The organism is Virgisporangium ochraceum, assembly GCF_016863655.1.
In the GTDB taxonomy this organism is placed as follows: Bacteria; Actinomycetota; Actinomycetes; order Mycobacteriales; family Micromonosporaceae; genus Virgisporangium; species Virgisporangium ochraceum.
The window spans coordinates 57,672-98,290 of the sequence record NZ_BOPH01000080.1; the positions used below are offsets into that span (position 1 = coordinate 57,672).

The following is a 40,619-nucleotide window of genomic DNA, read 5'->3' on the forward strand; positions in this document are numbered from 1 at the left end:
GTGCTGCTGTGCCGGCGACAGGTCGAACCGCGCCTGCAGGCGCGCCATCCGCTCCAGCGCCGCCGTACCGCGCCCGACCGGGTCGATCAGGGCGGTGGCCGCGACGACCCGCGGATCGTCGGCCGGCAGGTCGATCCCGTCGGCCACCTCCAGGTACCGGTCGACGATCCCCCGGTCGGGGTTCGACCAGTAGAACCGCAGGATCATGAGCATGAGGAAGTCGCTGGCCCGTTGCACCTCGCCGTCGCGGCTCAGCGCCTCGATGAGGTCGGCGTAGACGGGAAGGCGGGTGTTGCCGGAGTACGCCGTCTCCGCGAACGTCTCGCGGGTGAAAGACAGCCAGGCCCGGTCGACCGGGTGGAGTTCCTCGTCGACCACCGCGTCGAGGAAGCGCCGGGCGGCGGCGAGGTCGCCCTGCTCCACGGCCGAGGCGGAGGCGTTCAGCAGCCGGCGGCCGCGCTCGCGCGGGTCCTGGCTCAGCTGCGCGGCACGGTCGAACGCGGCCAGCGCGATGCTGACCGCCTGGCTCAGCCCGGCCCGCTCCGCCGTCGCGGTCAGCTCGGCTGCCAGCGCCTCGTCGGGTCCGTCGGCGGCCGCGGCCCGGTGCCAGATCTGGCGGTCGGCGTCCCCCGACAGCACCTGCGCCAGCGCGGCATGGACCCGCCGACGCTGCGCGACCGACGCGGACTGGTACAGCGCCGAGCGCAGCAACGGGTGCCGGAACCGCAACCGGTAGGCGTCGTCGACGCGCACCAGCCGGCTCGCCACCGCCGGCTCCACGTCGGCGGCCGTGACCGGCTCCCGCTCGGCCCGGCCGGCCGCGGCCAGGATCTCGTCGAGGCCGTCGCCGTCGTCGAGGGCCGCCACGAGCAGAACCGCCCGGGTCGGCGTCGGAAGCTCCGCGACCAGCGCGCCGAACGTCCGCTCCACGCGGGTGCTCAGCGGCAGCCACGACGGCAGCAGGGCGCCGGCACCCGACCGCGCCGCGATGCCGCCCAGCTCGACGAGCCCGAGCGGGTTGCCGGCGGCCTGGCCGAGCACCCGCTCCCGCAGCGCCGGCGAGAGGCCGGGTGCGACCCGGTCGAGCAGGATGCCGGCGTCGGCCGCCGACAGCGGTTCGAGCCGCTGCTCCGGCAGTCCCACCCCGGCGAGCTGACGGTCGAGGTCCTCGCCGTCGCGGACCGTGAGCACCATCGCCACGTCGTCGACGTCGATCCGCCGCGCCGCGAACGTCAACGCCTCCCACGACGGACGGTCGAGCCACTGCGCGTCCTCGACCGCGACGAGCACCGGTGCGGGCTGCGCGCCGAGCAGGTCGAGCAGGTCGACCGCCGCGCGGAACGGCGACTCGAGGTCGCCGGCCCGCAGGTCGGCACCCAGGACGCGGGTGAGCCGGTGCAGCCCGGCGTACGCGACGCGGACCTCGGCCAGCACCCCGGACGTGCCGGCGACCCGCATGCCCCGCTCGGCGGCGAGCCCGGCGAGGTGCTCGACGAGCGCCGACTTGCCGATTCCGGCCTCGCCCCGCACGACAACGGCGCCGCCGCGGTGCGCGGCCGCTGCGTCGAGCAGCGCGGTCAGCGCGCGGATCTCCGCCTCGCGGCCGACCAGCATGGTCGACATCGTAGCCAGCGACTGTTACGCGGCGGAAACGTCCCGGTAGCCCTCGGCCTGCAGCCGGAACAGCGGGGCGTACCGGCCACCGGAGGCCATTGCCGCCGTCGCGGGTGACCCGGAGGCGCTCGCCGAGGTCGGCCCGCTGCGCGCCACCCTGGACGATCGGCACCGTCTCCCGGGGTGACACCGTTCCGGTCGCGCTCCCGCGCGCTGAACAGCTCACGCGCTGAACAGTGATATCGATTTGTGTCGATCACATTCATGGATTGATATCACTGTTCTGTTCGGGTCCTCCGCGTGTGAGGGTGGGGCACGCGCTTCAACGGCGAGGCCGGCAACGTCCACTGTGGACATCCATGGATACAACCCGCGGAGGCACGATGTCTTTCGACAGATTCTCTGGTCCGGTGTGGTCGCTGTTCAGGATCGCGATCGGTGTTCTGTTCCTGTGCCACGGAGCGGCCGGCGTGTTCGGCCTCTTCGGCGGGCACCGGGGGAGCGGAGAGGCTCTGCCGATGGGCAGCTGGCCGAACTGGTGGGCCGCCGTCATCCAGGTCGTGGGCGGGGCGCTCGTCGTCGCCGGCCTGGCGACCCGGCCCGCCGCGCTGCTGGCCTCCGGATCGATGGCCTACGCCTACTTCGTGGTGCACCAGCCGGAAGGCCTGCTGCCCCTCAACAACGGCGGCGTGACCTCCGCCCTCTACGCCTGGGCCTTCCTCGCCATCGCCGCGCTCGGTGCCGGCCCCTGGTCGGTCGACGGACTGCTGAACCGCCGCCGCGTCGACGAGGGCGTCACACCGGTACCCGTCGGCGTGCGCGACGCCGCATAGCGCCCGGTAACCCCACCGACCACAGTGGACGTCCCACGTCCACTGTGGGAAGGCCTCATGAGACGGGCGTCGGTGCCGATGGATAGGTCGGCTGCCGTGGGGCTGTTCGTGAGTGCCGGAGTGGGGATCGTCGGTGAAGCGGTGGTACCGGATCAGCCGCGTCGCGTGGTTCGGCATGGTCGTGACCATCATCGCGATCGCGGTCGGTGCGTTGCTGGCCAGTGCCAGCACGAGGCGGTTGACGACGGTCGTGGCCGAGTCGACCGCCCTGGTTTCCGCGTACACCCGCACCGACGAGGCCGTCGTGGCGGAACGGTCGCTGGAGCGCCAGTACCGCCTCAACCCCGACCCGTCCGTCCGGCGCGACTACGAACGGCAGAAGGAGAACGTGCTCGTCGCGCTCGACGACATCGAACGGATCGGGACGGCCGAGGACCGGGCACTGGTCAAGAAGGTGCGGTTCGCGCACTCCTACTACGACAGCGCCATCCAACGGCTGTTCGACGCGGTCGACACCGGCAGCCCCTCGCTCGCCTACAGCATCGAGAGCAACGAGGTCGGCCCCGCCTTCGACGAGCTCGACGAGCTCCTCGACACCGGCGCCGAACGGCATGTCGCGGCGGCCGAGCGGGCCGTCGAGAACCTGTACCGGGTCGAGGGCACCGTCACCGTCGCCGCCTGGGTCGGCTCAGCGTTCGGGATGGCGCTGGCCTTCACGTTCGGGCTTCTGCTGGCCCGGTACCAGCGCGAGCTGGTCCGGCAGGCCGCCGACAGCCGCCACCACGCGACCCACGACCCGCTGACCGGTCTGCCGAACCGGACGCTGTTCACCGACCGGCTCGGCGAGACGCTCGCCGGAGGACTCCGGGACGGGACCGAGCTGACGATCCTGCGGTTCGACCTCGACCGGTTCAAGGAGGTCAACGACGTCCTCGGCCACCACCACGGCGACCTCCTGCTGCGGCAGGTCGCCGCGCGCCTGTGCGAGGCGCTGCGCGCGTCGGACACCGTGGCCCGCCTGTCCGGCGACGAGTTCGCGGTTCTGCTGGCCGGCACCGGTGCCGAGGCGGGGCACCGGCAGGCCGAGCGGCTGCTGCGCGAGTTGCACCGCAGCTTCACGCTGGACACCGTCACCGTCGACGTCGAGGTGAGCGTCGGGATGGCGGTGGCGCCCTTGCACGCCGACCGCGTCGACGACCTCATGCGCTGCGCCGACCTGGCCCTGTTCCAGGCCAAGGACGCGAAGACCGGTGTCGTCGTGTACGACCCGGACATGGTCGTGGACCAGCCGAACCGCCTCGTGCTCCTCGGCGACCTGCGCCGCGCGATGGAGCAGCCCGACGAGCTGGTCCTGCATTACCAGCCCAAGGTGGGGCTGCGGAACGACCGGTTGTGCGGCGTGGAGGCCCTGGTGCGGTGGAGGCACCCGGTGCGCGGTGTGGTCTCGCCGGCGGAGTTCATCCCGGTCGCCGAGAGCACCGGGCTCATCAACAGGCTGACGGCGCACGTCCTGGCGATGGCGGTGGCGCAGGCCCGGACCTGGCTCGACGAGGGGCTGGAGGTCCCGATCGCGGTCAACCTGTCGCCCCGCTGCCTGCTCGACCCCGACCTGCTCGGCCGGGTACGGGAGCTGCTCGTGGAGCACGGCGTGCCGGCCCGGGCGCTGCGGCTGGAGGTCACCGAGACGGCCGTCATGGCCAACCCCGCGCTGGCGCTGAGGACCCTGAACGGCCTCCACGACCTGGGTGTTCGGCTGTCGATCGACGACTACGGCACCGGCTACTCGTCGATGGCGTACCTCAGACGGCTGCCCGTCGACGAGCTGAAGGTCGACCGGTCGTTCGTCACCAACATGTCGACCAGCGACCACGACGCCGTCCTGGTCCGCAGCGCCGTGGACCTCGGACACAACCTCGGGCTGACCGTCGTCGCCGAAGGCGTCGAGACCGCCGGCCAGGTCGAGGCGCTGCGCGACCTCGGGTGCGACATCGCACAGGGTTTCCACTACGCCAGGCCGATGCCTCCGGCGGAGCTCGCAGGGTGGCTGCGGGACGGCGGCCGCGACCCGCGGGTCCCCGCGCCGGTGCGGATGAGCGGCGCGAGGTAGCGGCTACGAGCTGGTGATGGTCTGCCGCTCGCGGGTGACGGCGTCGTAGCGCAGGAAGGCCGTGCCGGGCAGCTTCTTGGCGGCATACATCGCGATGTCGGCGCAGCGCAGCAGCGTTCCCGGGTCGTCGCCGCCGCGCCCTTCGGCGATTCCGATGCTGGCCCGGACCGTGAGCGTGTGCCCACCGGCGACGACGGGCTCGCGCAGGGCCTCGATCATGCAGTGGGCCACGGTGTCGGCGGCGAGCGGGTCGGCGCTGTCGACCACGACGACGAACTCGTCGCCGCCGAGCCGGGCGACCGTGTCGACCCCCCGAGGCAGCGCACGAAGCGCCCGGCGACCGCGGTCAGGAGCAGGTCGCCGACCTCGTGGCCGAGTGTGTCGTTGACCTCCTTGAAGTCGTCGAGGTCGGCGAGGGCGACGCTGACCCGGTGCGGGCCGGGCCGGTTCAGCGCGGCGGCGAGCCGGCGGTGGAACAGGACCCGGTTCGGCAGCCCGGTCAGCGCGTCGTGGGTCGCGCTGTGGTCGAGTTGCGTGAGCAGCCGCCCGTTGTCCCTGAGGACGGTGACCTGCCGGAGGATGACCATCGCGGTCAGGCCGACCGCGACGGCCACGATCAGCCGCCGTTCGACGTGGTCGCCGCCACCGACCCAGGTGGTGGCGACGAGCGAGGCGATCTGCGTGGTCCGGTTCGACGAGACGAGCGCGGGACGCGTCGCGAAGTGCCAGATGAACACGGCCGAGGCCACCATGACGATGGGCCCCAGCGGCACCAGCAGGTTCACCGCGAACCACAGCAGGCCGGCGACGAGCGCGGCACCGCAGAGCCGCAGGGGGACCGACGTGGTCCGGTCCCCGGGCGTCACGGCCCGACCAGCTCGGTGGGCCGGGGGGTGTCGACCGGTCGGTCGTCGGCGGCGCCGGTCCACTCGAGAACCGGCTCGAGGTCCGGTCTGGCGATGTGGAAGCCCTGCGCGCTGGTGATGCCCGCGCTGCCGAGGACGGCGAGTTCCTCGGCGGTCTCGACGCCTTCGGCCACGGTCACGACGCCGAGCGAGCCGGCGAACGAGCTCATCGCACCGAGCAGCGCGCGGCGGGCGGGATCGCGGTGGGCGTCGGCGACGATGCTGCGGTCGAGCTTGATGATGTCCGGACGCAGCCGGAGGATGTGCTGCATCGACGCGTAACCGGCGCCGGCGTCGTCGACGGCCAGCCGGACACCGCTGTGCGCGAGGCGGCGGACGACGTCGGCCAGCGCGTCGTAGTCCTCGACCACGGCATGCTCGGTCACCTCGACGACCACCCGGCGCGCCGCCGGTCCCACCGCGGTGAGCAGCTCGGACAGCCGGGGATCGACAATTGTCTGTGGACTGAGGTTGACCGACAGGTACATGTCGGTGGGGAGCCGGGTCAGGTGCCGGCACGCCAGCGCGACCGCGTGCAGCTCGAGCTCGGGCCCGAGCCCGACCTGCCACGCCTCCTCGAACCACACGTTCGGGGGCCGGTAGGGAACGGGCGTGAACCGCGCCAGCGCCTCGTGACCGACCACCCGCCGGGTCCTGACGTCGACGATCGGCTGCAACGCCATGTTCAGGGCGCCGGGATCGGCCAGCACCGTCCCGATGCGCTCGCGGGCGGCGGACCGGCCCGCCAGCCACACCTGTTCGGCCTCGGCGGCGCGGAACTCGCCGGTCACGTCGACGGTCGAGCCGCGGAACCCCAGGAACCGGCCGCTGTCGTCGCGGATCGGGGTGGCGCTGGTGACGACGTGCCGGACGGACCCGTCGCGGTGCCTGACCCGGGTGCGCCAGTGCTGCCAGCCGTCACCGAGCGCACCCGCCTGTACCCGCGCCAGGGTCGCGGGTCGGTCCTCCTCCATGACCAGCATCTCGATCGCGTCGTGTCCGAGCACCTCGTGCGGCTCGTAGCCGAGTACGGCCCGGACGCCGGCGCTGGAGTAGGTGATGCGGTTGGACGCGTCCAGGTGCCACAACCACCCGTACGCGGTCCGGACGGTGTCCCGGTAGGCGCCGAGCGCGTCGTGCGCGGTGTCGGCGAGCGCCCGGTTCAGCCGGACCAGGCGCACCACCATGCCCGCGACCACCGGCAGCCACGCGACGCCGATCAACGACAGCCACTCGTCCGCCTCGAACCCGTCCCGGTTGACGATCGAGTCGATCCAGTCCCACACGTACCCCGCGAGGGACATCGCGATGCTGATGGCGAACACGGCGATCGCGGCCGAGACGACACGCCTGGTCTGCGCCACGCGGGAGGTGCGCTCGGGCATCACCTCGGCGGCGTCCTCGCCGAAGTCGGTCACACGCCACATGTCGACCGGCTCCGGTGGGATCTGAGGAGCGCCACCGGTGCAGTTCGGTGCCGGTCACCCGGACCCGAGGTACGCCCGCAGCCGGTCCGCGTACGGGCGGCGCTCCGCGGCCGGCCGGAAGTCCTTCTGGGGATGGGTGAAGTACAGGTCGTCGCCGGCGTACCGGGGAAAGACGTGCATGTGGTAGTGCCAGACGTCCTGGTTACCGGCGGGCTCGTTGTGCTGGCGCACGGATGTCCCGTCGCAGCCGTAGGTGTGCCGGATCGCGATGGCGACCTCCCGCGCCAGGTCGTGGATCGCGTGCCCGTACCGGGACGGCAGGTCGTACAGGTTCTCGAAGTGCGCGTTCGGGACGACGAGCACGTGACCGTGGTTCTTCGGCCACCATCGCGGCGAGACGAACGCGGTGGCGAGTCCGGTACGCCGCACCACGTCGTCCTGGGTCCGCCGCTCGTCCCCACCTCCCGCCGCGAGGCGGCAGAAGGGGCACTCGTAGCCGCTCGGCGCGTGGTTGAACACGTCTTCTCCCGTCGGTCGATTGGTCAGGCGTCCCCGGTCCAGGCGGCCACGACCTCGGCGAGCACGGTGAGCGGAAGCGCCCCGTTGCCCAGAACCGTGTCGTGGAAGGCGCGGACGTCGAACCGGGCACCGAGCCGTCGCCCCGCCTCGGCCCGCAGCCGCTGGAACTCCAGCCGGCCCACCATGTACGCCAGCGCCTGCCCCGGGTCGGCGATGTAGCGGTCGGTCTCCGACTCCACGTCGACCTCGGACATCGCGGTGTTCGCGCGCAGGTAGGCCGTCGCCCGCTCGTGGCTCCAGCCGTGGGCGTGCAGCCCGGTGTCGACCACGAGCCGGGCGGCCCGGATCGAGTCGGCCGCCACCATGCCCAGCCGGGCCAGGTCGTCGGAGTACAGGCCCATCTCGTCGGCCAGCCGCTCGGCGTAGAGGCCCCACCCCTCGCCGTACGCGGTGTACTCCTGGATGCGCCGCAGCAGCGGCAGCCCGACCAGACCCCGGGCGGCGCAGTGCTGCACGTGATGGCCCGGAACCGCCTCGTGGAACGCGGTCGCCTCGCCGGCGTGGCGGTGTCGCTCCTCCACGCGGTGGGTGTTCACGTGGTAGACGCCCGGCCGGCCGCCGTCCAGGGCCGGGGGTTCGTAGTAGGCGCCGACCGCGCCGGGCGCCAGGTCCACGGGGACCGGCCGCACCTCGCAGCGATGGTCGGGCGGCCGGCCGAACCAGCCGGGTGCCGCGGCCTCGGCCCGGGCGACCGTGGCCCGGGCGTGCGTCAGCAGTTCGTCGGCGTCGTGCCAGCGCAGCGCCGGGTCCTCGCGCAGCCGGCGCCGTACCCGTGCCGGGTCGCTCTCGCCGAGGGCGCGGGCGCCGAGGTCGGCGTACTCCGCGTCGAGGCGGGCGATCAGGTCGAGGCCGGCGCGGTGAAGGTCGTCGGGATCCCGGGCGGTGCCGGTGTGCCGCCGGCACAGCGCGGCGTAGGACCGGGTGCCGCCGGGCAGCCAGCACAGCCCCGGCCGGTCGTCCGGGCGCGAGCGGGGCATCACCTCGGCGGCCAGCGCGTCCCGGTACCGGGCGTAGGCCGGCCGCACCCGCTCGGCCAGCAACCGGTCCCGCTCGGCGCGGAACCGGTCTGCGTGGAACGAGCCGGCGTCCGTCGGTGGTTCCGGTCGGCGCAGCGGGTCACGGTCGGGGTGGTCCAGGTACCGGTCGACGAACGTCACCGCGTCCCGGACCAACGACCGCACGGGCAGACGGCCCTCCGCCATCCCGACGCGATGCCGCTCCGCCAACGCGTCGAGAGCCGAGGGGACCGCGGACAGCCGCGCCAGGTAGGCGTCGGCGCCCGGGCGCCCGGTGAGGACGGTGCCGGGCAGCGCGAACAGCAGCTCGACGGCCGGGCTGACCCAGGAGTCGACCACCGTGTACTCGACCGCCCGCACGTCGAGGTCGACCAGCTCGTCGGCGACCGCCCGCAGCAGCACCGCCCGGGTTATCCGCTCCTGCGGGTCCAGCGCGGCCGGGTCGATCGCGGCGGCCCGGGCGGCCACCGCGGTCAGCCGGTCGCGGTGCCGCTCCCCGCCCGCGCGGGTGTGGTCGGGCAGCTCGGCGTCGTGGCCGGGGAGCCCCATCGCCGTCGCCCGGAGCGGATGCGCCCGTGACAGCGCCTCGACCAGGTCGTCGCAGACGCCGGTCAGCCCGGTCACGGCCGGCTACCGACCCACCGCGAGCGGCGCGACCAGGATCGCGCAGGGGTTGCCCTGCTCCCAGCCGGGCAGGGGATCGATGGTGTCGACGTGGATGAAGCCGCGCGCGGTCCAGAACCGGTAGGTGGCGGTGTAGGGCGGGTACTCCGCGGCCGGGTCCAGGGTCTTGACCTCGACGACCATCGTGCCGCCGGCGCGCAGCTCGTTCAGGACACGCGTGACGAGGGCGGTGCCGATGCCCCGGTCGCGGCGCTCCGGCGCGACGGCGGCCCAGAGGATCTCGGCGGCGGCCGGGTCGCGCCGCTTCACGACGGCGAAGCCGACCACCGCCGCGCCGTCCGTGACCACCCAGGAGTCGTGGGTGGTGACGTCGCCGGCGATCGTGTCGACGGTGTCCGGGGTGAAGAACTCCGGTAGACCGGCGGCGATGTCCCGGCAGGCCGCGAAGTCGTCGACGCCGGCGGGCCGGACCTCCCACCCGCCCGCGTGCCGCCCGAACACCAGGCAGAACGGGTGACCGGCCGGATCGGCGAACACCCGGTAGCGGCCCGCCAGCTCGCCCGGTAGCCGAGTCGCGCCGAGCGCGAGGACCTGCCGCTCCGCGACCTCCACGTCGTCGACGCGGATGTCCAGGTGCAGTCGCGGCTCTCCGGGCGCCGTCCAGTTCGCGACCCGCTGGAATGCCAGCTGGCGCGCGCCGGGCCGGGAACCGATGACGACCCAGTCGTCGTGGTCCTCGTTGACCCGCATGCCCAGGACCGCGGCGTAGAACGCGGCGAGCGCCCGCGGGTCGGGGCAGTCGAGCACCGTCTTCTCCAGGCGACCGGTCATCCGTCGATTGTGCCGACCGGGCGCACCGGCCGGGGGACCGCTGCGCCCGGGTAGCCCGTCAGGCCGCGTACTCGCTGGCGATCCGCGTCAGCTCGACCAGCCCGCTCGCGTACTCCATCGCCTCGGCGTGCGCCTCCGGGAACGGCGGCTGGAAGCCGACACCCTCCCACTGGCCGGGCCGCGGCGGCGGGACCCGCGCCGGCCAGGCCCGCCGCCGGTGGGACCGCGAGAACGACAGCCAGCACCCCGGCCCACGACGGCCGCCGTCGTCGATGTGTCATGACGCCTCCCATGATCGACGATGATCAATGCAGGTCACCATCTACGAGAGTCGATCGATGGTCGTTGGTCAAGGGATTCGGACCGGTCGAGGGTCACCGGACGGGGCGAGACGAGGCGGATCGTGACCAGGGCGACCACCGTCAGTGCCGCGCAGGCGACGAAGACCGCGCGGTATCCGAGTGAGGTGAGGGCGGCGGTGCCGATGAGCGGTCCCGACAGGATGGCGCCGACGCGCCGGGTGTTGGGTGTACAGACCGCAGCCGACCTCCGCCGCCGACGGGACGAGGAGCCGTTTCACCCGCAGACGCTAGAGCGGCCCGCGGCGGGTCAGGGAGGGTCTGCCGTTACCCCCGTCGGTCGACTGTCCCGGAGGTAGGTGTCGATCAGGTCGTGCAGCCGGTCGCGGCCGAAGCTGGGCTCGTGGCCGGCGTGGGTCACGGTGACGGGTAGTTCCCGCAGGCGGCGCAGGGAGTCCGCGTACCGGGCGGGGTCGCCGCCGGTCAGGTTGTCGAGGAGGACGTCGTCGTAGACGACGTCGCCGCTGAACAGGGTGCCGCCGGCCGGGTCGAACAGGGCGATGCTGCCCGGGGTGTGGCCGGGCAGGTGCAGCACGGTCAGGCTCCGGTCGCCGAGGTCGATGGTGTCGCCGTCGGTGAGGTACCGGGTGACCGTGGCGGGCGGCACCCGGTAGGTCGCCGGGTCGTACCCGTCGTGGGGGCGGGCCGTGACGAGCAGGTCGGGCGGCGACCAGTCGAGGCCGACCTCGGCGGCCAGCGTCGGACCGTGCAGCGAGCCCGGTGCCGGGTCGTCCACCCGTTCCAGCGGGTGCGCCCAGACCTCGGCGAACTCGTGTGCCGATCCCATGTGGTCCAGGTGGCCGTGGGTCAGGACCAGGACCGGCTCGCGGCCGAAGCGGTCGAGCAGAACTGGCGCCAGCGCGCTGACGCCCGTTCCGCAGTCGACTAGCAGGTCGTGGTCGCGGCCGCGCAGGTGCCAGAGGTTCGCGCGGAGCAACGGGTGGACGTGGGGTTCCGTGACGAGCGTGGTGCGTTCGTCCACAGTGGACACCTCGAACCACGGTGCCGCCACCGGCGTGGGCGCTGCGTCACCGCGGCGCACGACACCGTCGGTGGCCGGTTCGTCGACAGCCATGTACCCATGATGCCGGAGGTGCCGACGACCTTCCCCACACCCGTGAACGAACGTCAGACGCGGGGCGTGGGCCGGTACACGAGTTCCTGGGTGCGCCCGTCGAGGGTGCGGCTCTCGAGCAGTTCAGCGACGGGCTCGCCTGCGAGCGCAGCGGGATGTCCGACTCCTCCTTGAGGCGCGTGACGATGTCGACGGCGTCGCCGCTGACGATCGTCGCGTCGGGCCAGCCGAGGGTGTCGCGCAGCGTGGACGAGATCACGGTCGCCGGTGACCGCATCGTGCGGACGTTCCACTCGTGCAGGGTGTGTGGATCGAGGCCGGACGTCATGATCTCCGCGTTCTCCCGGAACGTGGCGGCCCCGAAGACCATGCGCTGCGGGGTGTCGAACAGCGCGGCGCGGTGGGCGAGGAGTTCAGGGCCCTCCTTGCCCCAGTAGCCGCCCCAGTCGCCCGGCGGGGCGTAGGAGCCGTACCCGTCGAGCGTGGAGAAGACGTCCCAGGTGTAGGTCGCGGTCATGTCGGTTCCCTTTCTCTGCTGGTTCCACCCGTGCCACGAACGACCGACGGCCGATCCGACACCGGCCCCGGACCTCTTTCAGCCGGTGACGGCTTCGAGGTCGCGGATGGTCTCCGAGAGCACCACCGGGTCGAGGTCGCCGGCCGGGCGGAGGTCGACCGAGGTGACCGTCTGCACGGGCTCCGCCTCGACGGCGCCGGCGAGGATGCCCGGGGCGACGACGAGCACCGCGGTGGTGCCGTCGGGCAGGGTGCGGCTGAGGCGGTTCTGCCGGCCGCCGTCTCCCGCGGCCTCCCGGTCCCAGCCGCGGCGTTCCAGGCCGAGCAGGCGCACGCTCCGCACCGTGCGGCCGGTGAAGCGGACCAGGGTGCCGCCGCGCTCCCCGGCCAGCGGCTCGTACACGTCGCGCCGCAGCTGGGGGAACGGCTGCAGGATGTCGTAGTCGGCGAACACGTTCGTCCACGCGGCCAGGTCCGGGCCCAGGTGCAGCGGGTGCGCGACCGACACCGTCGCCTCCTCCGGCAGGTCGCGGGCGTCGTCGGCGGCGTCGGCGAACGTGCGGTCCTCGGCCACCCGGAACGAACCGGTGCCAGCGTCGTCGTGGACCAGCCAGACGAGCCGGCGTACCAGGTGCACCAGCAGCGGATGCGCGAGGAACAGCTGGCGGAACTCGGCGACCGGCCACCGGCGCCGACCGACCATCGCCGACTCCAGCCGGCGGAGCTGGTCGGCCGCCACGGTCCGCACGTCCTTCTTCAGGGCGGTGAACCGCTGGTGCGCACCGGGCGCGAGCGCCGGGTCGTCGGTGGCGCCGGGCTTCGGCAGGTCCGCGCGCCGCGTTCCGGCCTCGTCGAGGACCACCGGACGGAGCTGTTCGTCGAAGGTGACGGTGAACCGGCGGGATCCGTAGTCGAGCACGAGGCTGCCGTGCGGGTCGAGCCCGAGGTCGGGGACGAGCCGGTCGGCGAGCTGCTCCGGGGACAGGCCCCGGTCGGCGGCCACCTGCCCGACCCTCGTCGTCGCGTGGTCACGCAGCGTCCTCGACTTCGCCGTCTGCGCGATGCCGTGCAGGTGCAGCAGGGCCACCTCGGTGCCGATCGCGACGAGCGCGTCGAGGCCGGCGGCCGCCCGGCTCATGCCACCCTCGCCGGGCCAGGCCCGGATCACCGGCGTGAGGCGGCGCACCGTCTCGTCGTCACCGAGCAGGCCCAGCGCGTCGAGCGCCCAGCTGTCCTTCGACGGTGACCCCGACGCCCGCCACGACCGGAACAGCGACCACGCGAACTCCGCCAGGTCGCCCTGGTCGCACGCCTGCCGTACCTGGTCGAGGCCCGCGTACGCGTCGTCGAGGCGCGAGATCGCCAGCATCGTCACGACGTGTGCGGCGGCGGTCGCGGGCAGGGCGGCGCCGGCCGTCAGCCGCACCCGGGGGAACGCGGCCGGGTCGACCCACCCGGGCGCGGCCGGCATCCGGGGCGGGAGCAGGTCGACCGGGTCGACGGCGAGCAGCGCGTCCACCGCCTCCGCCACGCCGGGTCCGTAGGTGGCCGCGGCCGCGCTCACGCGGTCCCGTCGGCCCGTCGCGGCGAGACCCCGCAGCGTCCGCTCGGCCCGGCGCCGCGCGGGCCCGGGCGGTGACAGAGCCAACGGGACCAGCGTGCGCCCGGCCAGCGCGGCGTGCCGGACCAACCAGGCCTCGGCGACGGCGCGGACCGACCGCAGCCGGCTGTACCAGTCGGCCATGAGGACGGCGATCTCCGGCGACGCGAACGGCAGCAGCGCGCCGGCGGCGGTGGCCGGGGTGCGCCGGGCGACGTCGAGCAGCGCGGGCAGCGCGTCGAGCTCGAAGCGCGCCGCGATGGCGGGCGTCCAGCGCTCGGCCCACCGCCTCGGCGGCCGCCAGGTGGCGATCAGGGGCCGTGCCAGCTCCTTGGGGGCGTCGCGGAGGAACTCCGCCTGCCCGTACCCGGACAGGTCGCCGGCACGGAAGCGCTCCGCCTGCTCGTCCCACCACGACGAGGGCCAGGCGTAGCGGGTCGTCGCCATCGACGTCAGCCAGCGGTCGCGTTCGCCGGGCAGCCACCCGACGCTCGGCGGCTCGTCACAGCTGAGACCCTCGACGACGACGGGGCGGGTGGCGGCGCGTTTGCGCAGCCACGGCGGGTCGGCGAGCACGGGTGGCAGGTCGACGGATGTGAGGGCTGCTTCGGTGACGAGCGGGCGCGCCGACCGGCGGGTGACCTCCAGGATGGCGGGCCGGACGAGCTTGTGGTGCCGGCCGTCCGCGCGGTCGCGCAGGAGCCGCAACGGCCGGTCACCGGGCAGCGCGGCCAGCATCGACACGGCGCGGCGTCGCATGTCGGCGCGCATGTCGCGGTGGTCGATCCAGTGGGCGAGGACGTCGGCGGCCGCGGGTCCCATCGCGTCGACGACCGTGGCCAGGGTCTGCGGGGTGAACGCCTGGAAGTCGACCATGAGGTTGTCCGCGATGATCGGGTACTGCCCGGGGGTCGACACGGTGTACAGGAGCGTCGTGGCGAGCTCCGCGTCGACGGTGGCCGCGACGGCGTGGCAGTCGTCGGTGACCCGGTCGGCGCGCGTCGGAACGAGGAACGACGTCGCGACGCGCTGCGCCAGGTGGTCCTTCCGCCACGCCCCGAGGGCGGCCGTGACCTCGGCGTAGACCTCGTCGGACGCGGCGGCGAGGTAGGCCCGCACCCGGCCGGCGATGCGACGCGCGCGGTCCCGCCGACCGGGACCCATCACGCCGGGCTCCGTCCACTGCAGCTTGTCGCGCCCGGTCACCGCCAGCACCGTGACCGACGCTTCCGCGGCGAACACCGGCCCGTGCTCCAGGAGCCAGGAGTCGGCGAACGGGGCGGCCAGGTCGGGGTCCTGGCGGCGGCCCCACCCTGCGAGGAACGCGACCGCGCCGGCGCCGACGGCGGCCCGCCGGCCGTCGAGGTATGCCGTTCCGGCCTCCCGGAGGTCCGGGTCGGACCGGTCGAGGTGGTTCCGGATCGCGTCGTCGCGGTCGGCCAGGAAGCGCGCCACCTGTGCCGCGGCGTCCGGAACCGGCGTGACCGGCGCGATCCCGACACTGCCGCGCCGCGGAATTCGGCCGCGCCGCACGGCGGCCGGTGGAGTCCACGGGTCCTCGTCGACCACTGGTGCTCCTTCCACGCCTGGCCGGGCGTAAGGGTCAGCGCTGCTGACGTGCGCTGAGCGTACGTGTCAGCGCGCTGTGCGGGTGCTGTCAGCCCCGCTGGCGATAGTCGGCGTCATGAGGTCGTTCGCCAGGTTCGTTCTGCTCGGCGGCGGTGTCGGGCTCCTGTCCAGCGCCGCGGTGCCGGTGGCGGCGACGTCGATGCCGTGGGTGGTCGCGAATGCGCTGGTCACCATCGCGTCCACCCTGCTCGGCACGGAGCTCCACGCCCGGTTCACGTTCGGCGCCGGGCGCTGTGCGCAGTGGCACCAGCACGTGCAGTCCGCCGGCTCGGCCGTCGTCGCTTACCTGGTCACGTCGGTGGCCGTCCTCGGTCTGCACGCGCTGCAGCCGGCCGCCGGCATGCGGTGGGAGCAGGCGGTCTACCTCGGCGCGTCGGCGGTGGCCGGAACCGGCAGGTTCCTCGTGCTGCGCCTGTACGTGTTCACGCGGCACCGCGGCACCGCACCCGCGGTCGACGCGACCCCCGAGCGGCCCGCGGACCACGGTCACCCGTCGCGCGTCACCACGTCACCCACGCCGACGCGGAACGTCGTGCGGCCACGGTCGTCACCGATCTCGAAGTGCAGCCGCACGAGGACCGACGGAGCACCGTCGCCGTCGACGCCGCGGCCGAGAACGTCGCACGGGATCTCCAGTTCGACGGGCAGCTCGACGTCCGGCGTCGACGCGAGGTCGAGAACGGGTGCCTTGTCGACGATCCCGACGACCGTGCCGTCCGCCTCGCGCAGCTCCACCTCGACCGTCCCCGGAAACCCCCGGTCGGCCCATCGCGCCGCCCTGACCCGCACGTAGTCCACCCCGCACACGGTAGGCGGTCCGCGTCCCGGTGATGTGGTTGAATCTCCGCTCGTGTCCCCGCGCCCCGAGCTTCCCCGCGTCGTGGATCAGCTGCGCATCCTGCTCTGGCTGCAGACGCACCTGACGCTCGTCGGCCTGCTCGTCGTGGTCGTCGTGGTCGGGTACCTCACCAACGAACGCGGCCTGCACCTCAGCGAGGAGCAGAACACCGGGTTCTTCACCGCCCTCGGCCTGCTCGCCGGCACCGCCGCGGTGCTCGCGCTGTGCGCCACGCTGATGCGCCGCCGCTGGTGGTGGGTGTACGTGCTGATCGCCGCCGTCGAGGTGACGGCCGTCGTCGCCGTCGGGTACGGGCTGACCCGGGGCCACCTCGTGACGAGCCTGGGGCTGGTGCTGTACGTGGCGCTGGTCGCCTGGGTCGTCGTCGACCTCGTTCACCCGGAGGTTCGGACGTTCATGTTGTCGAGGGCGGGCACGCGGGCCGGTAACCGCTAACGTCGGTACATGGACCGGCGCATCTTCGGGCTCGAGACCGAATACGGGATCACCGCCACCTACCGAGGCCAGCGTCGTCTGTCGCCCGACGAGGTGGCCCGCTACCTGTTCCGCCGCGTGGTCACGTGGGGACGTTCGAGCAACGTCTTCCTGCGTAACGGCGCACGTCTCTACCTCGACGTGGGCTCGCATCCGGAGTACGCGACGCCCGAGTGCGACTCCGTGGCCGACCTCGTGGTGCACGACCGGGCCGGTGAGCGGATCCTGGAGGGGCTGCTCGTCGACGCCGAGAAGCGGCTGCACGACGAGGGCATCGCCGGCGACATCTACCTGTTCAAGAACAACACCGACTCGGCCGGCAACTCCTACGGCTGCCACGAGAACTACTCGGTCAGCCGGAACGGCGAGTTCGGCCGGCTCGCCGACGTGCTGATCCCGTTCCTGGTCACTCGGCAGCTGATCTGCGGCGCGGGGAAGGTGCTGCAGACGCCGCGGGGAGCGGTGTACTGCCTGTCGCAGCGGGCCGAGCACATCTGGGAGGGTGTGTCGTCGGCGACGACGCGGTCGCGCCCGATCATCAACACCCGCGACGAGCCGCTCGCCGACGCCGAGCGGTACCGTCGCCTGCACGTGATCGTGGGCGACTCGAACATGAACGAGGTCACCACGCTGCTGAAGGTCGGCAGTGCCGACATCGTGCTGCGGATGGTCGAGGCCGGCGTCGCGATGCGCGATCTGACCCTGGAGAACCCGATCCGGGCCATCCGCGAGGTCAGCCACGACGTCACCGGCCGCCGGAAGGTGCGGCTGGTCGACGGCACGGAGCTGTCCGCGCTGGAGATCCAGCGCGAGTACTTCGAGAAGGCCACCGCGTTCCTCGACCGGCGCGGCGTCGACGAGGTGACCAGGCGGGTCCTGGACCTGTGGGGCCGGGTGCTCGCCGCGGTGGAGTCCGGCGACCTGGACGACATCGAGCGCGAGATCGACTGGGTGACCAAGCTGCGCGTGATCGAGCGCTACCAGCGCCGCCACGACCTCAGCCTGTCGCACCCGCGGATCGCGCAGATGGACCTGGCCTACCACGACCTGCGCCGCGGCCGGGGCCTGTACGGGCTGCTCGAGCGGCGCGGCGCGGTCGAGCGGGTCGCTACCGACGTGGGGATCTTCGAGGCGAAGGAGACCCCGCCGCAGACCACACGGGCGCGCCTGCGCGGCGAGTTCATCCGCCACGCCCAGGAGCGCCGCCGCGACTTCACGGTCGACTGGGTGCACCTGAAGCTGAACGACCAGGCGCAGCGCACCGTGCTGTGCAAGGACCCGTTCCGCGCCCACGACGAACGCGTCGACCGGCTCATCGCCAGCATGTGACGGTCAGGAACCGGGGCGTAACACCACGACGTGCCCGCGGAGGTCGTCGTCGCGGATCAGGTCGACCACCGCGTCGGTGAGTACCGGCAGAGGTATCGGAGCCGGACGGGCCGCCCGCTCGGCGGCGGTCATCGCCGCGAGCTCGGCCTCCGCCCGTGGAGTTCGTACCCAGTCGGGCACCACGCACGTGAACCGGACGTCCGCCTCCGCCATGGCGGTGGTGAACCGGATGAGCCCGGCCTTCGCCGCCGCGTACTCGGGCCACCCGTAGGGCGTGTCGTCGAGACCGGCGGTCGAGGCGATGTTGACCACCACCCCGCCGCCGGCCGACAGCGTCGGCAGGGCGACCTGGGTGGCCAGCATCGGTGCGCGCAGGTTGAGGTCGAGTACCCCGGACCACTGCGCGGCCGTGGCATCCGGATAGCGGGCCGTGGGCTGCCCGCCACCAGCGTTGTTGACCAGGATCTGCACACCACCGAACCGCCGCACCGCGACCTCGACGAGCCGACGCACCTGGGCGTCGTCACACAGGTCGGCGGTCACCGTCACCGCGACCCCGCCGGCATCCTCGACCATCCGCAGCGTCTGCGTGCACGCCGCGATATCGGCGAGCACGAGCCGCGCACCGTATCCGGCGAGCCGGCAGGCGATCGCCTGCCCCGTTCCGGCCGCGGCGCCGGTGACCACCGCCACCCGACCATCGATCTCCATGCGGTCACCCTCGCACAGACCCCCTGACAGTTCGTTGATTCACATGCGGTTGTGGCGTCACGGCGCGTTGCGGGATGTCCCGTCGTTGCGGACCGACCGTGTCGGCCGGTGTTGATCGAGGAGGAACGGGCCTGCCCTGGCAACCCCTTTCTTCCTCGATCACCGATATCGGTGACCGGGTGATGTTTCCCCAGCCATGGCGATGTTGGACTTCCGTACACGTCATGGCATGTCTGGAAGGCCAAGATCGGGCCGGGGCACGCTCGTTCCTCGACCGGCGATCAAGGCGATCGGGCGGCGCGTCCCGGGCCGGTGTAAGCGCCGGGGGCGCCGGACCCGCTCCCGGGTTCGACCGTCACAGCCCGCGGAGCGGGGCACGTCGTCGCGCGGTGCGGCCACGCACCACGGGTCGGGGGGATGTGCCCGTCGTGCGCTGCCGTCGCGGTCGAGGCCCCGCGGCGATCGCCACTGTGCCGGCCGGCAGGAAAGGTGTGCGGGTCCGGCGCCTCGTCGATGCTGTCTCGCCGGCCGGCGAGCTGACAGGTCCACGGCTCACAACGTCGCGGGCGAATCGTTGCCGGCCACCGGCAAGACGGCCGGGTTCTCAACCGGCGGAGGACAACGGCTTCGCGGGCCATTCGAGTGCCCGGGCCCCCAGCACCGCGGCCTGGAGCGTGAACCGGTGTCCGGGGTCGGCCGGGTCGTAGCCGATGAGTGTGCGGATCCGCTCCAGCCGGTAGGTGACCGTGCGCACCGACACGTGCAGCCGTTTCGCCGTCTCGGTGGCGACGCCTCCGGTGCTGAAGTAGACCTCCATGGTGTCCAGCAGCGGCTTGGGGCCGCCGCGGGCCAGAATCAGCGGGCTCAGGACGGCGCCGACCAGGTCGGCGATGGCCGGCTGGTCGCGGAGCAGCACCCGGAACACGAGCAGGTCGTGCGCCTTGACCACCGGATCGGTCATGTGCAGCCGTTCGGCCATGAGCAACGCGTCGCGCGACTCCTCGTAGGAGCGGGCGATCCCGTACACGCCCGGATGCGGCCGGCCGACCGAGATGCGCCAGGGCCGGCCGTGGCGAAGCCGGTTCAGCTCGTCGTGCATGAGGTGTCCGAGACCGGTGTCGGCGGTCCCGGCCGGCGCGATCACGACGAGCAGCCCGTCCTTGGCGGCGACGAGCACGTCACGGTCGCCGAGCCGGTCGAACACGACCGCCTCCAACGAGTTGATGGCGGCGGCGGTGTCCGGCAGCCGCCGGGCGGGTGCGGCCAGCGCGACCTGGTGCACGCGGGCCAGCTCGAGCCCGAACGGTTCGGCCCGCTCGACCAGGGCGCCGAGGTCGGAGTCGCCGCGCAGCAGGTCGTCGACCAGCTCGCGGCGTCGCGTCTCCTCGCGCCGTACGAGGTCGCGCCGCGCGACCGCGTAGCCGTCGGCGAGCGTGGCGACCGCGTCGTCGACGACCTGCAGCACCGCCGCGGCCGCCTCGCGCACCGCCTCCTGGTCGCGGTGACCGACGACCGTGGGCAGGTCCTGCCACAGCCGCCGCGCCGCCGACAGGTACAACTGCACCACCTGACCGGCGGAGATGCCCTGTTCAGCGGCCCGGCGGCCGAGCAGGCCGACGGCGTCGAGGTCGACGCGTCGGGGCCGGCGTCCGCTGACGGCGGCGTCGGCCAGGAGCGGCAGGTAGTCGCCGAGCAGTGCCGCCGGGGCGTTGCCGGCGTCGCGGGCGGCCGCGGCGGCGACGTCGACCAGCCACTGCTCCGCCGGGCGCTCGACCGCCGGTCCGCGTCGGCGCCTGCTGGTGTTGGTCACGGGACTCGCCTCCCACCGGCATCGAGACGTCATCGACGTACTCGACTGGCCTTCCGACGGTCGGCAGCGATGGCCGGTCGACGTTGCCAGCCGCTGCCGATGATCCCACAGGCGGTCCCTACAGGGCGTCCGCGCCGTCGGCGGCCCGCTGGTAGCGCCGGGCGATCCGGCGTAACGCGTCGGCCAGCTCGGGCGCGTCGACGATGTCGAAGTCGGCGTCGAGCAGGCCGAGGTGGAGGGCCAGCATCTCGGGGTGGTCGGAGCCGGGCTCGAAGGCGCACCGGTCGTCGCCGAGCGCCGCCACGTCGACCGGTACCGGCAGCCGGGCGCGGACGTGCGCGGCGGGTGCGTGCACGACGACGCGTGCCCGGTAGCGCCAGGTCGCCCGGGACAGCCCGTGCCGTACCCATTCGGCGGTCTCCGCGTCGGGCGGCAGGTCGCGCGGCCGGAACCGCGGCCCGTTCGGGGTGACCGGGTCGACGCGGTCGGCGCGGAAGGTGCGCCAGTCGGCGCGGTCGGTGTCCCAGGCCAGGAGGTACCAGCGGCGCCGGTCGCTGACCAGGCGGTACGGCTCCACGTCGCGTCGGCTGGCGGCGCCGGCGTGGGCGCGGTAGTCGAACCGGAGCCGTTCGTGGTCGCGGCAGGCGGCGGCGATGTGGGTCAGGACGTCGGGGTCCACGCGGGGTTCCGACGACGGGACCGCCAGCAGGTGGGACCCGAAGGCGCTCACCCGGTGGCGCAGCCGCGCCGGGAGGATCTGCTGCAGCTTGGCCAACGCGCGCACCGACGTCTCGCCAAGGCCGGAGATCGGATGGGACGCGGCGGTGCGCAGCCCGATCGCCACGGCCACCGCCTCCTCGTCGTCGAGCAGCAGCGGCGGTAGCGAGCCGCCGGCGCCGAGCCGGTAGCCGCCGGCCACCCCGGGCCGTGCGTCGATCGGGTAGCCCAGGGCGCGCAGGCGGTCGACGTCCTTGCGGACCGTGCGGGTGGTGACGTCGAGCCGGTCGGCGAGCTCGGTGCTGGTCCAGTCGCGGCGGCTCTGCAGGAGCGACAGGAGGCGGAGCAGGCGGGCGGAGGTCTCCAGCATTCGTTCATTGTGCCGCTCGAACTAGGAACGAACCGTTCCGTGATTGTTCCTAGGCTCGCGGTGTCCGACCAACAGAGGAGACCATGATGAACCCGTTCCGCGTGGAGATCCCGCAGGCCGACGTCGACGACCTGCGCCGCCGGCTCACCGACGTACGCTGGCCGGCCGCGCTGCCCGACACCGGCTGGACCCGCGGGGTCCCGCTGGACCACCTGAGGGAGCTCGCCGACTACTGGCGCACCGGGTTCGACTGGCGGGCGCGCGAGGCCGAGCTCAACCGGTACCCGCAGTTCACCACCGAGATCGACGGTCAGCGCATCCATTTCCTGCACGTGCGCTCGGACCGGCCCGACGCGAAGCCGCTTCTCGTCACCCACGGCTACCCGAGCTCGGTCGCGGAGTTCCTGACGTTGATCGGGCCGCTGGTCGACCCGGCTGAAGGACAGGCGTTCCACGTCGTCGCGCCGTCGCTGGCCGGCTACGGGTTCTCCACGCCGTTGAGCGGAACCGGTTGGACGATGGGGCGTACCGCGCGGGCGTGGGTCGAGCTGATGCGCCGGCTCGGCTACGAGCGGTACGGCGTGCACGGTGGCGACATCGGTGGCGGCGTGTCGGGCATGGTCGCCGGTCTCGACCCGGAGCACGTGACCGGCGCGCACGTGGTCACCGACCCGTTCACCGCCGCGGCCGTGGCCACCTTCATTCCCGGCCTGGCCGACCGGCTCGACGGCGACGACCCGGTCGACAAGCTGATCCTCGACCGGATCGAGCGGTTCCGCACCGAGGACTCCGGCTACCTGGCAATACAGAACACCCGTCCGCAGACGATGGGCTGCGGCCTGGTCGACTCGCCGGTGATGCAGCTCGCCTGGATCGCCGAGAAGTTCGAGGAGTGGACCGACCTCCCGATCGACCGCGACCAGCTGCTGACCACCGTCAGCCTGTACTGGTTCACCGGCGCCGGCGCCTCCGCCGCCCACACGCTCTACGACCAGGCCCACTCCGCCGACTGGGGCGCCCCGCCGGTCGTCCCGCAGGGCTTCGCGGTGTTCGGCGCCGACGAGACCGTGCGCCGGCTCGTCCCCGCCCCCGCCGACGCCCACTGGACCGAGTTCCCGCGCGGTCGCCACTTCCCGGCGATGGAGGCGCCGGCGGAGCTGGCCGCCGACCTGCGGACGTTCTTCGGCCCGCTCACCTGACCGGCGCTACGGCGCGATCAGTTCGTCGACGGCGAGGCTGGATCCGGCGTAGCGAACCGGAATCTCCTCGCCCGGCCGATGCTCGATCCGCGTGCGGTAGCCGGTGGGGATCGGGTCGACGTGCTCGTAGATCGCCTGCTGGGTGATGACCCAGTAGACGGCGTAACCGGCCTGGCCGTACAGCTTTGCCTTCACGTTGAGATCCTGGATCGTGGTCTCGTCGGCCACCTCGACGACGAGCAGAACGTCGGAGGCGTCCCAGACGGACAGTCGCGTACCGACCGTGCCGACGGGCTCGGCGTCGGCTCGACGGACCCAACAGTCCGGGTCGGGCAACGAACCGCCCGTGGGGAGCGTCGCCGTGGTCACCTTGACCGCGGTACGGGGGAGCAGTGCCAGGAGTTGGCCGACGGCATCGCCGTGCCAGGAACCGATCACCACTGGCCAGATCGCTCCTTCGACGAGTTCCACCCGGTGGTCGAATGCTCCAGCTTCCCAGGCGCGCAGGAACTCGCTCCGACTCCAGTGGTAGGCGAGGGTGGACTGGGACATGGGCCGATCGTATCAACGGGGGCGACCGGCGGAGGCTCAGTCGCCGGGCGGCGAAGTCCTGCAGGTCGGCGAGGCCGTCGGGCACCGGCTCACCGCGGGGTCGCGCTTACCGCGGTCCGCGGTTCAGGTCGGAGGTCTCGTGTTGGCAACCATCCGCTCACCAGGGGGATTGTGGTTTGCCGATGAATGGTGCTTCCGGCAGGCTGGCGACCGTTCCCGCCGCGGATGGTGCGGAGGGGACGTCGATGTCGCTTGACGGGGGAAACGTGATGACCATGGGCTCCGACGCGTCCGGGCCGAACCAGGGGTGGCCACCTCAACCTCAGCCGTCCTACGGCCCGCCGGGCCACTATCCGCCGCAGCCGTCGGGCTACCCGCCACAGCAGCCGGGCCCGCCGCCGGGCCCGCCACCCGGCTTTCCACCGCCGGGCTCGCAGCCGCCCGGCTTCCCACCGCCGGGTCATCCGCCGCCGCCGTCCGGCGGTCGTCGCCGGATGTTGCTGGTCGGGGGTGGGATCGGGCTGGTGGTGCTGGCCCTGTTGTGTGTCACCGTGACGATCGTCGTCACGGCCGGCGGCGACGAGGACCCACCGCCGAAGGCGGACCAGGCGACCGGGCGGCCCGGCGCGGTCACCTACAAGGTCGTGCCGGACCTGTGCGTGCTCATCGACACGGCTCCCTTCAAGCAGGTGTATCCGGTGGAACAGGAACGGCGGCCGACCACCCTGCCCGGGCAGTCCTTCACGTCGGTGAGCTGCGACGTCGGGGTCAGCTCCGGTAAGGGCGACTTCGACGGGGGCACGGTGCGCGTCCAGGTCGACATCTTCGGCGCGGACAGCGCCGCCGACGGTCCCCGACGATCGTTCGACGGTCAGCAGAAGTACGCCCGCGACAAGGGCGTCCCGACGACGGACGTTGCCGGGCTCGGACAGGCCGCGTTCTCGTACACGGAGAAGTCGCTGGGCCTCTACGTCATCGCCCGCGACGACAACCTGTGGCTGCGGGCCAACTTCGGGGTGCTGGGTGACGTGACGGCCAAGGCCGAGGACCTGATCGCCCGCCTGGTCAAGGTCTGTCAGGACGTGCTGCCCAAGCTCAAGACGTAGCGACGGCCTACCGGGCGGTCCGCGGCCGTAGTGTGTCCAGCGTGGTTGACCTGTTCATCGGCGAGAACATCACCGCCGAGCACCAGCGCGGCGGCACCCGGGTGGCGCTGCCCACCGCCGACTTCACGACCCACGGCGTCATCGTCGGCATGACCGGTTCCGGCAAGACCGGCCTCGGCGTGGTGCTGGTCGAGGAGGTGCTGCGCTCCGGCGTCCCGTGTCTGTTGATCGACCCCAAGGGGGACCTCACCAACCTCCTGCTCACGTTCCCGGACCTGGCACCGGCCGACTTCCGGCCCTGGGTGAACGCCTCCGACGCGCAGAAGGCGGGCCAGAGCCTCGACGACTTCGCCGCCGCGCAGGCGAAGACGTGGACCGACGGGCTCGCCGGATGGGGCCTCGGCGGAGCCGACATCAGCGCGCTGCGCGCCGCGACGTCGTTCACGATCTACACGCCAGGGTCGACCGTCGGCGTCCCGCTGAACCTGGTCGGCTCGCTGCGCGCGCCGACCGGCACCGCCGACGCCGAACTCGTCCACGACGAGATCGAAGGCTTCGTGACCGGCCTGCTCGCGCTCGTCGACATCGACGCCGACCCGCTGTCGTCGCGCGAACACATCCTGCTGTCCAACCTCATCGACACGGCCTGGCAGCAGGGCCGCGACCTCGACCTGCCCACACTCGTCGGCCAGGTGGCCGACCCGCCGGTGCGCAAGCTCGGCGTCTTCGACCTCGACACGTTCTTCCCGCCCCGCGACCGCATGGACCTCGCGGTGCGGCTCAACGGGCTGCTGGCGTCGTCGTCGTTCGCCGCCTGGTCGCAGGGCGTCCCGGTGGACCTGGACGCCATCCTGCGACCCGGCGGGAAGCCGGCGGCGGCGATCGTGACCCTCGCGCACCTGTCCGACCAGGAACGCCAGTTCGCCGTCAGCCTCATCCTGTCGAAGCTGGTCACGTGGATGCGGCGCCAGTCGGGCACCACCGACCTGCGCGCCCTGGTCTACCTGGACGAGGTCGCCGGCTACCTGCCACCGACCGCGACGCCGCCGACCAAGAAGCCCATCATGCTGCTGATGAAGCAGGCCCGCGCGTTCGGCGTCGGCGTGGTGCTGGCCACCCAGAACCCCGTCGACATCGACTACAAGGCGCTGACCAACGCGGGCACCTGGGTCGTCGGCCGCCTGCAGACCGAGCGCGACAAGGCGCGTCTGCTCGACGGCATGACCGCCGCGGCCGGAACCGTCGACGTGGCCGCGGTCGGCGACACCATCTCGGGTCTCGGCAAGCGCGAGTTCGTGCTGCGGCGCGCCGGCAAGGACAGGCCGGAGGTGTTCACCAGCCGGTGGGCGATGAGCTACCTGCGCGGCCCGCTCGACCGCGACCAGATCCGCTCGCTCATGTCCGGCCGCGAGGTCGCGCCGCCGGCGTCCGCGGAACCCGCGGCACCCGCGGCGCCCGCGCTGGGTTCGGACGAGACGTCGGTCGTGCCCGAGGTCGCCGCGGACACGCCGGTGCGATGGGTCGACCCGGCCGCGCCGTGGCTGGCGTCGGTCGGCGGGGCCGCCGGCGGTGGGACCCGGTACGAGGCGGCCGCCGTCGCCCGGGTCCGGCTGCGGTTCGACGAGGAGAAGGCCGACCTGGTCGTCGACCAGGAGTGGGAGGCCGTACTGTTCCCGCTCGTCGCGCAGCCCAGCGCGTCCACCGCGGTGGCCGTCGACTACGACGACCGCGACCTGCGCGAGGCCGCGCCCACCGGCGCGGCCTACGCCCTGCCGGCCGCACCCGTGAAGGAGCGCCGGTTCTGGACGGCCATGCGCCGCGACCTCGCCGACCACCTCGTCCGCAGCCGGACGGTGGAGATCTTCGCCAACCGCGACCTGAAGGTCTACTCCCGCCCCGGCGAGACCCGCGACGACTTCCTGCTCCGCTGCACCGCGGCCGCCGACGCGAAGGCCGACGAACAGGCGGCGACGCTGCGCGCGAAGTACGAGGCCAGGGCTAAGACGGTGCGGTCGCGGCTGCAGGACGCCGAGGACCGGGCGGAGCTGGCCCGCGACCGGCAACGGTCCAGCCGCCTCTCCGAGGTGGCGCACGTGGCCGGCGACGTGCTCGGCAGCTTCCTCGGCGGCCGGAGCCGGGCCAGCGCCCTGTCGAAGGCGGCCGGGTCGCTCGGCGGCATCGCCAGCCGTCGCGGACGGTCCAGCGCCGCGTCCGACCGGGTCGACGCCGCCGAGAACAAGGTCGGTCAGCTGCAGCAGGACCTGGCCGACGTCGAGGCCGACCTGGCGCGTGAGCTGACGGCGATCCAGACGGCGTGGGACGCGAAGGCCGCCGCCGTGGAGACCGTCGAGGTCGGGCTGGAGCGGACCGACGTGCAGGTGACCCAGCTCGTGCTCGCCTGGCTCCCGGTCGGCTGACGCATCAGTCCGTCACCGGGATGTTGTGGTTGACCCGGAACAGGTTCTTCGGGTCGAACCGCCGCTTGACGCCCACCAGCCGTGCGAACGCGTCGGGCGCGTAGGCGGCCCGTACCCGGTCGGGCGAGGTGTCGTAGGAGGTCAGGAAGTTGACCTGCGACGCACCGGCCGACCAGGGTCGCATCGCGTCGAGCAGGGCGTCGAGGGCCGGCCGGAAGGCGCCGTCCATGCCCGGTGCGCCGACGGCGGCGGCGAAGAGGTGGAAGCGCGCGTCCGGCCGGGTCACGGCGCTCGGCGTCGACGGCGGCCGGCTCAGCGCTCCGCCGAGGTGCCGGACCTCGACCATCACCAGCGGCGAGTCGACCGCGGGCCCGGCGGCGGCAACCAGCGCGTCGACGGCGTCGGCCGGGGCCGGCCCGCCGCTGTCCGACCTGAACGGCGGGTACGCGACCGCGCAGCGGGCCCGCCTGGAGCCCCTGCACCCGGCGGCGCAGGAGGTGCGGTTCGCCGCCGAGGTGGGCGGCGACGACCCCGCCGCGACGCTGCTCGGCGACCTGTCGGCGTTCGTCGAGGCGTACCCGCTGCGGGAACGGCCGCGCGAGCTGCTGATGCTGGCCCTGTACCGGGCCGGCCGGCAGGCCGAGGCGCTGGAGGTGTACCACTCCGGCCGCGTCCACCTGCGTGACGCGCTGGGCATCGACCCGGCGCCGGCGCTGCGGCGGCTGTTCGAGCGGATCCTGGCCGCCGATCCGGACCTCGGCCCGGTGTCCGGGCCGGTCACGGCCGGGTCCGTCGCGGCCGGGTCCGTCGCGGCCGGGCCGGTCGCGGCCGCGACGGTGGGGCCGGGGGAGGCCCCGATGGACCTGCCTCCACCGCTCGTCGACTTCGTCGGCCGGTCCGCTGACCTGCGCAGAATCGCCACCGCGCTGCGCGCCGACCGCGCCGTCGTCGGCATCGCCGGACTGGACGGCGCCGGTCGCACCGCCACCGCGGTGCACGCCGCGCACCGGGTCGCCGACGCGTTCCCGGGCGGGATCCTGTACACCGACGCGGCGATGGAGACCGACCCCGCGCGGGCCCTCGCGACCTGGGTCCGCGCGGTCAGGGCGCCGCTCCCGGCGGACGCCTCACCGTGCGACCTCGCCCTGGCCCTGCGCCGGGCCACCGGTGGCCGCCGCGTCCTCGCCGTCCTCGACGACGTCGAGCGGGCCGACCGGGTCGACCTCGTGCACGCCGCCCTGCCGTCGGGTGGCGTGTTGTTCACCACCCGCCGCCGGCTGCCCGAACTGCCCGACGCGACGTGGGTCACGCTGCCCCCGCTACCGACCGCGGACGGGCTGGAGCTCCTAGCCCGGCTCTCGGGCGGCGCCGGATCGACGCCGAGCCGCGGGCCGCCCGTCGCCTGGTCACGGTGACGTCCGGGTTCCCGGTCCCGCTGCGCTCGCTGGCCGGGCGGATCAACGCCCGCGCGCGGTGGAGCCTCGCCGCGATCGCCGACCAGCTCGAGGCGGAGCTTGAGCAGGGTGGTGAGCTCCAGCACGAGGAGTGCGTCGCGGCCGAAGCACCGTTCACCCGCGCCTACGAGCGGCTGGCGCCGGCGCGGGCGAGGGTCTTCCGGATGGCCGCGGTACCCGACGCCGCCGAGGTGTCGGTCGACGACGTCGCCGCCCTCCTCGGGCTCCCGGTCCACGCGGCCTGGCGGGAGCTGGACGCCCTGGTCGACGCGTTCCTCATCGAGGAGGCCGAGGTTCCGGGCCACTACCGCTACCGGGGGCTGATCCGCCGGATCGCGCGGCGCCACGCCGGTCTCGTCGACGGCCCGGAGGCCATCGCCGGGGCGCTGGGCCGGCTCGCCGCGGCCGCGCGTCCGCTGGTCGCCACCGGCTGACCCGGACCGTCACGCGGACGGTGACCGTCACGCGGACGCTGACCGTCGCGCGGACGCTGGCCGTCACATGGCCGCGGCGGCGGCCGCGACGAGGGCGTCCGGGGCGATGGTGGCCGGGCGGTCGCTGACCTGGCCGTCGCCGAGCTCGATGACCCGCCACACGCCGTCGTCGCGACGGGCCAGGTCGACGGTGACGAACGGCAGGCCCAGCGCGGCGACGGCCGGCGCGACCGGGGTGGGGTCGCAGTCGGGCGGCGGGAGGTCGTGCGGGGTGTCGGGGTGCGCGCCGACGAGCCGGCAGACACCGTCGACCCACCAGGTGCGCACCTCGGCCGAGTCGAACCGTTCGAAGCGACGCAGCACGAACCCGCCGACGAACGCGTCGCCGCGCAGCTCCCGGAAGCGGCCCGCCACGGCCCACGCCCGGGCCCGGTCGGCGACGTCGGGGATGAACGCCGCCTCGGTCCAGTAGTGCTTCATCGACTTCGTGTAGTCGCGCAGCACCGCCGCGCCGGGGCCGAGGGCGTCGCAGGCCCGCGCGAAGTCGTCGGGGTCGTCGCCGCGCGTCCACACCGTCGCCGGGGTGAGGTCGGCCAGCGCGTCGTACCAGCCGGGCAGCTCGTGCGCCCGCCGGTACTGCTCCGGGCCGGTCACCAACCGGACGCCGCGGTCGGCCAGCGCCCGCGCGAACGCGGCGTACCCGTCGCCGCGCAGCATCCAGCCTCGGTACACCGCGGGCCGCGGCCCGCCCGGTCCGTCCGTGCCCGGTACCCCGGCGACCGCCCGTCGCGCTCCGCCGTCGGTGTCCAACGCGTCGTGGTCGACCAGCGCGACGTCGATTCCGGCCTCGCGCGCGGCCCGGGCCTCGTCGGCGAAGTGTCCGTCGGGCCGTCGCGCCCGCAGCACATCATGGGGGACCAGCAGCAGCACCGCTCGATCGTGCCGCTCCGACGGCCGGACCACAACGTCGGGTACAACAGCGTCATGAGCGCTGTCGGAGTCGACATCGGCGGGACCTTCACCCGGGTCGCCGTCGACGGCACCGTCGTCGCGCGGTGGCGCACCGACCCCGACTACGACCGGCAGCTGGCGGCGTTGGCCGCTGTCGTTCCCGCCGACCCGGCCGGGATCGGGGTGTCGGTGGGCGGCCGGGTCGATCCGACCGGCCGCGCGGTGACGGTCGCGTTGAACCTGCGCGGGTACGAGGGGCGCGCGCTGCGCGACGACCTCGCCGACGCCTTCTCCTGCCCCGTGCGGATCGCACACGACGCGACGTGCGGGCTGCTGGGGGAGCACGAGTACGGCAGTCTGCGCGGCGCGGACCGGTGCGGCTACGTGACGTTGTCGACCGGCACGGGATACGCCGTGCGGCTGGGACGCGGCGGGCACTTCGTCGCGACGACGACGGAGGCCGGTCACCAGCTCGTCGCCGGCAACGACCGGCCGTGCTCGTGCGGCCAGGTCGGCTGCCTGGAGACGCTGACCGGCGGGCGGGCACTCGAACGGGCCGGCACCCGGCTGTCCGACGTCGACGACGACGCGTTCTGGCGCGACTACGCCGCGGCGCTCGCCCGGGGGCTGGCGAACTTCGCGCTGGTGAGCGGCGTCGACACGGTCGCCCTCGGCGGCGCGGTCGCGGTGCGCCGCGCGGGGTTGTGGCCGGTGCTGCGCGAACGGCTCGCCGACATCCTCACCTACCGCCCGCTCACCGTCGTACCGGCGGCACTCGGTGAGGACGCGCCGCTCTCCGGCGCCGTCGTCCTGCTGACGGCACCGGAGGGGAGCGTCCTGCACTGAGGTATTTGTTCGCGTAGACGCTGGTCAGGTCGCCGGCCGCGGTGGCCGTCCACTGCTGGGAGGCGCTGCCGTGGCAGTCCCAGAGGTGGGTCTGCGTGCCGTTGGCGGTGCTGGGTCCGGCGACGTCCAGGCACTTGCCGAGGGCGCGCCGTCGGTGCCGTTGGCGGGGTTGGCGCGGGCGACGTCGACGCACTTGCCGGCGAGACCGGTGACCGGGCCGGTGCGGTGCCCCCACCGCCGCCGCCGGACTGGGTGCCCGACCGGTTCCCGTCCCTCACTGCTTGACAGTAACGGGGACCGGTCCGCGACCTTCGCCATTGTTGCACGAAGTGATCTCTTCATAACCTAAGGTAACGGCTGCCCCCGGGTGGGCGTAGTGAGTGTGCCCCGCACCACGACCGTTCCGGGGCAGCCAAGCGGGAGGTGCGGGAGATGACGCTGGTGGACATCGCGCGTCGGCACCGGTCGGCGGTTCGCCGGTCGGCGTCCATGTGCGCGATCGCCGCACTGGTGACGGTGGGCGCGGTCTGGGCGTTGCCGACCGCGCACGCGACGACGTCACCCTGCACCGACAACACGACCCCGACACTGCTCAGCACGGTGACGTGCACGACGCCGGGCACGCTCACGCTGTCGGTGCCCAACGGCACCTCCACGGTCGACGTGACGGTCGTCGGTGCCGGCGGCGGTGGCGGATACCCGTCCGGTTCCCACGCGGGAGGCAACGCCGCCCAGGTCACCGGCACCGCCACGCTCCCGGCGAACACGGCCCACCTCCTGGTCGTCGTCGGCGCCGGCGGCGCCGGCGACAACGTCGGTGCGGGCGGCGGCGGAGGTGGCGGGTCCGCGGTCATGGCACTGGACGCCGGCAACGCCCTGCTGGCGAAGCTGGTCATCGCCGGTGGTGGCGGTGGCGGCGCCGACGACGGCGCGGGCGGCGACAGCGGCGCCGACGGCTCCACCTCCGCCGGCACCTACGCGTTCCCCGGCAAGGCGGCCAGCGGAGCATCGGGCGGCGACGGCGGAGGCGGCTACTCGGAGATGACCGAGGCCCCCGTCTCCCCGGCGGCCGACGGCGGCGACGACAACCCGGCCACCGCGACGGTCGCCGCCGGCGGCGCCGGCCGCGCCTACGGCGGATCGACCACGGGCGGCGACGGCGGCGGCGGGTACGGCGGAGGTGGTGGCGGCGGCGCCGGCGACTTCGACCCCAGCTACTACTCCGCCGGCGGCGGCGGTGGCTCGTCACACGTGTCAGCGGCCCTCGGCGGCGCCGCACCGTCGATCAAGAACGGCACCGGCGGCAGCGCCGGCAACGACGGCAGCAACGGCTCGGTCGAGCTGACCTTCAACGGGCTGACCGCTCCGGACCCGCCGACCGGCGTGTCGGCCGCGCGCGGCAACGGCCAGGCGACGGTGACGTTCACCCCGCCGGCCAGCAACGGCGGCGCCACCATCACCGGCTACACGGCGACGTCGTCGCCGGGCGGGCACACCGGCACCTGCGCGGCGAGCCCGTGCACGGTGACCGGGCTGACCAACGGCACCCCGTACACGTTCACCGTGCACGCCACCAACAGCCAGGGTGACTCGGCCGAGTCGTCGGCGTCGGCGGCGGTCACCCCGTCGACGGTGCCAGGCCCGCCGACCGCGGTGTCGGCGACCGCCGGCGCCGCGCAGGCGTCCGTGGCGTTCACGGCGCCGGCCGCCGACGGTGGGGCGGCGGTCACCGGGTACACGGCCACCTCGAACCCGGGCGGGCTCACCGGGACGTGCGGGGCGAGCCCGTGCACGGTGACCGGGCTGACCAACGGCACCCCGTACACGTTCACGGTCACCGCCACGAACGTGGCCGGTACCTCGACGGCCTCGGCCGCATCGACGCCCGCCGTCACACCGACCGCCGCCCCGGGCGCACCGACGATCGGGACCGCGTCGCCCGGCGACACCCAGGCCTCGGTGGCGTTCACGGCGCCGGCCGACACCGGTGGGGCGACGATCACCGGATACACGGCCACGTCGGACCCGGGCGGATACACCGGCACGTGCGCGGCGAGCCCGTGCACGGTGAACGGCCTGACCAACGGCGTCGCGTACACGTTCACGGTCACCGCGACCAACGCGACCGGCACCTCGGCCGCGTCGGCGGCCAGCAACAGCATCACGCCGGCCGCCGTGCCGGGCGCGCCGACAGCGGTCGGCGCCACCGCCGGCGCCGGTCAGGCCACGGTGACGTTCACCGCCCCGGCCGGCGACGGCGGCGCCACCATCACCGGCTACACGGCGACCTCGTCGCCGGGCGGGCACACCGGCACCTGTTCCGCGAGCCCGTGCACGGTGACCGGGCTGACCAACGGCACCGCGTACACCTTCACCGTGCACGCCACCAACGCGATCGGGGACTCGGTCGAGTCGGCCGCCTCGACGCCCGCCGTCACACCCACCGCCGTGCCCGCCGCGCCCACGATCGGCACCGCCACGCCGGCCGACGCCCAGGTGTCGGTGGCGTTCGTGGCGCCGGCCGACACCGGCGGGCAGCCGATCACCGGCTACACCACGACCTCCAGCCCCGGCGGGCTCACGGCGTCCTGCTCCGCCAGCCCGTGCGTGGTGACCGGTCTGACGAACGGCACGCCGTACACGTTCACGGTCACCGCGACCAACGCGACCGGCACCTCCGCGGCGTCGGCGGCGAGTACCAGCGTCACCCCGGCCGCCGTGCCGGGCGCGCCGACCGGTGTGACCGGCACCCGCGGCGACGCCTCGGCGAGCGTCGCGTTCACACCGCCGGCCAGCAACGGCGGGTCGGCGGTCACCGGCTACACCGCGACCGCGTCGCCCGGTGGCGCGACCGGCACCTGTTCCGCGAGCCCGTGCACCGTCACCGGCCTGACGAACGGGACCTCCTACACGTTCACGGTCCGCGCCACCAACAGCACCGGCTCCTCCGCCGCCTCGGACCCGTCGGCACCGGTCCTCGTCGCCGCCGTGCCCGACGCGCCGACGGCGGTCGCCGCGGTCGCCGCGAACGCCCAGGCGTCGGTGACGTTCACCGCGCCGGCCGACACCGGCGGACAGCCGGTCACCGGGTACACGGTCACGTCGAGCCCGGGCGGGGTCACGGCGTCCTGCGCGAGCAGCCCGTGCACGGTCACCGGGCTGACCAACAGCACCGCGTACACCTTCACCGTCCACGCGACCAACAGCGTCGGGGACTCTGCCGAGTCCACGCCCAGCACCGCGGTCACCCCGCTGCCGCCGCCGCCGGCACCGGCGGCACCCACCGCCACGCCGGCCGCGTCGGCGGTCACGGTGAGCTGGCCGGCGTCCGCGGCCGCGAACGTGACCGGCTACACCGTCACCGCGAACCCCGGACCGGCGACCTGCACCACCGAGGTCACCGACCCGGAGCCGACCAGTTGCGTCCTCGGCGCGGAAGCGGGCGTCAGCTACACCTACACCGTCGTGGCGACCTCCGGCAGCGGCCCGTCACCGGCGTCCGCGCCCAGCACGGCCGTCACCGTCGAGGCGCCGCAGGCGCCGGCCACCGCGCCGCAGACGAACCTCACGCTGACCACGGACCAGGGCGACATCGACACCGCCGCCCCCGGCGAGCAGATCGTCGTCATCGGCACCGGGTTCGCCGCGCACTCCACCGCGACGATCACCATCTACTCCACGCCGATCGCGCTCGGCACCGTCGTCACCGACGGCGCTGGCGCGTTCAGCAAGGCCGTCACCGTTCCCGCAAACCTCGCCGCCGGCGACCACACGGTCATCGCGCTCGGCGCCGCACCGGACGGCACCGTCCGCGCGATGAAACTCGCGGTGACCGTCGCAGCCGACAATGACGACGATCTGCCGGTCACAGGCCCGGACGCGGTCCGGCTGGCGCTCCTCGGCCTGCTCACCATCGCGGTCGGCATCGCCGTGAGCCGGATGGCCCGGTCCGGGCGGACGTCAGGGACCGCGGTCGGGGCCCACCGCCGGCGTGGGTGACCGTTACCGACGCGAGGTCGTGGAGCCGTCAGCGGCCCCGACCGACCTGAGCAATTCTGTAGAACGCTACAGGCCCGGTGTTCCATCGATGTTCCACGACCCCGTCCTGACCGGTTCCTGCAGGTGGAGTTGCCGCATGCTGGTCCTGGCCGCGGCCGCGGAGCCTCTGGGCAGCCGGTCGCTCCTCGACCGGGCGGCCGGACTCCTCGGGATCGACCCGGCCGCGGCCGACCCGGCCGTCGAGGCGGGTCTGCTCCAGCTGCGGAGCCGGGTCGAGTTCGCCCACCCGCTCGTCCGGTCCGTGGTCTACCGGGCCGCGCCCGCCGACGACCGTCGCCGCGTCCATCACGTTCTGGCGCTGGCGACCGACGGCGATACCGACCCCGACCGTCGCGCCTGGCACCGCGCCCGCGCGACCGCCGGTCCCGACGAGCGGATCGCCACCGAGCTGGAGGAGTCCGCGGGCCGCGCGCAGGCGCGCGGCGGCCTCGCGGCGGCGGCCGCTTTCCTGCGGACGGCGGCGACGTTGACGCAGGATCCCGCGCGACGCGCCGAGCGGGCCTTGGCCGGCGCCGAGGCGAGCCTGCGGGCCGGCGCCTTCGACGCGACGCTCGAACTGCTCACCGACGCCGAGGCCGGGCCGGTCGACGACCTTCGGCGTGCCCGGATCGACCTGCTGCGTGGGCAGGTCGCCTTCGCCTCCGGGCTCGGCAGCGACGCTCCTCCGTTGCTGTTGACGGCCGCCAGGGGCCTGGGGAGGCTCGGCGCCGTCGACGCTGCCCGCGAGACCTACCTGACCGCGTGGGCCTCGGCCGTGTTCGCCAGCGGCGGGGCCGGCGCCGACACCCTGCCGGAGATCTGCCGTGCCGTCGCGGCGCTCCCGCCACCGACGGGCGCCGCCCGCCCCGTCGACCTTCTCCTCGACGGGCTCGTCGCGCTGCACACCGATGGACGCGCCGCCGCCGGCCCCGTGCTGCTCAGAGCCGGCCGCGCCATCGCCGCGGGCGCCATGTCGGTGGAGGACACGCTGCGCTGGGCCTGGCTCGCCACCGCGGCCAGCAGCGCTGTGTGGGACCACGACAGCTCGCACGCCATCGCGTCCCGAACGGTGCGGCTCATCCGGGAGGTCGGCGCGCTGGCCCAGCTGCCGGTCGCTCTCGCCGCCCTGGGTACGGCGACGGCCTGGACCGGTGACTTCCCGGGCGCCGCGGCTCTGGTGGTGGAAGCCGACGCCGTCGCGACGGCGACCGGAAGCGGCATCGCGCCCTATGCGATGCTCAGAATTTGGCGTTACAGGGGAAGGAAGCCGAAGCCTCCGCCCTGATCGCCGACACGATCAGGCATGCCGCAGCCGGAGGTCAGGGCTTGGCGGCGACCAACGCGCACTGGGCGGCCGCCATCCTGTACAACGGTCTGGGCCGCTACGACGAGGCGGTCACCGCGGCCCACCAGGCCACCTCCGACACCGTCGAGCCGTTCGTGTCGATGTGGGCGCTCCCGGAACTGGTAGAGGCCGCCGTGCGGACGGGAGACGTCGAACTCGCCGGCGACGCGCTCGAACGGCTGGTCGACACGACACAACCGTCCGGAACCGACTGGGCGCTCGGTACGGAGGCCCGCTGCCGTGCGCGCCCGCCGCGAACTGGTGGCCGGCGGCGGGCATCCGCGCAAACGAGGCGACGACGCCGGTGACCAGCTCACCCCACAGGAGGAGCAGATCGCACGTCTCGCCCGCGACGGCCTGTCCAACCCGGAGATCGGTGTACTGCTGTTCCTCAGCCGCCGCACCGTGGAGTGGCATCTGCGCAAGGTATTCGCCAAGCTCGGCATCAGCTCCCGACGGGAGCTTCGCGCCGCCCTGCCCCAGGCAGCGGACATCGCCGGTTAGCGTCGCGCCCTGCCTCGCATCAACCTCCCGTTGAGGCGGGTCACGGGCGACCCGAGTGGTCGGGCTTCTGGGCTGCCGCGGTTCGTCGATAGACGATCCAACCTCAACACCGCCCTCGACCGGTACCCGCCTTCCGACCCGGTCCCGGGCCGTGCCAGCCGGCGGGTTGGGGCCTGGACGGCCGGCAGCGTCCGCGGGGTGCTCACGTATGGTTTCGTGCCCTGGACGGGCGGCGGATGTGGAGCAAGGCCCGCAGGCAATACGTCTACTACCGGTGCGGCGTCCGCGAGCAGCAGCACACCCACCCACCCGCATCTCCATCCGCGAGGACACCCTCCTCGGGTCGGCGACCCGACCGTTCACAGACCGGGTCCTACGCGAGGGCGGCCGCCAGGACGGAGCGCAGCCACTCCGGGAGGGGTCCGTGAGGTTCGTCAACGAATTGAACGAAGGCTATGTCTGGACTAGACCAGTCGTCAATGCAGGACTTAAATTAAGCCCTGCATCGACTGTCGTCGTGCTGTTCCCGATGCGTGCGGAACCCCGCCCGGTTCCGCGCGCACCCACCCAAGGAGCGTCCATGTCCTCCCCCTCGGATCCCCGGCGTCGCCGGTCGGCCCTCACGGCCGTCGCCGCCGCGGTGCTCACGGCCGCCGCCGGCGCGGCCGTGACCTTCACCGCCCAGCCCGCCGCCCATGCGGCCGTGTTCCCCAACGGTTTCCGGAGCATCGGGTACATGCCGTCGTGGGCCGGCAGCGCCAACGGCATCCAGTACAGCAAGCTGACCCACATCAACTACGCGTTCGTCCTGCCCAACGGCAGCGGCGGCCTGACCGCCGTGGAGAACCCGTCCAAGCTGCAGTCGATCGTGTCCCAGGCGCACGCCCAGGGCGTCAAGGTGTCGATCGCGGTCGGCGGCTGGAACGACGGCAACGACTCCGGGTTCGAGGCCATGGCCGGCAACGCCGGCGCCCGGACCACGTTCGTCAACAACGTCGTCAACCTGATCAACCAGTACAACCTCGACGGCGTCGACATCGACTGGGAGTACCCCGACCCGGGCGCGTCGGCCAGCAACTACACGGCGCTGATGCAGCAGCTGAGCAGCGCGATGCGCAGCCGGGGCAAGCTGCTCACCGCCGCGGTGGTGTCCGAGGGCGGCACCGCGAACGGCGTGCAGCCGGCCGTGTTCGGCCTCGTGGACTGGCTGAACATCATGACCTACGACGGCGGCAGCCCGCACGCGAACTACGACTGGTCGGTCAACGCGGTCAACTTCTGGAAGGGGCGCGGGCTGCCGGCGAACAAGGCGGTCATCGGCGTACCCGTCTACTCGCGGCCCAGCTACTACACGTTCGCCGACCTGGTCTCCCGTGACCCGGCCAACGCCAACCGCGACTGCACGACGGTCAACGGCTCCACCGAGTGCTACAACGGCCTGACGACGGTGCGCCGCAAGACCCAGTGGGCCATGTCCAACGCGGGCGGCATCATGTTCTGGGAGCTGTCCCAGGACGCCACCGGCTCCAACTCGCTGGTGAACGAGGCCTACGTCACCGCGATGGGCGGCAGCCAGCCGCCGACCGGTCGCACCGGTCGCATCACGGGCCTGGCCGGCAAGTGCGTCGACGTCGCCGCCGCCAGCACCGCCAACGGAACGGCGGTGCAGCTCTACACCTGCAACGGCACCAACGCGCAGACCTGGACCGTGGGCACCGACGGCACCGTGCGCGCCCTTGGCAAGTGCCTGGACGTCACCTCGGCCGGCACCGCGAACGGCACGCCGATCCAGCTCTGGGACTGCAACGGCACCGGCGCACAGGTGTGGCAGCACGACGCCGGCAACAGCACGCTGCGCAACCCGGCGTCGAACCGCTGCCTCGACGTCACTGGCAACAGCTCCGCCGACGGCACCCGCCTGCAGATCTGGGACTGCTTCGCCGGCGCGAACCAGCGCTGGACCCTCCCGTAACCCGTCCGACCGGCGGCCGTCCATTAAGGACGGCCGCCGTACGATGGCACTCCATGGAACGGACGACGAACCGCACCGTGCGGCTGCGCAACCGGTCCGCACTGCTCTCGGCGCTGTTCCTGGACGGTCCGTTGACGCGACAGGACCTGGCCCGCCGTACCGGTCTCAGCCAACCGGCCGTCAGCAACCTGATGGGCGAGCTCATCGAGGCCGGGCTGGTCACCGACGCCGGCGCGCTGGAGTCCGACGGCGGCCGGCCCAGTACGATCCTGCGCGTCGCGCCGCGGTTCGCGCTCGTCGCCGGCGTCGACGTCGGTGAGACAAGGGTGCGCGTCGAGCTGTTCGACCTGGCCTTCACACAGCTGGCCGGCGTCGACCTCCCGCTCGACGCGACGCCGCCCGACCCGCGCGTCGTGGTGCGGCACATCGTCGCCGGGCTGACCACCGTCGTGAAGCGGGCGCGGGTGCGCCCCGCCGACGTGCTCGGTGCCGGTGTCGGCGTCTCCGGCGTCGTGGTGCGCGACCCCGAGGCCGTCGTCCACGCGCAGACGCTGGGCTGGGACGGCGTCCCGCTGGAGCGGATGATCCGGCGCGACGTCGACGTGCCGCTGCACATCGACAACGGCGCGAAGACGCACGGCCAGGCCGAGATGTGGTTCGGTGCCGGCCGCGGCGCGCGGCACGCCCTGTTCGCCCTGGTGGGCTCCGGCGTCGGCGCGGCGGTCGTCACCAACGGGGTCACCTACCGCGGTGCCGCCAGCAGCGCCGGCGAGTGGGGACACACGACCCTGGTCTACGGGGGCCGCCCGTGCCGGTGCGGCTCCCGCGGCTGCCTCGAGGCCTACGTCGGCGCCGGGGCGGTCGTCGAGCGGTACCGCGAGGCCCGACGGGGGCGCGCCGTACCCGGAGCCGACGAGGAGTCGAAGATCGCCGCCCTGCTCGCCGCCGCCGACCGCGTGGCGACGGCCCGTCAGGTGCTCGACGACACCGCCGACTACCTCGGTGCCGGCGTGGCGAACCTGATCAACCTGTTCAACCCCGAGCGGGTCGTCCTCGGCGGCTGGGCGGGCCAGGCGCTCGGTGCCCGGCTCCTACCGCGGATCCGGGCGTCCGCGCAGCGGCACGCGCTGCGCGAACCGTTCGGACAGGCCACCATCGAGCTCGGTCGGTTGGGGGTCGACGCGGTCGCGTTGGGCGCCGCCACGCTCCCGGTGGCCGGGCTCGTCGCGTCGGGCGGCGTCCGGACGCGCTGAGGTCCGACGCCGTTCAGTCCGCGCGGAACGCGAGTCCGGCGGCGTCCATCGCCTCCCGCAGCCGGGCCAGGGCGTACGGTCCGACGCCGGGCAGGGCCTGGACCTCGGCCGCGCTGAGCCCGGTCACCTGTTCCAGCCGCGTGACGCCGTGCGCGGTGAGCGCGCGGGTCGCGCTGGCGCCCAGCCGTGGCAGCGGGGTGCCGGGCTCGGGTTCCGGCCGGTCGCGGCCCGGCCGGAGATGACCCTCGTGGTCGAGGACGGCCGCGCCGCGGGCCGAGAGCCGGTACCCGATGTCGAGGGACTCGGTCAGGCCGCGCTCCTTGAGCTTGCGCACGTTCTGTTTGAACGACGGGGTGTCGCGGCCCATCCGGTGGGCGAGGTCGGGTGCCCGGGTGGCCGGAAGCTCGTCGATCAGCAGGAGCGTCGCCCGGGTCCACGGTCCGGTCGGCGAGGCGCGGTCGAGCCGGTCGAGCCACTGCCGGATCGCGCCGATCTCGTCCGGGTCGGGCACCGCCTCCCGCAGCTCGTGCCGCGGGTCGGCGCCCGCATACCGCAGCCCGATCCGGTACACCGGCCGCTCCGGATGGACCCGGTCCAACCCCTGCCGCAGCGCGACCAGCGACGGCGCGCCGGCCCGGCGCGCGTCGGCGGCGGTGAGCGACCGCACCGGAACGCGGTCGACGGACGTCACCTCGACCAGCCCGACCGCGGTGCGCATCCGGGTGCCGGCCCTGACCCGCGGCCGCTCCCACCGGCGGAACGCGAGATCGATCTCGCCGGCCCGGATCGCCGTCAGCTCGGCGGGTCGCATCTGCACGCCGCCCAGTTCAGCACACCCGCGGCCCGCCGGTTCCAGGTGATCCCGTTCCCCGGGTGGCCGCCGGCACCGCCTCGACGGTCTGCGGGCCGTACACGCCGTCGGCCGAGCCGCGGTAGTAGCCGGCGTCGGCGAGGGAGGTCTGCAGGGCGGACCGCCCGCAACGAGTCCGATGGTAGCTGAGTGGACTCAAAGTATTTCAATGCATATCACACCGGCATCCAATCCGATGGCCAGTCTGTTCTCGATCGCAGTGCACGCGAAAACCGGATGGTGTGTCGGGATGCGGTAGAGGGAGATGCCTTGAAGAGGATCCCAGACTCGAATGGACTGGTCGTCGCTTCCC

The 40,619-nt window shown here is 73.6% G+C and carries 34 protein-coding genes and 1 pseudogene (1 of these 35 only partly in view); 17 read left to right on the forward strand and 18 right to left on the reverse strand.

The genetic code is table 11. The annotated features are described in order from the left end of the window. Positions 1-1,614 carry the 5' portion of an ATP-binding protein gene (locus Voc01_RS26960; protein ID WP_203930359.1) on the reverse strand. It extends 1,032 nt beyond the left edge of the window, so only the first 1,614 of its 2,646 coding nucleotides appear in the window; the start codon lies at positions 1,612-1,614; its stop codon lies off the left edge, out of view. Between the two features lie 383 nt (positions 1,615-1,997). Here Voc01_RS26960 and Voc01_RS26965 point away from each other — a divergent pair, with 383 nt between their 5' ends. After that, complete coding sequence (locus tag Voc01_RS26965; RefSeq protein ID WP_203930360.1) at positions 1,998-2,447, forward strand: DoxX family protein; 450 nt, start codon at positions 1,998-2,000, stop codon at positions 2,445-2,447. Positions 2,448-2,580: 133 nt separating this feature from the next. After that, entirely contained in the window at positions 2,581-4,554 is a 1,974-nt protein-coding gene (locus Voc01_RS26970; protein ID WP_203930361.1) for a putative bifunctional diguanylate cyclase/phosphodiesterase, read from the forward strand. A gap of 3 nt (positions 4,555-4,557) precedes the next feature. Here the strand turns inward: Voc01_RS26970 and Voc01_RS54705 are convergent. The 8 genes and pseudogenes from Voc01_RS54705 to Voc01_RS27010 all read right to left on the reverse strand — a co-directional run bounded on the left by Voc01_RS54705 (position 4,558) and on the right by Voc01_RS27010 (position 15,055). Further along, a pseudogene (locus Voc01_RS54705) lies at positions 4,558-5,306 on the reverse strand (diguanylate cyclase domain-containing protein). A 110-nt stretch (positions 5,307-5,416) separates the two neighbouring features. Further along, a complete protein-coding gene (locus tag Voc01_RS26980) occupies positions 5,417-6,877 on the reverse strand; it encodes a sensor domain-containing phosphodiesterase (RefSeq protein ID WP_203930362.1) in 1,461 nt (486 codons plus the stop codon). A gap of 63 nt (positions 6,878-6,940) precedes the next feature. After that, positions 6,941-7,405, reverse strand: coding sequence for an HIT family protein (locus Voc01_RS26985; RefSeq protein ID WP_203930363.1), 465 nt, complete (start codon positions 7,403-7,405; stop codon positions 6,941-6,943). 23 nt (positions 7,406-7,428) lie between these two features. Continuing rightward, positions 7,429-9,105, reverse strand: coding sequence for a DUF885 domain-containing protein (locus Voc01_RS26990; RefSeq protein ID WP_203930364.1), 1,677 nt, complete (start codon positions 9,103-9,105; stop codon positions 7,429-7,431). Positions 9,106-9,111: 6 nt separating this feature from the next. Then, a complete protein-coding gene (locus Voc01_RS54455; protein WP_203930365.1) occupies positions 9,112-9,936 on the reverse strand; it encodes a GNAT family N-acetyltransferase in 825 nt (274 codons plus the stop codon). Between the two features lie 609 nt (positions 9,937-10,545). Further along, complete coding sequence (locus Voc01_RS27000; RefSeq protein ID WP_203930366.1) at positions 10,546-11,370, reverse strand: MBL fold metallo-hydrolase; 825 nt, start codon at positions 11,368-11,370, stop codon at positions 10,546-10,548. Further along, positions 11,324-11,887 carry a dihydrofolate reductase family protein gene (locus Voc01_RS27005; protein ID WP_239160511.1) on the reverse strand — a complete coding sequence of 188 codons (564 nt, stop codon included), beginning with the start codon at positions 11,885-11,887 and terminating at the stop codon, positions 11,324-11,326. Before Voc01_RS27005 ends, Voc01_RS27000 begins: the two co-directional genes overlap by 47 nt. 78 nt (positions 11,888-11,965) lie before the next feature. Continuing rightward, positions 11,966-15,055 (reverse strand): DUF4132 domain-containing protein, encoded by a 3,090-nt coding sequence (locus Voc01_RS27010; RefSeq protein WP_203930367.1) that lies wholly within the window; start codon positions 15,053-15,055, stop codon positions 11,966-11,968. Between the two features lie 115 nt (positions 15,056-15,170). Between Voc01_RS27010 and Voc01_RS27015 the strand changes: the two genes are divergently transcribed. From Voc01_RS27015 to pafA, 3 genes are read left to right on the forward strand one after another with little or no spacing between them, the layout of a single operon-like run. Then, positions 15,171-15,908 (forward strand): GtrA family protein, encoded by a 738-nt coding sequence (locus Voc01_RS27015; protein ID WP_203930368.1) that lies wholly within the window; start codon positions 15,171-15,173, stop codon positions 15,906-15,908. 57 nt (positions 15,909-15,965) lie between these two features. After that, the gene (locus Voc01_RS27020; RefSeq protein ID WP_203930369.1) at positions 15,966-16,409 is read left to right on the forward strand and encodes a hypothetical protein; all 444 of its coding nucleotides are present in this window, start codon (positions 15,966-15,968) and stop codon (positions 16,407-16,409) included. 9 nt (positions 16,410-16,418) lie between these two features. Further along, complete coding sequence (gene pafA, locus Voc01_RS27025) at positions 16,419-17,777, forward strand: Pup--protein ligase (protein ID WP_203930370.1); 1,359 nt, start codon at positions 16,419-16,421, stop codon at positions 17,775-17,777. A gap of 3 nt (positions 17,778-17,780) precedes the next feature. Here pafA and Voc01_RS27030 read toward each other — a convergent pair whose 3' ends face one another. The 3 genes from Voc01_RS27030 to Voc01_RS27040 form a co-directional block, all read right to left on the reverse strand. Then, positions 17,781-18,488, reverse strand: a complete 708-nt coding sequence (locus tag Voc01_RS27030) for an SDR family NAD(P)-dependent oxidoreductase (protein WP_203930371.1) — start codon at positions 18,486-18,488, stop codon at positions 17,781-17,783. A gap of 604 nt (positions 18,489-19,092) precedes the next feature. Then, positions 19,093-20,298: a PucR family transcriptional regulator gene (locus Voc01_RS27035; protein WP_239160512.1), complete on the reverse strand. Its 1,206-nt coding sequence runs from the start codon at positions 20,296-20,298 to the stop codon at positions 19,093-19,095. A 118-nt stretch (positions 20,299-20,416) separates the two neighbouring features. Further along, the gene (locus Voc01_RS27040) at positions 20,417-21,385 is read right to left on the reverse strand and encodes a helix-turn-helix transcriptional regulator (protein ID WP_203930373.1); all 969 of its coding nucleotides are present in this window, start codon (positions 21,383-21,385) and stop codon (positions 20,417-20,419) included. An 86-nt stretch (positions 21,386-21,471) separates the two neighbouring features. On the opposite strand from Voc01_RS27040, the gene Voc01_RS27045 reads away from it, so the two are divergent. Continuing rightward, positions 21,472-22,584 (forward strand): epoxide hydrolase family protein, encoded by a 1,113-nt coding sequence (locus Voc01_RS27045; RefSeq protein WP_203930374.1) that lies wholly within the window; start codon positions 21,472-21,474, stop codon positions 22,582-22,584. Between the two features lie 6 nt (positions 22,585-22,590). On the opposite strand, the gene Voc01_RS27050 is transcribed toward Voc01_RS27045, so the two are convergent. Continuing rightward, on the reverse strand, positions 22,591-23,136 hold the full coding sequence (locus tag Voc01_RS27050) for a Uma2 family endonuclease (protein ID WP_203930375.1): 546 nt from the start codon (positions 23,134-23,136) through the stop codon (positions 22,591-22,593). Positions 23,137-23,630: 494 nt separating this feature from the next. On the opposite strand from Voc01_RS27050, the gene Voc01_RS27055 reads away from it, so the two are divergent. Both Voc01_RS27055 and Voc01_RS27060 read left to right on the forward strand, forming a co-directional pair. Continuing rightward, positions 23,631-24,242 carry a hypothetical protein gene (locus Voc01_RS27055; protein ID WP_203930376.1) on the forward strand — a complete coding sequence of 204 codons (612 nt, stop codon included), beginning with the start codon at positions 23,631-23,633 and terminating at the stop codon, positions 24,240-24,242. Positions 24,243-24,283: 41 nt separating this feature from the next. Further along, positions 24,284-26,659 carry a helicase HerA-like domain-containing protein gene (locus Voc01_RS27060; RefSeq protein ID WP_203930377.1) on the forward strand — a complete coding sequence of 792 codons (2,376 nt, stop codon included), beginning with the start codon at positions 24,284-24,286 and terminating at the stop codon, positions 26,657-26,659. A gap of 4 nt (positions 26,660-26,663) precedes the next feature. Here Voc01_RS27060 and Voc01_RS27065 read toward each other — a convergent pair whose 3' ends face one another. Further along, positions 26,664-26,888 carry a BBE domain-containing protein gene (locus Voc01_RS27065; protein WP_203930378.1) on the reverse strand — a complete coding sequence of 75 codons (225 nt, stop codon included), beginning with the start codon at positions 26,886-26,888 and terminating at the stop codon, positions 26,664-26,666. Between Voc01_RS27065 and Voc01_RS27070 the strand changes: the two genes are divergently transcribed. Further along, positions 26,887-28,074, forward strand: coding sequence for an AfsR/SARP family transcriptional regulator (locus Voc01_RS27070; protein ID WP_203930379.1), 1,188 nt, complete (start codon positions 26,887-26,889; stop codon positions 28,072-28,074). The genes Voc01_RS27065 and Voc01_RS27070 overlap by 2 nt on opposite strands. Beyond that, positions 28,071-28,547, forward strand: coding sequence for a hypothetical protein (locus Voc01_RS27075; RefSeq protein WP_203930380.1), 477 nt, complete (start codon positions 28,071-28,073; stop codon positions 28,545-28,547). The genes Voc01_RS27070 and Voc01_RS27075 overlap by 4 nt, the downstream gene beginning before the upstream one ends. 63 nt (positions 28,548-28,610) lie before the next feature. On the opposite strand, the gene Voc01_RS27080 is transcribed toward Voc01_RS27075, so the two are convergent. Further along, the gene (locus tag Voc01_RS27080) at positions 28,611-29,477 is read right to left on the reverse strand and encodes an ATP-grasp domain-containing protein (protein ID WP_203930381.1); all 867 of its coding nucleotides are present in this window, start codon (positions 29,475-29,477) and stop codon (positions 28,611-28,613) included. 54 nt (positions 29,478-29,531) lie between these two features. On the opposite strand from Voc01_RS27080, the gene Voc01_RS27085 reads away from it, so the two are divergent. Continuing rightward, positions 29,532-30,344, forward strand: a complete 813-nt coding sequence (locus tag Voc01_RS27085) for an ROK family protein (protein WP_203930382.1) — start codon at positions 29,532-29,534, stop codon at positions 30,342-30,344. On the opposite strand, the gene Voc01_RS27090 is transcribed toward Voc01_RS27085, so the two are convergent. After that, a complete protein-coding gene (locus tag Voc01_RS27090; RefSeq protein WP_203930383.1) occupies positions 30,253-30,579 on the reverse strand; it encodes an RICIN domain-containing protein in 327 nt (108 codons plus the stop codon). The two genes, Voc01_RS27085 and Voc01_RS27090, sit on opposite strands and share 92 nt — an antisense overlap. Positions 30,580-30,776: 197 nt before the next feature. On the opposite strand from Voc01_RS27090, the gene Voc01_RS27095 reads away from it, so the two are divergent. The 6 genes from Voc01_RS27095 to Voc01_RS27120 all read left to right on the forward strand — a co-directional run bounded on the left by Voc01_RS27095 (position 30,777) and on the right by Voc01_RS27120 (position 39,456). Then, a complete protein-coding gene (locus tag Voc01_RS27095) occupies positions 30,777-34,343 on the forward strand; it encodes a beta strand repeat-containing protein (RefSeq protein WP_203930384.1) in 3,567 nt (1,188 codons plus the stop codon). Positions 34,344-34,479: 136 nt separating this feature from the next. Continuing rightward, positions 34,480-35,667, forward strand: a complete 1,188-nt coding sequence (locus Voc01_RS27100) for an ATP-binding protein (protein WP_203930385.1) — start codon at positions 34,480-34,482, stop codon at positions 35,665-35,667. Positions 35,668-35,708: 41 nt separating this feature from the next. Continuing rightward, a complete protein-coding gene (locus Voc01_RS27105; protein WP_203930386.1) occupies positions 35,709-36,035 on the forward strand; it encodes a hypothetical protein in 327 nt (108 codons plus the stop codon). After that, positions 35,968-36,231 carry a helix-turn-helix domain-containing protein gene (locus Voc01_RS27110; RefSeq protein ID WP_203930387.1) on the forward strand — a complete coding sequence of 88 codons (264 nt, stop codon included), beginning with the start codon at positions 35,968-35,970 and terminating at the stop codon, positions 36,229-36,231. The genes Voc01_RS27105 and Voc01_RS27110 overlap by 68 nt, the downstream gene beginning before the upstream one ends. A gap of 580 nt (positions 36,232-36,811) precedes the next feature. Further along, positions 36,812-38,203, forward strand: a complete 1,392-nt coding sequence (locus tag Voc01_RS27115) for a glycosyl hydrolase family 18 protein (protein WP_203930388.1) — start codon at positions 36,812-36,814, stop codon at positions 38,201-38,203. 53 nt (positions 38,204-38,256) lie between these two features. After that, a complete protein-coding gene (locus tag Voc01_RS27120) occupies positions 38,257-39,456 on the forward strand; it encodes an ROK family transcriptional regulator (RefSeq protein WP_203930389.1) in 1,200 nt (399 codons plus the stop codon). Between the two features lie 13 nt (positions 39,457-39,469). Here the strand turns inward: Voc01_RS27120 and Voc01_RS27125 are convergent, their stop codons facing one another. Both Voc01_RS27125 and Voc01_RS54165 read right to left on the reverse strand, forming a co-directional pair. Continuing rightward, positions 39,470-40,267, reverse strand: a complete 798-nt coding sequence (locus Voc01_RS27125) for a hypothetical protein (RefSeq protein ID WP_239160517.1) — start codon at positions 40,265-40,267, stop codon at positions 39,470-39,472. 16 nt (positions 40,268-40,283) lie between these two features. Continuing rightward, a complete protein-coding gene (locus Voc01_RS54165; RefSeq protein WP_203930391.1) occupies positions 40,284-40,466 on the reverse strand; it encodes a peptidoglycan-binding domain-containing protein in 183 nt (60 codons plus the stop codon). Positions 40,467-40,619 lie beyond the last annotated feature (153 nt).

What these genes read in the sequence shown, in the direction of transcription:
- Voc01_RS26965 (WP_203930360.1), top strand. Translation starts at nt 1,998, where the DNA reads ATGTCTTTCGACAGATTCTCTGGTCCGGTGTGGTCGCTGTTCAGGATC.
- Voc01_RS54455 (WP_203930365.1), bottom strand. Translation starts at nt 9,936, where the DNA reads ATGACCGGTCGCCTGGAGAAGACGGTGCTCGACTGCCCCGACCCGCGG.
- Voc01_RS27000 (WP_203930366.1), bottom strand. Translation starts at nt 11,370, where the DNA reads ATGGCTGTCGACGAACCGGCCACCGACGGTGTCGTGCGCCGCGGTGAC.
- Voc01_RS27005 (WP_239160511.1), bottom strand. Translation starts at nt 11,887, where the DNA reads ATGACCGCGACCTACACCTGGGACGTCTTCTCCACGCTCGACGGGTAC.
- Voc01_RS27015 (WP_203930368.1), top strand. Translation starts at nt 15,171, where the DNA reads ATGAGGTCGTTCGCCAGGTTCGTTCTGCTCGGCGGCGGTGTCGGGCTC.
- pafA (WP_203930370.1), top strand. Translation starts at nt 16,419, where the DNA reads ATGGACCGGCGCATCTTCGGGCTCGAGACCGAATACGGGATCACCGCC.
- Voc01_RS27030 (WP_203930371.1), bottom strand. Translation starts at nt 18,488, where the DNA reads ATGGAGATCGATGGTCGGGTGGCGGTGGTCACCGGCGCCGCGGCCGGA.
- Voc01_RS27040 (WP_203930373.1), bottom strand. Translation starts at nt 21,385, where the DNA reads ATGCTGGAGACCTCCGCCCGCCTGCTCCGCCTCCTGTCGCTCCTGCAG.
- Voc01_RS27045 (WP_203930374.1), top strand. Translation starts at nt 21,472, where the DNA reads ATGAACCCGTTCCGCGTGGAGATCCCGCAGGCCGACGTCGACGACCTG.
- Voc01_RS27050 (WP_203930375.1), bottom strand. Translation starts at nt 23,136, where the DNA reads ATGTCCCAGTCCACCCTCGCCTACCACTGGAGTCGGAGCGAGTTCCTG.
- Voc01_RS27055 (WP_203930376.1), top strand. Translation starts at nt 23,631, where the DNA reads ATGTTGCTGGTCGGGGGTGGGATCGGGCTGGTGGTGCTGGCCCTGTTG.
- Voc01_RS27070 (WP_203930379.1), top strand. Translation starts at nt 26,887, where the DNA reads ATGCCCGGTGCGCCGACGGCGGCGGCGAAGAGGTGGAAGCGCGCGTCC.
- Voc01_RS27065 (WP_203930378.1), bottom strand. Translation starts at nt 26,888, where the DNA reads ATGGACGGCGCCTTCCGGCCGGCCCTCGACGCCCTGCTCGACGCGATG.
- Voc01_RS27085 (WP_203930382.1), top strand. Translation starts at nt 29,532, where the DNA reads ATGAGCGCTGTCGGAGTCGACATCGGCGGGACCTTCACCCGGGTCGCC.
- Voc01_RS27095 (WP_203930384.1), top strand. Translation starts at nt 30,777, where the DNA reads ATGACGCTGGTGGACATCGCGCGTCGGCACCGGTCGGCGGTTCGCCGG.
- Voc01_RS27100 (WP_203930385.1), top strand. Translation starts at nt 34,480, where the DNA reads ATGCTGGTCCTGGCCGCGGCCGCGGAGCCTCTGGGCAGCCGGTCGCTC.
- Voc01_RS27115 (WP_203930388.1), top strand. Translation starts at nt 36,812, where the DNA reads ATGTCCTCCCCCTCGGATCCCCGGCGTCGCCGGTCGGCCCTCACGGCC.
- Voc01_RS27120 (WP_203930389.1), top strand. Translation starts at nt 38,257, where the DNA reads ATGGAACGGACGACGAACCGCACCGTGCGGCTGCGCAACCGGTCCGCA.
- Voc01_RS27125 (WP_239160517.1), bottom strand. Translation starts at nt 40,267, where the DNA reads ATGCGACCCGCCGAGCTGACGGCGATCCGGGCCGGCGAGATCGATCTC.